Consider the following 57671-nt stretch of genomic DNA (forward strand, 5'->3'; position numbering starts at 1 on the left):
CACGGGCTATTGCCCTGCCACGAAATGCTGGTCCCACCGAATTCACTGCCGCGGACCGAGGCCGGCTCGGCTAAGGCCGAGCCGGCCCAGAGGGATCCGCCGGAATCGCTAGCCACCCAGGCTGGCGGCCGCGGCAGCGATGGCCGAGGCGAAGTAGCTCACCTGGGTGTAGACCCCGGGGTAGTTCGCCCGGGCGCAGCCGTAGCCCCAGCTGACGATGCCGACCTGGATCCAGGCGTTGTTCGCGTCGCGCCGGAACATCGGGCCGCCCGAGTCGCCCTGGCAGGTGTCGACGCCGCCGGACAGGTAGCCGGCGCAGATCTCCTCCGCCTCGATGACCTCGCCGTCGTACGAGTTGGGGCCGTTGCAGACCGAGTCGCTGACGAACGGCACCGTCGCCTTCATCAGGTACCGCTGCTGCGCGCCGCCCTCCCGGGTGGCGCCCCAGCCCGCGATGGTGAAGGTGCCGTTGTCGTACGCCGTCGTGGTCGTGATCGGCAGCGTGCTGAGCCCGGTGACCGGGGTGGCCAACCGGATCAACGCCCAGTCGTCACCGTATCCGTTGTAGCCCGGGGCCCGGTAGACGTAGTTGGACCGCACCTGGATCCGGTTGGGCGACTGCAGGTCCACCGTGCCGAGGGTGGCGGTGATGCTGCTGTTCGCGCCGGTACGACCGACACAGTGCGCGGCGGTGAGCACCAGGCGCGGACTGTAGAGCGAGCCACCGCAACCCATCGAGAGCCGCACCATGAACGGGAACTCGCCCTCGGCGGCGCGGGTACCCCCGACGACGAACGGTGTGACATCCCCCTGCGGGGCAGCGGCGGCCGGTGCGGCCAGGGTGACGCCGCCGAGGGTCACCGCGGCCAGGGCCGTGGCGGCGAGACGGGCGAGGATACGCCAACGAACCATGGGGTCCTCTCCAACCATGGATGGCGCGCCGTGTGGGCGCGCGCCGATCACGATGCCGGCAGCGTAGGGACCCGCATTGGTGAATCACAATATGTAGATGTCATCCCGGATGCGTCATACCATCCGGATGCGGTTCCTCACCGCCCGCAGATGTACCGGGGCTCGGCCTGGTACGTCCAGGTGAACTTCTCCCGCTTCACCACCCGACCGTCCCGGTGGAACAACCGCCACGCGTCCTGGGTGAATCCGTTGATGCCGTTGGTCGAGATGCAGGAGGGACCCGGTTCGAGGTGGATCACCCGGGGCCGGGTGATGTTCCGGCGAGGGCTCCACTCGGTGGTGATCCGGTCCCACACCTTGGTGCTCCAGATCGACACCGTGACCGAGTTCGAGGTGTACGAGGTGTCGATGAGGACGCCGTACGGGGTGTTGTTCTTGAACTTGAAGTCGAGGTCGGGCCAGAAGATCGTCGACTCGATGACCGGCGGGTAGCGGTCGAAGTAGTACGAGTGCGGCTTGTGCTCCACGTCCTCCAGCCCGGCGTAGTACGTCGCGTTGAAGAGGGTGGTGGTGAACTGCGAGGTGCCGCCGCCGACGCCGGGCACGAGCTTGCCGTCCATGATCACCGGAGCGTCCCGGTACCCCTGGCGGTAGCCGCGCTCGCCGGTGTGCCCGTTGAGCGAGAACGTCTCCCCCGGCATGACCAGGGCGCCGTCCACCTCTCCGGCGATTGTCACGATGTTCTGGCTACGCGGCGAGTTGAGCCCACCGGTGAACCGGGTGGTGAAGCTCGACACCCGCTCCTTGATTCCCAGCTTTGACAGGTCCTCGACGGTGAGTTCCGGCTCGACCGTCCGGAGGACGCCCTCCACCTGGCGACCGTCCGGCTTAGGGAGCACCGTCAGCAGGTCCCGGCCCAGCGCGGCGAGGTCGATCTGCCGACCACTGCGGCCGGCGACCGTCCGGGGCTTGCCGTTCTGGATGGAGATGCTCGCGTCCCTCGGCTTGATCTCGACCTTGGCGAGCTCGTCGGCCAGCGCCGAGCGGAGCTTCTTCTCGTCGATGCGCGGGACGATCTTGCCGGCCTTGTCGGCGGTGAGGACGAGGCTCTTCGCGATGGCCGCCGGGTCGACGGTGACGTTGCCGAGCTCGGTGGTCACGGTGACCGGGGCGGCGACCGCCGGCTTGGCAAGTTCCTCGACGAGCCGGTCGACCTCCTCGGCGGTCGTCGCCGGGTGTGTCTCGACCAGCGGCACCACCACCGGTTTGCCGCCGAGCCAGCCGTCGCGAAGCGCCTTGGCGGAGTCCTCGGGGCGCAGGTCCCGGCCCGGCTTCGGGTACACCGGCTTGGGGGTGGTGCCGTCGAACCGGATGGCCGGCATGGTCATCCGCTGACCGGCCTTGTCGGCGATCTTCCGCAGTTCAGCGTCGAGTCGTTCCGGATCCACGGTCACGACCGGAGCGACCTTCCGGGAGCCGAAGAGCAGCGACAGCGGGTCGGCCCGGTGGTCGACCGCAGCCGCCACCGTCGCCTCCACGTCGATCGCGAGCCCGACCGCGGCCGGCAACACCTCTCCGGTGTGGTCGCCGATCCGGACCGGCACCGGCGCCTGGATGTCGTCGCGCCGCTCCAGGTCGGCCCGGAGCAGCCGGACCGCCTCCGCTCGGCTCTTGCCGCCCAGGTCGACGCCGAGCACGCTGGTCCCGCGCGGCACCTCGCCCGCGTACGCGTAACCGGTGGTCACGACGGCGCCCGCGGCCACCAGGACGGCGGCGGCGACGCCACCGACGAGCAGGGTGCGGCGGCGTCGGCGCCCGGTCAGCTCGGCCGCCGGTTCGCCGTCCGGTCCGGACGCGCTCACCGGCTGACCCGCGTCCGGCCCCGGCGGGCTCCCCGCCTCGTCGGCGGGGCCACCGGTCGCGGTCCGCTCGGCGGTGCCCGGGGCACCGGCCGCCGTCGGTCCGGCGGTCGTCGTACCCGGAGGGCCACCCGCCCGCTGCTCCAGCGGCCAGGTGACGGCGGTGATCGGGATCGTCGGGCGGTCCTCGATGGAGGGCCGGACAACGGACAGCTCGGCGGTTGGTCGCTCGTCGGCCGGCAGCGGAGATCCGCCGTACTGACGCACGTTCTGCTCGCCGTTCTGACTCACGGACACCTCGATCAGCGCGATGATGGCGGGCATCGACCGGCCCGCGCGGCAGGATCTGGGGGACTACGGTAGCCAAAGCCCCTCCGCAATGGGCAACGAGGCTGGCGCCCGATCGGCTCTCCGGCGGGCAGCCGGCACCCCTCCCCGACCTCGCCACCCCCACCCGCCCCGTACCAGGTCTTTCCTGCTCTACCCGCCCCGTGCCCGACCTCGCGACGTCGCACCGGCCCCGTCACCCTGCCGGCGTCGCCGCACCGCGGCAGATCCGCCCTGCCGCCGAAACAACGACCGAACATCCATGCTGTTCCGTACACCTGGCAGCTCTTGTTTCGACACCAAACCCGCATATGCTCCGACGGTCTAACCCCCTATCGGAGGCAACTTGATGCGCCGGAACAGACGCGGACGCTCGCTCACGGTGCTAGGCGTACTGGTCACCAGTGGTGCGCTTGGGATGACCAGCGGTGCCGCGTTCGCCGCGGAACCCGCGGTGTCGCCATTCATCAGCGAGATTCACTATGACAATGCCGGTACGGACACCGGCGAGGCCATCGAGGTCGAGGCCCCGGCCGGTTACGACCTGACCGGGTGGCAACTCGTCCTCTACAACGGAAACAACGGCGCCGCGTACGGGACCCGGACGCTGAGCGGGGTCGTACCGGCGGCCGGCGTGGTCGTCGAGACGTACCCGACGGACGGGATCCAGAACGGCTCGCCGGACGCGGTCGCGCTGGTGAGGCCCGACGGCACCGTCGCCGAGTTCCTCAGCTACGAGGGCAGCTTCGTCGGGGCCGGTGGGCCGGCGGACGGGCTCACCGCGACCGACATCGGCGTCGCCGAGTCGAGTGGCACCCCGGTCGGCCACTCCCTCCAGAAGATCGACGGCACCTGGCGGGCCCCGGCGCCGAACACCTTCGGCGCCCGGAACAGCGGCGGCGACCCCGACCCGGACCCCGTCGGGTGCGACGCCACCGTCGACCACACCATCGCCGAGGTCCAGGGGCCCGGTGACGCGACCCCGCTGGCCGGCACCCGGGTGACCGTGGAGGGCGTGGTCACCGCCGACCACCGCGTCGGCGGCTACAACGGCGTCTACCTGCAGAGCGTCGGCAGCGGCCGGCGCGCCCCGTCCGCCGGGACCGCCTCGGACGGGATCTTCGTCTACCTGACCGGCAACAGCGCCAACCACCCGGACGTCACGGTCGGGGACCGGATCCGGGTCAGCGGTACGGCCGGCGAGTTCAACGGACTCACCCAGCTCAGCATTGCCACGCGTGGCGACGTGCAGCTCTGCGAACGGGGCGTCGCGCTGCCGGAGCCGGTCGCACTGGAACTGCCGCTGGACGACGCCGGCCGAGAGTCGGTCGAGTCGATGCTGGTGGCGCCGGTCGGCGCGTACACCGTCTCCGAGGTCTACAACACCAACCGGTACGGCGAGGTGGTGCTGGCGGCCGGCGACCGGGCCGCGCCGATCCCCACCGACCTGGCCCGTCCCGGCAGCGAGCGGGCGCGGCAGATCGCCACTGACAACCGGCTGCGCCGGCTGCTGCTCGACGACGGCCGGACCACCAACCTCGCGACCGCCGGCCTGCTGCCGCCGTACGTCTCGCCGGGCAGCCCGCTGCGGGTCGGCGACTCGGTGGAGTCCTTCGGCCCGAGCGTGCTGTCGTACTCCTTCAACGAGTGGCGGTTGCAGCCGACCACCCCGGTCGACGCCGACACGCCGCCGGCCGGCCGGACCACCTTCACGTCGAGCAACCCGCGGACCCCGGCCCCGGCGAACGTCGGCGGCGACGTGCGGCTGGCCAGCTTCAACGTGCTGAACTACTTCGTCCACTTCGGTGGCGACGCCCGGGGCGCCGACGACGAGGCCGGCCTCGCGAAGCAGGAGGCGAAGATCGTCTCGGCGATCACCGCCCTCGACGCCGACGTGGTGGCGCTGGAGGAGATCGAGAACTCGGTCCGGTTCAACCCGGCCGACCCGCAGCAGGCGCTGAAACGGCTGGTCGCGGCGCTGAACGCCGCCGAGGGGGCGGGCACCTGGGACTACGTCCGCACCCCGGCCGACCTGCCACCCGCCGCCCAGCAGGACGTCATCACCACGGCGATCATCTTCAAGCCGGCGGCCGTGACCCCGCAGGGTCCGTCCCGGTCGCTGAACGACGAGAGCGTCTGGCACAACGCCCGGGAGCCGATCGCCCAGACCTTCACCGCGGGCGCGGCCACCTTCACCGTGGTCGCCAACCATCTCAAGTCGAAGAGCAGCTCGGATTCGGCCACCGGGGACAACGCCGACGCCGGTGACGGGCAGGGTGCGTTCAACGGCGACCGGGTGCGGCAGGCCCGCTCCCTGGTCAACTTCGTCGAGCGGCTGAAGGACGCCAGCGGCAGCGACGACGTGCTGCTGCTCGGGGACTTCAACGCGTACACCCACGAGGACCCGATGCAGGTCCTCTACGACGCGGAGTACGTCGACCTCAACACCACCGGCAAGGCGAGCTACGTCTTCGGGGGTGAGTCCGGGTCGCTGGACCACGCGGTCGCCTCGCCGTCGCTGGCGGCCCGGGTCACCGGTGTCGACGTCTGGCAGATCAACTCGCACGAGTCGTACGCCTTCCAGTACGACGGGCACCCGGCGTTCTACGCCCCGGACCCGTACCGGGCCAGCGACCACAACCCGATCGTGGTCGGAATCGACACCGACGCCGACCCGTCCGGTCCGGTCGAGCTGCAGCTGCTGAGCATCAACGACTTCCACGGTCGGCTGGAGTCCCCGACCACCGTGGGCGGTCAGCCGGTCGGGGGCGCGGCCCAGCTCGCCGGCCTGGTCGAGCAGCTCCGGGCGGAGAACCCGAACACCGTCTTCGTCTCCGGAGGGGACAACATCGGCGCCTCCACCTTCATCTCGGCGATCGACGGGGACAACCCGACGATCGACGCGCTGAACGCGATGGGGCTGGCCGCGTCGGCGGTCGGCAACCACGAGTTCGACAAGGGCATCGCGGACCTGACCGGCCGGGTCGCCGACCGGGCCGACTTCCCGCTGCTCGGCGCGAACGTCTACCGGGGTGACGAGCGGGCGCTGCCGGCGTACGCGGTCACCGAGGTCGGCGGCGTCCGGCTCGGCTTCGTCGGCGTGGTCACCGAGCAGACCGCCTCGCTGGTGAGCCCCGACGGCATCGCCGGAATCACCTTCCGGGACCCGGTGGCCGAGGCCAACGCGGTGGCGGCCCAGCTGAAGGACGGCGACGAGGCCAACGGCGAGGCCGACGTGGTGGTGCTGCTCGCCCACGAGGGGGCGGCGACCGAGAACATCGACTCGGCCGAGGAGCTGGCGAACGACCCCGTGTTCGGGCCGTTCACCCGGGTCGACGCGACCATCGACGTCATCGTCAGCGGGCACACCCACCAGCCGTACGCGTTCGAGCTGCCGGTCCCCGGCACCGACCGGCTGCGGCCGGTCATCCAGGCCGAGGACTACGGCAAGCGGCTGGGCCGGGTCACCCTTACCTACGACCCCGCCGCCCGCGCCGTGACCGCGGCCGACGCGCGGCTGGTCGACGTGGTGGGTGCCCCGGAGGACCCGGCGGTGGCCCAGATCGTCGCCGACGCCAAGGTCCGGGCCGAGGAGCTTGGCAAGCAGCCGCTCGGTTCGATCACCGCGGACATCCGGCGGGCGTACAACGCGGAGGGGAACGAGGACCGGGGCAAGGAGTCGGTGCTCGGCAACTTCATCGCCGACGTCCAGCTCGCCGGCACGCGTGACCCGGGCCGGGGTGGGGCGCAGATCGCGTTCATGAACCCCGGTGGGCTCCGGGCCGACCTGCTGTACGCCCCGGACGGGGTGGTCACCTACGCCGAGGCGTTCGCGGTGCAGCCGTTCGCCAACGACGTGGTGACCAAGAGCTTCACCGGTGCGGAGCTCAAGCAGGTGCTGGAGGAGCAGTGGCAGCCGGAGGGGGCGTCGCGGCCGGTGCTCTGGCTCGGCGTCTCCCGGGGCTTCTTCTACACCTACGACCCGGAGGCCCCGAAGGGCTCCCGGATCACCTCCATGCGGCTGAACGGCACGCCGATCGACCCGGCGGCGACGTACCGGGTGACGGTGAACTCGTTCCTCGCCGCCGGTGGTGACAACTTCACGACCCTCGGCGGAGGCACCAACCCGGTGACGACCGGCGACAACGACCTGACCATGCTGGTCAACTACTTCGCCGCGAACTCGCCGGTGACCGCGGACCCGGAGCCGCGCTCGGCGGTCGGGCGGCCGGGCCCGCAGTGCACGACGACGATCACCGGCCGGTACAGCCGACCGCTGACCGTCTACACCGGTCTCGCCTGCCTGGAGAACGCGACCGTCTCCGGGCCGGTGACCGTCATGCCGGGTGCGTCGCTGATCGCCACCGGGGGCACGATCTCCGGGCCGGTCACCGCGACCCGGGCGGGGCTGCTCACGCTGGACGGCACCGCCGTCTCGGGCCCGGTCTCGGTGGTCGGCGCGACCGGCCCGGTGTCGATCGAGTCCGGTCGGGTCAGCGGCCCGGTCTCGCTCGCCCTGAACACGGGCGGGGTGCGGCTCGACAGGGTCACCGTCTCCGGCCCGGTCTCGCTGACCGGCAACGCCGGCACCGAGCCGGTGCTGGTCGCCGGGAACACCATCAACGGTCCGCTGTCCTGCACGGGCAACAGCCCGGCACCGGGCAACGACGGCCGGGCCAACACGGTCCGGGGTCCGGCGTCGGGCCAGTGTGCCAGGCTGTGAGCGACGGCTGAGGACTCACACCACGCAGCCGCGGGTTCGCCGACCCTTCCGGTCGGCGGGCCCGCGGCTCGCTGTTGGACGTACGTTGCCGGCCGTACCCGGGCGGAGCCGGGAGTTGGCCGCGACAGACCGCAGGAGGAACCAGGGTGGTCCGTTACGAACCGGTGCCGTTGCCGACCGGGGCGGCGGACGCGTCCCCGGCCGAGGTGGCGGCCGGAGTGATCGACTGGGCCTGCTCGGTCCCGCTGCGGGATCTGGTGGCGGCGTTCGGCGGGGAGGTGCCCGGCCGGCTGCCGCCGGTCGAACTCCTGGCCTGGCTCGACGACTTCTCGGCGGTGCACTGGGACTTCCGGCGCCGGCGCGGCGCGGTCGAGCGGGACGAGATCGGCGAGGTGGTGCTGCCGCCGGCGGTGACGGAGCTGGTCAAGGCGGTGGCCCGTGCGCTCGGCCTGGTCGAGCCGGGCCCCGTCCCCGCCCGGCGGTACGACCACCTGCTGATCCTCGGCGGGCTGGCCCGGTCCTGCCTGCACCGAACGGCGTACGCGGCGTACCTGGTCGGCTCCGGCACGGTGGAGGTCGGCGAGGTGGCGGCGCTGGGCAGCTTCCGGCCGGTGCGCCCCGCCGAGACCACCGGCCTGGACCTGCCCGACGCCGCCGGGCTCGGCTACGAGGTGGACGCGATGGACCTCGGGGTGCGGCTCGGCTTCGGGTGTGCCGGACCGGTGGAGGAGCGTGCCTCGACCGGCCCGGTCACCCACCACTCCTGGGCGGTGCGCACCTACCGGCCGGCGTCCGGCCCGCCGGTCCGCGTCCTCGCGGCGCCGTCGACCGAGCCGGCGACCCGGCGGGCGCACACCTCGGACACGTACCACTTCTGGGCCGAGACGGTCCGTCCGGCGCCCGGGAACCGAGTCCTGGTGCTGACCTCGCAGCTCTACGTGCCGTTCCAGCACTGCGACGCGGTCCGCTCGCTGCGGCTCGGCCACGGCTGCCGGGTGGACACCGTCGGGCTGGACCCGGCGCGGCTTCGGCCCGGCACGCCGGGCGCGGCGCCCGGGCGGTACGCCGCGCCCCAGTACCTCCAGGAGATCCGCTCCGCGATCCGTTCGATGCGCCATCTCTTCCTGGCCCTGACCCCGGACGCGTGACGTGACGGCGGGTACGGCCCGCGGGGCCGGCCGACCGCGGATCAGCCGGCGGTGTCGGCGACGGCCTGTCGGAAGACCCGGGAGCGGTGCGCGTAGTTGTCGAACCGGCCGTAGCTGGGGGCGGCCGGGGACAGCAACACCACGCCACCGGCCGGGGTCCGCTCCCGGGCGAGGCGTACCGCCTCGACGAGGTCGTCGGCGAGCACGGTGGTGACGGTGGCGAGGTCCTTGACCGTGTCGAGGATCCGGGCCCCACTGTCGGGGATGCCGATCAGGGTGGCCACGATCTGCTGCTCGGCGAGGAACTCGCGCAGCGGTCCGTAGTCGACGCCGCGGTCCTCGCCTCCGACGATCACGGTGAGCGGCCGGTCGGCGTACGCCTCGATGGCGTGGATCGCCGACTGCGGGATGGTGGAGAGGGAGTCGTCGACGAAGGTGATCCCGGACGGGTCCTCGATCGGGGTGAGCCGGTGCTCCAGGATCGGCAGGGTGTCGAGCGCGGCGGCGAGCCGGTCCCGCTCGGCGAGGCAGTCGACGCCGAGCGCCTGCAGCGCGGCGAGCGCGACGCAGAGGTTCCATCCGTTGTGCCGGCCGACGAGCCGGAGCGCGGAGCGGGGGAAGATCGGCTCGGTGCCGAGGCGTACCCAGTCGGTGCCGTCCGGTCCGGGGGCGACGTGGAAGGCCGGCTGTCCGTCCGGGGCCGGCACCCCGGCGGGCACCAGCGGGAGCCCGGGGCGGGCGGCGAGTTCGGCGCGGAGCCGGTCGTCGCCCGCGTTGAAGACGACCGCGCGGGGGCCGTGCCCGACCAGGTTGAGCTTGTACCGGTAGTACTCCGCCTCTCCGCCGGCCCAGTCCAGGTGTTCGGGCGCCAGCGCGGTGAGCACGGCCACGTCGGGCGAATCGGTGAGGTCGGCGCACTGGTACATGGAGAGTTCGAGGACGTACCGGTCGGCGGGGGGGAGGTCGAGGACCGGGATCCCGATGTTGCCGCCCATCACGTTCGGCCGGTCGACCGCGGCGAGGAGGTGGCTGATCAGGTTCGTGGTGGTGCTCTTGCCCTTGCTGCCGGTGATGCCGACCGTGGCGGCGGCGTGGTCGGCCATCCAGAGCGCGGTGCCGCTGGTGATCACCGTGCCACGTTGGCGTAGCCGGACGACCCAGGGGTGGGTTTCGCCGATCACCGGCGAGCGGACCACCACGTCCGCCCGCAGCAGGGCCTCCAGCGCGGCCGGACCGGTGTGTAGGGGCGCGAGGTCGGCGAGCCGGCCGGTCCACGGGTTCGCCGCGTACGTCTCCCGGTCCATCACGGCGACCAGGTCGGCCGGGCCGATCGGGGCGATGGCGTTGACCGCGGCGACGCCCTCCCGGCCGGTGCCCCAGACCGCTACCCGGCGACCGCGCAAGTCCGTCAACTGCACCCGACAACTCCCTCCGGTAGCGCCCAAACTCTAGACGAGTACGCCCGAACCACGTGCCGGCGCTGCCCGTCCGAGGCAGGCGCGATCTCCCGGGGTACACATGCCCGTTCCGGGACGTGCCTCACCGTCGGTCCGCGGGGTGTCCGGGGCCGGGACGGCGGGTGTGATCCGCTGCACGATGGGCCGTCGGGTTCGGAAATCGCTTGTGAGTGAGTCGCTCACTCACTACTGTTGCCGCCGTGACGTCCCAGACCCCGTCCGGCCGGGCTCGTCCGCTTCCTCCGGAGGAGCGCCGCGCCGCACTCATCGCCGCGACCCTGTCGCTGATCAGCGAACACGGGGTCAACGTCACGACCCGGCAGATCGCCGAGGCCGCCGGGGTGGCCGAGGGAACGATCTTTCGGGTCTTTCCGCACAAGAACGGGCTGGTCCGGGTCGCGGTCGAGACCGCACTGGATCCGGAACCGCTGCTGACCGAACTGGCGGAGATCGACCTGACCCGGCCGCTGCCGGAGCGGCTCGTCACGTTGACCGAGATCCTCCAGCGGCGACTGACCAAGATCTTCAACCTGCTGCACGCGATTGGCATGTCCGGGCCGCCCGAGGATGCCGAGGAGCGGGCGGAGCGGGGGGCGGGTCCGAGGCCCCGGGTCCCGACCGAGGAGATCCACCAGGCCGTCGTCCGGGTGCTGGAGCCGGACCGTGACCGGTTCCGCTATCCGGTGCACGAGGTGGCTCGGCTGCTGCGGCTGCTGACCTTCGCCGGTTCCCATCCCCGGATCTCCGACAACGATCCACTCAGCGCCGAGATGATCGCCGCCGTGCTGCTGGATGGCGTACGGGACCACTCGGCGGACGAGCCCGGCCGCTCTGGGGCGGGCGGACCACCGGACCCCGACCGCACCGCGACGGACGGGTCCGAGCCCGGCCGCCCCGTGGCGGGCGAACACCGCCGGCAGGCGGACAACCATCAACCGGACCGGCCGTGACCGGTCGCCGCGTCCTTGATTCGGGGGGTCGTCGATGCTGACCCGACTACTTCGCACCTACCTGCGGCCGTACGTGTGGCCGCTCGCCGCCGTGGTGCTGCTGCAGCTCGTCGGCACCATAGCGATGCTGTACCTGCCCAGCCTCAACGCCGACATCATCGACCACGGTATCGCCCGGGGCGACACCGGTTACATCGTCCGGACCGGCGGCTGGATGTTGCTGGTCAGCGCCGTCCAGATGGCCTGTTCCATCGCCGCGGTCTACTACGGGGCCCGGACGGCGATGGGCTTCGGTCGGGACGTCCGGGCGGCGATCTTCCACCGGGTCATCCGGTACTCCGGCCGCGAGGTGGGCCAGTTCGGGGCGCCCTCGCTGATCACCCGCAACACCAACGACGTCCAGCAGGTGCAGATGCTCGTCGTGGTCACCTGCACGATGCTCGTCTCGGCGCCGATCATGTGTGTCGGCGGCGTGATCATGGCGCTGCGGGAGGACATCGGGCTCGCCTGGCTGATGGCGGTCTGCGTCCCGGTGCTGGTCCTGTCGATCGGTCTGGTGATCATGCGGATGGTGCCGCAGTTCCGGTTGATGCAGACCCGGATCGACACCGTCAATCGCGTACTCCGGGAACAGATCAGTGGTATCCGGGTGGTCCGGGCGTTCGTCCGGGAGCCGTACGAGATGCGGCGCTTCGACGACGCGAACCGGGACCTGACCGAGACCGCGCTGCGCGCGGGCCGGCTGATGGCGGTGGTCTTCCCGATCGTGATGCTGGTGCTGAACCTCTCCAGCATCGCCGTGCTCTGGTTCGGCGCCGCCCGGGTCGACAGCGGGGAGATCCAGATTGGGGCGCTGACCGCCTTCCTCAGCTACCTGATGCAGATCCTGATGTCGGTGATGATGGCGACCTTCATGGTGATCATGGTGCCCCGGGCGGCGGTCTGCGCCGAGCGCATCGTCGAGGTCCTCGACACCGACACCACGGTCGTCCCGCCGCGGCAGCCGGTCACCGAGCTCTCCCGCCGGGGTGAACTGGAGCTGCGCAACGTCCGGTTCCAGTATCCCGGCGCCGCCGATCCGGTGCTGCGCGACATCTCGTTCACGGCCCGGGCCGGGCAGACCATCGCGATCATCGGCAGCACGGGCTCCGGCAAGACCACCCTGCTCTCGCTGGTGCCGCGCCTCTTCGACGTCACCGGCGGTGCCGTGTACGTCGACGGCGTCGACGTCCGCGATCTCGACCCCGATTTGCTGTGGAGCCGCATCGGCCTGGTACCGCAGCGGCCGTACCTCTTCTCCGGCACGATCGCCAGCAACCTCCGGTACGGCAGGCCGGACGCGACCGACGAGGAACTCTGGACCAGCCTGGAGATCGCCCAGGCGCGGGACTTCGTCGAGGCGCTGCCGGAAGGACTGAACGCCCCGGTCGCCCAGGGCGGCACCAACCTCTCCGGCGGGCAGCGGCAGCGGCTGGCCATCGCCCGCGCCCTGGTCCGCCGACCGGAGATCTACCTCTTCGACGACTCGTTCTCCGCGCTCGACCTCGGCACCGACGCCCGGCTGCGCGCCGCACTGCGGCCGGCCACCGCGGACGCCGTGGTGGTGATCGTGGCCCAGCGGGTCTCCACCATCCTCGACGCCGACCAGATCGTCGTCCTCGAGAACGGGGCGGTGGCGGGTATCGGCCGGCACGACGAACTCCTCGACACCTGTCCGACCTACCGGGAAATCGTGGATTCTCAGCTCACCGTGGAGGCGCTGTCATGACCCGGCCGACAACGGCACCGATCCGACCGGCGCCACGCCGCGGCCCCCTCGGCGGGCACGGCTTCATGGGTGGGATGCCGGTGGAGAAGTCGATGAACTTCGGCCCCTCCGCCCGGCGGCTGCTCGGCCGGCTCCGGCCGCACCGGATCCCACTCATCGGGGTCATCCTGCTCGCCGTGGGCAGCGTCGGGCTCAGCGTCATCGGGCCGAAGGTCCTCGGGCACGCGACCGACATCATCTTCGCCGGCCTGATCGGCAAGCAGTTGCCGCCCGGGACCACCCAGGAACAGGCGGTGGCGGGCGCGCGGGCAGCCGGCAACGACACCTTCGCCGACATGCTGGCCCGGATGGACCTGGTCCCCGGTGTGGGGATCGACTTCCCCCGGCTCGGCTGGGTGCTGGCCCTGGCGGCGGCGCTCTTCCTCGCCGCCAGCCTGCTGTCCTGGCTCCAGGGCCACCTGCTCACCGGCATCGTGCAGCGCAGCGTACGGCAGCTCCGCACCGACGTGGAGGCGAAGCTCAACCGGCTGCCGCTGTCGTACTTCGACGCCCAGCCCCGGGGCGAGCTGCTCAGCCGGGTCACGAACGACATCGACAACATCGCGCAGAGCCTGCAGCAGACCCTGAGTCAGCTGCTCTCCTCGCTGCTCACCGTGGTCGGCGTGCTGGTGATGATGTTCGTGATCTCGCCGCTGCTGGCCGTGGTCGCCCTGGTCACCGTGCCGCTGTCGATCCTGGTCACGCAACGGATCGCGAAGCGGTCGCAGAAGCAGTTCGTCGCGCAGTGGCAGCACACCGGGGCGCTGAACGGCCAGATCGAGGAGGCGTTCACCGGGCACGAGCTGGTCAAGGTCTTCGGCCGGCAGCGCGAGGTCGAGGCGGCCTTCGCCGCCAAGAACGAGGAGCTGTTCAGGGCCAGCTTCGCCGCGCAGTTCGTCTCCGGGATCATCATGCCGGCGATGATGTTCATCGGGAACCTGAGCTACGTGGCGATCGCGGTGATCGGTGGCCTCCGCGTCGCCTCCGGGTCGATGTCGCTCGGTGACGTCCAGGCCTTCATCCAGTACTCGCGGTTCTTCACCCAGCCGCTGACCCAGCTGGCGTCGATGGCGAACCTGCTCCAGTCCGGGGTCGCCTCGGCGGAGCGGGTCTTCGAGGTGCTGGACGCGCCGGAGCAGAGCCCGGACCCGGTCGAGCCGGCCCGGCCGACGCAGCGGCGCGGCCGGGTCGAGTTCGAGGGCGTCTCCTTCCGGTACGCGCCGGACAAGCCGCTGATCGAGGACCTGTCGCTGGTGGCCGAACCGGGGCACACGGTGGCGATCGTCGGGCCGACCGGCGCCGGCAAGACCACCCTGGTCAACCTGATCATGCGCTTCTACGAGCTGGACGCCGGCCGGATCACCCTGGACGGGGTCGACATCGCCACGATGCGGCGGGACGAGCTGCGCGGCCAGATCGGCATGGTGCTCCAGGACACCTGGCTGTTCGGCGGCACCATCCGGGACAACATCGCGTACGGCAACCCGGACGCCACCGAGGAGCAGATCATCGCCGCCGCGAAGGCGACCTTCGTGGACCGGTTCGTCCGCTCCCTGCCCGACGGCTACGACACCGTCATCGACGAGGAGGGCAGCAACGTCAGCGCCGGGGAGAAGCAGCTGATCACCATCGCCCGGGCGTTCCTGTCCAACCCGTCGCTGTTGATCCTCGACGAGGCGACCAGCTCGGTCGACACCCGTACCGAGGTGCTGCTGCAACGGGCGATGGCGGCGCTGCGCGCCGACCGGACCAGCTTCGTGATCGCGCACCGGCTCTCCACGATCCGGGACGCCGACCTGATCCTGGTGATGGAGAACGGCCGGATCGTCGAGCAGGGTACGCACGCGGAACTGCTCGCCGCCGAAGGGGCGTACCACCGGCTCTACCACGCGCAGTTCTCGCAGCCGGTGGTCGAGGAGGAGGCCGCCGTACCGGTTGGGGGTGTGCCGGGCGTCGGCGGGCCGCCGTTCGGCGCCATGCCCCGGCAGCGCTGACCGCCGCGGGAGCTGCCGTGCTCGGGGAGCGTTCGACACAGATCGTCCGTCGGACGCTCCCCGAGCACCGCCAAACCCGCGCCGCACTTCCGCGTCCGTCAACAGGCCTCGGAGCCCACGGAGCCGCTGGATGCCCGTTCGCCCCTGGTCATTGCCATCACGGAGGCGAGAGTCATCCCGCGGTCTTCACCGCGCGAGCCATCGACGAACCACGGCGATGTCCGTCGCCGTGAGACCGACGTACGGGTCGACGCGGTGCAGCAGAGCCCGCTCCGAATAGTGGGCCGCGATCCACGCGCGGTCATTGTCGGTGATTTCGTCGTCCAGCCACACGAACGGAGACCCTGCCGCCCAACGGGCGAGAGACCGTGTCTTCCAGTGCACGCCCGGTGGCGGCTCGTCGTCCGAATCAGGCCACTCGACAACCGGAAGCTGTGGGAGCCCGAGCCGTGGCGAGATGATCTCGTTGGCGTCTGCCATCCAGGCCGTCGCCCAGACCAACTGGCAATCCAGCGCCAACAGCATCCGCCCGTCCTCCCGACGGAGCCTGTCCAGAAGCGGATTCCTCTCATCCGCCGGTAACCGGGAAGAGGAGGGGCGTTCCGGGTCAGCCGGGCGGGCAGCGAACGGGATCAGCGGTCCGTCCACATCGAGGAACACCAGCGGCCGCCGGGCGAGCCCTGCACCCATGGCGCGAATCTACCGTCGCCACGCCACCGTACGGCGTGACGGATGGGTTCGGCAGGGGCGCGAGCTGACGCCGGCCGTTGATGTGGATGGCCTCGAGGGACACCGACCCGACCGTACGGGCATAATCAGGTCAGCCCGGCCATGATCATACATATGCATATAGAGATCAGATGCTACGCTTCGGGTTCGTGTGCTGGGGAGCCGGCCGGTGAGCATGGCCGAGATCGCCGCCGGGCTACGTGCCGTCCTGGATCCGACAGGCTGGACGGGATCTGCCCAAACGACCGGACGATCAAGGTCCGACCCACGGCCAGGCGTTCGACTCTTTGGGGCCCCTTTGTCGGCCGAGCCTTGGAGGAGTGGACGCAACATCGCATCCACCAGCGACCTGCGTCCGATTCCCGGGTTAAAAGGATTTCCGTGGACGCTCACCGATCATGTGGAAGCACGAGTTGCCCAAGAGATGCGTCGGCCCGGTGCCCCGCGGGAGGTAAGTCTGGTGGTCAACAAAGAGCCCTGCACGGACGACCCATATGGCTGTGATCGGGTGCTGCGACATATCATCCCGGCGGGTTCGCGTCTCATGGTTTACGTGCGAGATCCAAACACCCCTGATGGTGTTCGACCGGTCGGCGAGTACGGGGAACCGGGAAGGGAATCGCGCATTGACCTACATCGTCGCATGGGGTCGGGGTAACCGGCGGCCCAGCTCCACAGTCGCGGAATTGGACGCTGCTCTTGATGAGGCCGCCGCGTCCAATGTTCCGCAGGTCGTCGGGATCTACCCGCCGGAGTACCTGGCTGGTGACGCATCTCCGTGGGACGGGCCGCTGCCGCCCGCGCTGCAGATCGGCGTCGGCCATCCAGACCGGTCGTTCGTGCTTTGGCTCGGTCCCGAGGGTGGGGTCGAGGTTGAGGCGGGCGCTCCGCCGTGGCCCAGCGGGGCACCGGACATCGCGTTCGGCTACGGCGGTGACGCCGTCTTTGCCGGCCCGGCCCGAGCCCGGGTCACGCCGGCCACCGCCCGGCAGGCCGCTCGCGAGTTCGTCCGTACCGGCCAACGACCAACCTGCGTGCAGTGGGCAAGTGAGCAGTAGATGAGGTCGGGGTGGCGCTGCGAAGGGGAGCCATCCTGGCTGCGGCCGGGTGATGTGCATCCACCGGCCAGCAGCCGCGACAGGCCCGAGGGGCATCACGCCGACCGCCGTCACCGCTTCCAGGCCGGGCGGGTGGCGAATCAGGCCTGCTTGGTGTGATTGACGAAGGTGCGCCACGCCTGTGGCGCGAAGGTGAGGATGGGTCCGGTTCGGTCCTTGCTGTCCCGGACCAGGATGCGGCCGGGGAGGTTGTCGGCCACCTCGACGCAGTTCCCACCCTGTCCGTTGCTGCGGGAGGACTTCCGCCAACGCGGTGCGTTGCTCGATTCCATGGTTCCGCTCCCTCCGTGCGGTGTGCGGGGTGGATCTAGGTGGACGGTGCCGGGCGAGAGCGACGGGCGGGGAAGCCCCGGCCGCGTCGCCAGCGAACCACTGACCTTCACGGTAAGGCCAGCGCCTAATGACGGGCGCCCAGGACGCCGTCGACCAGTTTGGTGAGTACGGCGTCCAGGCGGTCGGCTGCCGAGCGGTCGAACTCAGGACGCGACAGGTCCACCGGTTTGCCACGACAGAGTGCCGTCAACGGTGTGGTCGGCGGAGCGGCCAGGAGGTCGGCCAGCCGGGCGGCGGTGGCGTCCACCGAGGCGCCGAAGATTTTCGCCGCCGCGCCCACCAGTGCGCGCTGGGGCTGCCGGAAGTGCCGATGCAACCCGCTGTCGACGAACAGCGGATTGTAGAGGATGTACCGGATCCGAGTGTCCGGATCGCGGTTCGCGAAGAGCACCCCGAGCAGGTCGTTGGCTCGGGCCCCCTGCATGGTGGCCCGGAAGAGGGTGTATCCCCGGGTGAGCTGCAGATCGTCCCAGTGGAGCCGGCCGGCCCGGATCCCGCCGGTACCGCTGAGATTGAGTACTACCGGCGTCGCGGCCCGCTCCAGCGACCCGCGCAGCCGCTCCGCGAGCAGGTAGCGGCTCAGCACATATATGGCGAAGGTCTGCTCGAAGCCCTCGGCGGTCTCGACTCGTCGGGAGTTGAAACGGCCGGCGGCCAGCACCAGGACGTCGATCCGGTCCGGCAGGCGGGTGGCGAGTTCGGCGGTCTGCCGGACCGAGGTCAGGTTGGCATCGGCGCTGCCGATCGCGATCACACGGTCTCCCGCCGCACGCAGCCGGGCGGCAAGGGCACCACCAATTCCGCGCGTACCACCCGCGATGACCACTGTACGCATACTGTGATCCTGCGCATTCGCTGAGTCCCGTCGAAAGAAGGCACATTGATGTCACCGGTACTCCCGTTGCCCATCACGCCGGCCGACCGTTCGGCATGCGAGGCGACCGAGGTGCTGCGCCGGGTGGGTGAGAAGTGGAGCGTGCTCGTCCTCGCCGTGTTGCGTGAGGGGCCGTACGGCTTCAACGAGCTGGATCGCGCGATTCAGGGGCTCAGCCGGCGCATCCTCACCCGTACGCTGCGGACGCTCGAAGGTGATGGGCTGGTGAGCCGTCGGGTGACGCCGGAACGCGTCGAGTACGCGCTGACCGATCTGGGACGCTCGCTGCTTCCGCTGATCATCGCGATCGGCGAGTGGGCGATCGAGCATGCGCCCGAGATTCGTCAGGCGCGGGCGCGAATGTCCGCCCAACGGCGGGCCCACCCGGCTGGCCGACCGGCGGGCGCGCCCTGACCCAATGGCCGGCACCGAGCCGTACCTGACCCACCGTCCACGATGGTGCGGACCACCGTGGTGGTGCGGCCCGTTCAGCCCGGGGTAGGCACCCACCGACGCCGGCACCACGACCACGCTGACGTTCGCCGGGCACACGCCTGCACGATCGCGTGCAGTTGGTCGGCCATCACCTTCGCACCACCCACCGGGCGGCGTAGCACCGCCTCGTCGATGACCGCGAAGAGCCGACACTGGTCCTGCTCCCGGCGCAGAATCTCGGCCCGGGCGAGCCGCTCGGCGACGGTCTGCTCCAGATCCGGCACCCGGGTGCCGGCGTCCCGGAGGATGGCTTGGGCGTAGTCCTCGGTCTGCAGCAGGCCGGGAACCACCGTGAGCTGGAAGCTCCGAACCATCGCGGCGTGCTGCTCGTGGTCCAGCCATGGCCGAAACCAGGCGGTGTCCGGGGCGTACGCCCGCGCCTCGGCCGCGGACTCCTGGAACGTATCGCCGGCATCGAAGATGACGTCGAGCTGTCGAGCCGGCCCGGGCGACGACTCCGCGGGCCCGCCGCCTTGGTAGCACGGTCCGCGACCGACCGCGCGGCGCTAGCCGACTCCGCCGCCGGAACACCCACTCCCCTGGGGCGGGGCCGGGATCGGCCGCCCTACTGCCAGGTGGCGGTCTCCGGGTCGATGCCGTGGGCCCGGGCGCTGGCGTCGATGATCTTCCGAAACCACGTGGCGAGGCCGGCGCGGATGCCGTTGTAGTAGGCGGCGAACTCCGGATCGGTCTCGTACCTGCGGCCGATACAGACCTGCATCTGCCGGGTCAGGGGAAAGTACGAGGAAAAGACCGCACGGTGCCGCTCGACGAGTGCGTTCGCCTCCGGGCTCCCGGGTGTGACGCCGGCGTCCATCGCCTCGGCGAGGGCACGCTCAACATCGGTCATCGCGTCGGCGATGGCCTGCCATTCCTGTGGGCCGCGCGAGGCGGCGCGTTCGGCGTACTGCCGCCACTGCGGCGTGTCGCCGTAGCGTTGACGGGCCTGGACGGGCCAGCTCGGGTCCCACTGCGGGCCGAAGATCGCGGCCTGCTGCTCGGCGGTCAGCAGCAGGCCGCGCTCGTGAGCGTCGATCATCCGGTCCAGCCCGGCCATCAGCTGCTGGAGACGATTGATCCGTTCGGCGAGCTGGGCACGCTGCGCGCGCAGTGCGCCCGGCACGTCCGCGGCCGGGTCGTCCAGGATGGCGCGAATCTGGTCGAGACCGAGGCCGATCTCCCGGTAGACGATGATGCGGTGCAGGCGTTTTAGATCCCTGGCGGTGTAGCGCCGGTATCCGGCGGTCGTACGCAGCGACGGTCGCGCCAGACCGATCTCGTCCCAGTGGTGCAACGCACGGACCGTCACGCCCAGACGCGTCGCGACCTGACCGACGGTCAGGCCATCGGCGTCAGCGGCATCAGGCACGCTCCGTATTGTTACCGGAAGCGGAGGCCGGTGGAGCGATCCCGACGGACGCGAGGTTGCGCGCCTCCTCACTGTCTGGGTCAAAAGGCCTCGCCGCGGTGAGAATGACCCGAGCGTTCTCCGGCGTGATCACCTCCACGTCGCGGGTGTTCCAGGGGGTGTCCCGTGGGCCGTCCACCGAGTCCGGGCGCAGCGCGCGGCACGCCTCGACAATGGAGTCGATCTGGTTGAGCACGCACGCGAAACTGACGCTCATCGCCGGCGCCTGCTCCGGAACGCTCGCCGCCGAGACGAGGAGGACGTCCTGGAACGCCCACCGGCGCAGATGCACGAGCCGGCCGGGAATGCTGAACAGATTGATGAAGCCGAGCCCGCGAACCCAGAATTCCTCCGACGCCGCGAAGTCGTTCGTGGGAATCGTCACGAACGCGGGCATCGCGTAAATGCCCCGGAACGGCTCCGGCGCAACCGCATCCGGGCCGTGCGGCACCGGGCTGATCTCGAACGCGTCGTAGTAGTCGCTCATGCGCCCACCCTCGACCCTCACGCAACGTGAGAGTCAAGTCCAGTGCGCGACATCACCCCATCCCGACGCCGTGACCGCCGTCGGCCGCGCGAGAGCCCGCGCCGCGTAACGCGAGCGCCGGAGCCGGGCGGCGCTAGAGCCGGGCCAGCGCCGCCTTGAGCGGGTCGAGGCCGAGCGAGCCGAGGTCCAGCGCCGCCCGGTGGAACTCCTTGAGGTCGAAGTCGGCGCCCTTGCGGGCCTTGGCGTCCTCGCGGGCCTGCATCCAGATCCGCTCCCCGACCTTGTACGACGGAGCCTGCCCCGGCCAGCCCAGGTAACGGTTCAGCTCGAAGCGTAGGTTCTCGTCCGGGATCCGGCAGTGCGCCCGGAGGAACTCCCAGCCCAGCTCGGGAGTCCAGCGCTCGCCCGGGTGGAAGCCGAACGGATTGTCGCGGGGGATCTCCAGCTCCAGGTGCATGCCGATGTCGACGATCACCCGCGCGGCCCGGAACGCCTGCCCGTCGAGCATGCCGAGCTTGTCGCCCGGGTCCTCCAGGTAGCCGAGCTCGTCCATCAGGCGTTCCGCGTACAGGGCCCAGCCCTCGCCGTGCCCGGAGACCCAGCAGAGCAGCCGCTGCCAGCGGTTGAGCAGGTCGGCCCGGACCTGCGTCTGGGCCACCTGGAGGTGATGTCCAGGGACGCCCTCGTGGTAGACCGTCGTCACCTCGCGCCAGGTGGAGAACGAGGTGATCCCCTGCGGCACCGCCCACCACATCCGGCCCGGCCGGGAGAAGTCCTCGCTCGGGCCGGTGTAGTAGATCCCGCCGTCGCTGGTCGGGGCGAGACAGCACTCGATGCGGCGTACCTGCTCGGGAATGTCGAAGTGGGTGCCGTGCAGGTCGGCGAGGGCCTTGTCGGCCAGCGCCTGCATCCAGTCGCGGAACGCCTCCTTGCCCTGGATCTGCCGGGCCGGGTCCGCGTCGAGCTTCGCGACGGCCTCGTCGACGGTGGCGCCCGGGCCGGCGATCAGCGCGGCCACCTCCCGCATCTCGGCCTCCAGACGGGCCAGCTCCGCGAACCCCCAGGCGTACGTCTCCGTCAGGTCGATCTGCGAGCCGAGGAAGTACCGCGAGGCGAGCTGGTAGCGCTCCAGCCCGGCGGCCTGCGTCGCCCGGCCCCGCGGGGCGAGTTCGTCACGGAGGAACCGGCCGAACTCGGCGGTCGCCGCGGTCGCCGCGGCGGCCCCCCGCTGCAGGTCCGCGGTGAGGGCGGCGTCGGCGGTGAGGCCCGCAACGAGGTTGTGGAAGAAGTTGTCCCCCTTGGGGTCGGTCCAGACCTCGCACTGCTTGGCGACCTCGATGATCTGGGCGCGGGAGCTCACGTGCCCGGCGTCGGCCGCGGTGACCAGCGTCGTCGTGTACGCCCGCAGCGCGTCGGCGAACTGGTTCAGCCGGGCGGCGATGTTGTGCACCGCCTCCTCGCCCTCGGTCGGCATGAGATCGAAGGTCTCTCGCAGCTCGTGCAGCCCGCTGACGATGACGTTCAGCTCGCTCGTCGTCTCGCCGGCCTCGTAGCGTTCCAGCTCCAGGCCGAGCCGCTCCTGCATCGCCTCCTTGGCGGTCCGCTCCGCCTCGGTCTCCGGCTCGATGGCGTCGAGCGCGGCGAGGGTCCGCCGGTCCAGTTCGGCGCGGGCGGCGAAGCCGTCTGGGGAGAAGTCTCCGAGCTGGTCGTCGTATCCCTTGATCCCTGCGTATGTCGCGCCGGTCGGGTTCAGTCGGGCCCAGTCGTCGACGTAACGGTCAGCCAGCTCGTTGATGCGTCCCACGGCACCGACCCTACGTGATGACCGCCCGACCCCTCATCCCCGCCCGTCCCGGTGGGGCGGCGACCCCACCCCACGGACGCGCGGCCGTCGACCGCGGCCCGGCCGATGCGCGGCCCCGTGGCCCTCCGGCCTCGTGGCCGGACGGGCCGGTCACCGCGCCGCCGCCTGTCGCTCCGCCGCTCTGCGGAGCAGGCCGACCAGCTCGGTGACGAGAGCCGTCGGACGTCTGCGGTGCACGATGGAGATCTGGCGCGCCGGTGCGGGCCCGTCGAGACTCCGTACCCGGATCGCGGGATCGTCCGCCACGACCATGGCCGGCACCAGGGCGACCCCGAGGCCGACCCGGACCAGCGCGAGGGTGAGCGCGTAGTCGGCGGTCTCGTAACTGACCCGGGGCGTGAAGCCGGCCCGGGCCGTGACCGCTTCCAGGCAGACGCGGTTCGGCACCCCGAGCCCTCCGGAGATCCAGTGTTCGGTGGCCAGGTCGGCCAGCGCGATCCGGCCGGGGGCCCCGGCCAGGGGATGCGCCGCCGGAAGCACGATCTTCAACGGATCGGTGAGCAGCGGCCGGCGAACGAGACCCTGCGTGGGCACCGCGGCCACGCCGGGGTAGCGGTGGGTGATCAGCAGGTCAAGATCACCAGAGGTGACGAGCTCGTACCCGCGGGGCGGCTCCAGGTCGAGCACCGAGAGGTGGACGTCAGGGTGGCGGCCACGCAGCTCCGCCAGCGCCGCCGGCACCAGCGCCGCGCCGGCGGTGGCGAAGGTGCCGATGGCCAGCTGACGCGGCTCGGCCCCGACCGCCGACGCCGCCGCGACCTCGGCCTCCCGCAGCGCGCCCAGCACGCGTTCACCGTGCCGGACGAGGACGGCCCCGACCTGGGTCAGGCGTACCCCGGCGCCGCTGCGCTCGACCAGTCGCGCCCCGAGCTCCGCCTCGAGCTTGCTCAACTGCTGCGACACCGCGGACGGCGTGTACGACATCCGCCGCGCCGCCGCGGCGATGGAACCGGCGCGGGACACCTCGACCAGCACCCGCAGCCGCCCGACGTCCAGAGCCATTAAGCAATGCTAACGGAGCCTCATCAGACCGTACTGGCGCTGATGGCTCCACCGGCCGAGGATGAGGGCCATGACGACATCCACCGACACCGTCGACATCGCCGACGTGGCCCTGGCGGCCGAGGCCATCCGCCCCTACGTACGCCGGACGCCGCTGCTCGACGCCCGGGTCGACGGACGACGGGTGCTGCTCAAGCTCGAACAGTTGCAGCTCAGTGGCTCGTTCAAGCTGCGCGGCGCGCTCAACACCCTGCTCGGTGGGGCGCGTCCCGCGCACGTGGTCACCGCCTCCGGCGGCAACCACGGACTGGGCGTGGCCACGGCAGCCGCCCTGCTCGGCCTGCCCGCCACGGTCTTCGTGCCGACCTCGGTACCGGCCGGCAAGGCGCGGCGCATCGAGGCGACCGGCGCGCGGCTGGTCCGCCACGGCGCGACGTACGCCGAGGCCGCCGCGGCGGCGACGGAGGCCGCCCGGCTGGCGGGCCACCGGTACGTGCCGGCGTACGACGACCCCGCGGTGATCGCCGGCCAGGGCACCGTGGCCGCCGAGATCGTCGCGGACGTACCCGAGGTCGACGCGGTGGCGGTCGCGGTCGGCGGCGGCGGCCTGGCCGCGGGCACGGCGCTCGCCGTCGGCGGACGCACCACGGTCGCGGTCGAGCCGCAGGACTGCCGGTGCCTGGCCGACGCGCTGGCGGCGGGCCGGCCGGTCGACAGCCCGGTCCGCTCGGTCGCCGCCTCGGCCCTCGGCGCCACCCGGGTCGGCGACCTGCCGTTCGCGATCCTCCAGCGCCGCCCGGTCGAGTCGGTGCTGGTCAGCGACGCGGAGTTGCTCGCCGCCCGCGATCTGCTCTGGGAGGAGTTCCGGGTGGCGGCCGAACCCGGCGCCGCCGCCCCGTTCGCGGCGTGGATCGCCGGTCGGGTCCCCGGGCGACTCCCCGCCGTCGTCATCTGCGGCGCGAACACCGACTGGTTCCCCGATCCCGCGTAGCGGGGTCTGGCGGGGTGGATGTGGTGCTGGACACGACGTCGACACGTCGCGCGACATCGTCGTACGGCTGTTGCAAAGTGTCAGGAGTGACCACCGTCGCCACCCCTGACAACGCCCCGCTCCGATCCTGGCTGCCGGGCTTCTTCGTCCTCGCCGCCATCTGGGGTTCGAGCTTCCTCTTCATCAAGCTCGGGGTCACGGAGATGCACCCCCTCTACGTCGCCCTCGGCCGGGTCGCCACCGGCGCGCTGACCCTGCTCGTGGTGCTCGCGGTGCTCCGTGACCGACTGCCCCGGGATTCCCGGCTCTGGCTGCACACCACGGTCTTCGCGGCGCTCGGGGTCGCGCTACCGTTCACCCTCTTCGGCTACGGGGAGCAGCGGGTCTCGTCGGTGCTCGCCGGCATCTGGAACGCGACCACCCCGCTGATCGTGCTGCCGTTGGCCGTGCTGGTGTTCCGGACCGAGCGGATGACCCTGCGCCGCGGCGTCGGCCTCGCGATCGGCTTCGTCGGCGTGCTGGTCGTGCTCGGCGTGTGGCGGGGCCTCGGCGGCGTCGAGCTGACCGGCCAGCTCATGTGCTTCGGCGCGTCGGCCTGCTACGGCGTGGCGATCCCGTACCAGAAGCGGTTCATCGCGGGTGGGACCGAGTCCGGGGTGGCGCTCTCCGCCGCCCAACTGCTGATGGCGACGCTGCAACTCGCGGTCGTCGCGCCGCTGGTCGCGGGGGCGCCACCCGCCCCGACCGGGCTCTCGGCCAAGGCGGTCGCCGGCGTACTGGCGCTGGGCGCGCTCGGCACCGGGCTGGCCTTCGTGATCAACATGCGCAACATCCGGCTCGCCGGCGCGAGCGCGGCCTCCACCGTCACGTACGTCATCCCGGTCTTCGCGGTGCTGATCGGGGTCGTCGCGCTCCGCGAGCACCTGGCCTGGTACCAACCGGTGGGGGCGGCGATCGTGCTGGCCGGGGTGGCGGTGTCCCAGGGCCTGCTCGGCCGTCGCCGGCGGCGGGCCGCCGGGGAACCCGCCCCGCAGGTCGTGCGGGCGGCCTGAACCGCCGCCGGGGACCGGCCCCCGCCACGGTCAGCGGGCCGAGGACCGTGTCGCCGCGATCACATGGTGCGTCGGGTCAGTGCGATCCGGTCCAGTCGAGAAGCCGGTCGACCGGCCAGGTGTTGACGACCCGGTCGACCGGAACGCCGCACCGCGCCGCCCGGTCGCAGCCGTACCGCTGCCAGTCGAGCTGACCCGGCGCGTGCGCGTCGGTGTCGATCGCGAAGAGGCAGCCGGTCTCCACGGCGAGCCGGATCAGCCGCTTCGGCGGGTCCTGGCGCTCCGGCCGGGAGTTGATCTCCACCGCCTTGCCGTGCTCGGCGCAGGCCGCGAAGACCGCCTCGGCGTCGAAGTCGCTCTCCGGCCGGGTCCGGGCCCGGTGACCCCGGTCGCCCGCCCCGGTCACACCGGGCGGCCGGGTCGCGACCATCCGGCCCGTGCAGTGCCCGAGGATGTCCAGGTGCGGATTGGCGATCGCGGTCACCATCCGCCGGGTCATCCGACGCCGCTCGTCGCGCAGGTTGCTGTGGACCGAGCCGACCACCACGTCGAGCCGGGCCAGCAACTCCTCGTCCTGGTCCAGCGAGCCGTCCTCCAGGATGTCCACCTCGATCCCGGTGAGGATCCGGAACCCCTCCGGCAGCGCCTCGTTGAGCGCCGCGACGTGGTCGAGCTGCCGGCGGAGCCGGGCCGCGGTCAGTCCCCGGGCGACCGTCAGTCGGGGCGAGTGGTCGGTCAGCGCGAGGTACTCGTGACCCAGCTCGGCCGCGGCGAGCGCCATCTCCTCGATCGGCGAGCCGCCGTCCGACCAGTTCGAGTGGGTGTGGCAGTCGCCCCGCAGCGCCGCGCGCAGCGCCGCGGCGGCCTCGTCCAGGTCAATTCCCTCGGTCGCCAGCAGCCGGCGCAGGTAGACCGGCTCCTCACCACGGAGCGACTCGGTCACGGTCCGGGCCGTGACGTCGCCGACGCCGGCCAGCTCGGTCAGGGTGCCGGCCTCCGCCCGGGCGGCCACCTCGGCGGCGGGAAGTCCGGCCAGGGTCGCGGCCGCCGCGCGGAACGCCCGGACCCGGTACGTCGCCTCGTTGGCACGTTCCAGCAGGAAGGCGATCCGGCGCAGGTCGGCGACGGGGTCCCGGGCGGTCACAAGGAGACACGGTAGTCACCGCCCTCCGGTCGTGCAGCCGTACGCGGAACCGGTCGGACGGCTGAGCGGGATCTGTCCGTAAGTGGTTTGCCGATCGAAGGTCACCGTCATACCGTCCCTGGGCCGCCCTCCGCATCGGGGCGCGGATCGAGATCCGTGGGAGGACGAACACATGGTCGCGACCGTCCGCGCCCTGGCGTCGGTGGTGATGCTCATCGGGTTCTACGTCGTCGCGCTGGTGCAGTTGGTCGCCGCCCTGCTGCTGGCGGTCTGGCTCAGCTCGGTGATCCCCGGGTTGCTGGCCGCGAAGCTCGCCCTTCCACTCATCGCCGCCTCGGCCGGGGCCGTGCTGGTCGCGCTCTGGAAGGCGATCCGCACGAAGCCGCAGCCGCTGCACGGGCTGCCGCTCGGCCCCGACCAGGCCCCGGAGCTGTGGGGCACGGTGCGGGAGCTGGCGGACGTCGTCGGCACCCGGGTGCCGGACGAGATCCGGCTGGTCCCCGAGATCAACGCGGCGGTGACCGAGGACACCCGGCTGCTCGGCCTGATCGGCGGCCGCCGGATCCTCTACATCGGACTTCCGCTGCTCCAGGCGATGACGGTCGACCAGCTCCGGTCGGTGCTCGCGCACGAGCTGGGCCACTACTCCGGCCGGCACACCCGGCTCGGCGGGGTGGCGTACCGGGGGCGGCTGGCGATCGGCGGCGCCATCGGCCGGATCGGTCCCCGCAACCCGGTCGGCTGGGTCTTCCGCGGCTACGCGCGGCTCTACCTGCTGGTCGACCACGCCGCGTCCCGACGGCAGGAGCTGGAGGCCGACCGGGCATCGGTGCAGGTCGCCGGCCGGACCGCCGCCATCTCCGCACTGCGTGAGCTGCCGGTCCTCGGCGCCGCCTGGGCCTTCTTTCACGACCGCTACGTCCGGCCGGGCTGGGAGGCCGGGTACGTCCCCGTCGACCTCTTCGGGGGCTTCGCCGAGCTGCTCGCCGCCCGGACGGACGAACTCGCCGAGCTGCGGGCGACCGAGCCGGACGACACCGGGTCCCGCTGGGACACCCACCCGCCGATCTCGCAGCGGATCGCGGCGATGGCGGCGATGCCCGACAACCCGGGCGTCGCGGACGGCCGGCCGGCGCGGCTCCTCCTGGCCGACCCGGGCGCCGTCTCCCGGCGCCTTCAGGAGCTGGTGGTCGACGCCGGCGACCGTACGCCGCTGCCGTGGCCCGAGTTCACCGCCGCGATGGTCGCCGCCGTGGTGCAGCGGGAGGCCGACGCCGTCTACCGGGCCCTCGGCCGGTTCACCGGGGTGGCCGAGCCCAACCTTCCGGCCCTGCTCCGGCTGGTCGAGGAGCACCGGCTCCCCGAGTTCGCGATGAGCCTCTTCCCCGACGCGACCCGGCAGGAGGCGGTGGGTAGGTTCGCGTCGCTGATGGAGCGGCTGCTGGAGGGGGCGGCGGTGGCCTCCGGGGCGGCCCGGTGGCGGCACTCGTGGTCCGAGCCGGCCCGGCTGACCGGGCGGGACGGCGAACCGCTGGAGCTCGGGCCGATCGCCCAGCTGGCCGTGACCCCGCAGACCCTGCCCGAGGCGGTCAAACGACTGACCGCGCTCGGCATCGACCCCGCCCAGGGGACGGTGGTGCAGCGGCGGGTCACCGCGAACGGCGCCCGGCTGCTGGGCGGACTGGCGAACGTCAAGGTGGACGGCGTGGAGCACGACGTACTGGTGCTCGACCGTGGACTCATCCTCGTCGGCAACCCGGGCAAGTCGGACAAGGGGGCCAAGCGGCTGGAGGAGCTGGTCACCTCGGCCCCGCTCGCCGAGCTGGCTGACCGGCACCGGTTCCTGCCCTTCGAGGAGTTCGCCGAGACGACGGTGCAGAAGCGGGTGCCGCTGAAGGCGGAGATCGCCCTGCACGACGGCAGCCGGCTCACCCTGCACGAGCAGTGGGCGAGCGAACTGCTGGAGAAGAGGAGCCGGGACGCCCTGCTGGCGGCGCTGGGGTCGGACGATTGACCGACGCCGCCCGGCGGGCGCGGGTCACCCGGGCGGAACCGGCCGCACCGCGGTGACCGTACGCCGGTCGGCGGCGACCCGGGTCACCCAGCCGCCGACCCGGCCCAGGGCCAGCAGCTCATCGGCCCGGGCCGGCAGCGTCACCGGGGTGCCGGCCCGGGGCGGCCAGGCACGGCGGGCCGCCGAGCCCGGCGCCAGCCAGGCCCGCAGCGCCTCGATCGGCTCTGGGGCGTCGAGCGCGGCGCGGGCCTGACCGAGCGCGGCGAGGAGCGCGTCCAGGGCCGGACCGACCGCGGCGGCGTTGCCGCCACACATCGCCGCGATGAGCTCCGGCCGGGTCGCCGCCACTCGGGTGCCGTCCCGGAACGACCCGGCGGCGAGGGTGCCGGCGAGCGGATTGTCGGCGGCGACGGCGGCCACCGCGGTCGCGAGCAGGTGCGGAACGTGGCTGACCGCCGCCACCGCCCGGTCGTGCTCGGTGGCGGTCGTCGGCACCACCCGGGCGTGCAGGCCGGTGACCAGCGCGGCCAGCTCCAGCCAGTCCGACACCGAGGTCACCCCCTCCTCAAGGCAGAGCACCCAGGCGCATCCGGTGAAGAGGTTGGCGTCGGCGGCGCCGAACCCGGAGGTCTCCCGGCCGGCCATCGGATGGCCGCCGACGAAGCGGGCGGGACGGCCGGGGGCGGCGCGTAGCTCCCGTTCGACCAGAGCCCGGACCGGCTCCTTGACCGACGTGACGTCGGTGAGCAGGCCGGTGTAGCCGGCGTCGCGGACCTCGGCCAGCACCCCGGCCACCGCCGGGAGCGGAACCGCCACCACCACCAGGTCGGCCCGGGCCACCGCGTCGCCGACCGTCTGGGCCACGTGCCAGCGCTGACCCGGCGGGGCCTGCGCGGCGGCGGTCCGGGCGGTGGCCCGGGTGGCCGGATCGGCGTCGTAGCCGAGCAGGTGGTGCCCGGTGGCGGCGAGGGCACGCAGCACCGAGCCGCCGATGAGACCGAGTCCGATCACCGCGACGTTCACGTCGGTGACTCTCGCACACCCCTGCCGGTCACGGCTCGCGCGGGCAGCCGTGCTTCCGGTGCCAGGCCCGGACCGTGGCGGCCGGCGAGGTGTGTCGCCCCTTCCGCCACGCGTCAAGGAACGTGGCCGGCCAGACGACCCCGCGCCGGATCCACCAGTCACCCGTACGGTGGCACGGGGGCGAGATGCCGAAGTGCAGGTGGCAGACGTTGTTGGCGTTGCCGGTCTTGCCGACCGTGCCGAGCTGCTGGCCGACCCGGACCCGAACGCCGGGGTCGATGCCGCTGGCGACGGTGTTCAGGTGGGAGCCGTAGTACCGCACCCCGTCGTCGCCGAGCAGCGACACGGATTTGCCGCCGTTGTTCGGTCCCTGCGGGCCGGACTTGCGGTAGGTGTCGACCCGGCTCACCTCGAGGATCCGGCCCGACGTCACCGCGACGACCGGAGAGCCGCAGGCGGCGAAGAGGTCGGTCGCCGGGTAGCCCGAGTGCGTCGGGTGGTAGCCGACGTTGCCGGTCCGGACCGGGAAGGCGTACCGGTGGGTGTCGGGCGTCCGCGAGGGCGAACCGCTCGGGTCGGCCGAGCCGTCCGGCGTCGGGGCCGGCGGGGATGCCGGGCTGCCGGCGGCGGTCGTGGCCACGGCGGGGTCGGGCCCCTCGAACCGCGGACCCTCGGGCTGCCGCCGCGCATCGGCGCACCCGGCGACGAGCGCTGCCACCAGCAGGGCCGCGACCGGTGACGACCCGCGCCGCACCCGGTGCCGCGGGTTTCCTCCCCAGAACATCCCGCCATAGTGGCAGATCGGGCCGTACCCGGTCGGCCCGTCCCGCGCGGCCTGGATTGGCCACGCCCCGTCCGGCCCGGTCCCGGCCGGCGGGTCGACACGGTCCGGGCGGGACGGGGCGGGTGGGGCGTCCGGCCCGGTAGGCTCCTGGCGAAGCGGCCCGTCGGGCGACGGTGGCCAACGGATGGCGTGGGCGGCGCGTCACGGACGCCAGGACGCGCGGGGAGGAGTCGCGGATGTCACCACAGCCGGCGTACCCGACGCCTCACCCCGGCACGCCGCCGCCCGGATTCCCGCCGCCGCGGGCCGCGGGGGCCTGGCGTCGGCCGGGGTCGACGTACGGCCCGTCCGGTCTCTTCCCGTCCGGACCGCCACCGAGGCCCGCACGGCCGACCTACCGGGAGCCCCATCCCGTACGGCTCGGCGCGGTCGCCGCGGGCGCGGGCGGAGCGCTGCTCTGGCTGCTGACCTTCGGCCTCCTCGCCCATGACCTGCGCGGCTACCTGTGGTGGACCCTGCTCGCCGGCACGGTGGCCTGGCTGGTCGCCCTGGTCCTGACCTGGCGCGGCGACCGGGGCGTCGCGGTGGGCGTCGCCACGGTCGTCGCGGTGGGCTGGACCGTCGCGGCGATCCTGCTGGCGTTGCGCTGGCGCTCGTCCGGCGACTGGCCCCTGTGGTAGGAACGCCAACTGTCCGAAATCGGTCAGATCACGTTCGCGCGTGGGCGTTGGGTGAGTGCTCGACCGCACATCGCAACCGGCCTTGACGAACCGCCCGGGACTCGGCACTCTCGGCGTTATGGCCTGGACACAACATCGGCTCGACCCCGAGCGCAGCCGCCGCCGGTTGCAGCTCCTCGCCGAGCTCGCCGGGGCGAAGTCGGTGCGTGAGCGGGAGCATCCGCGGCGGGTCCGCGTGGACCGGCTGCGGGAGTTGATTGCCACCCGCCGCCGGCTGGCGAACTGACCGGGTAGCAGCTACCCGCGGGATTCCCGCCACCTCCTTCGGGGCGTTGCGTGGGCCGAGGTCGAGGCGACCGGATACCGTCACGCGTAACAGAGGGTCGACGGTGCGAAAACGAGTCGGCTGTGATGTGCGGCTGGTGGCCGCGGGGTAATTGGGGGGACCGTGTCGTACTTCGCTGCGGCCGTGGTGCGCCGCGCGTCCGACTGGACCGCGGCAGAGGTCGATCTCAACGGCGCCCGCGACATCGACGAGGTGGCGGACCTGCTCCGGGACGTCGACCCGGACGCGGAGATCTCGCTGCTCTTCGTCGAGTCCGATGACGCGTACCTGGCCATCATGCGTCTGGACGAGGGGGAGGATCTGCGGATCTTCGGCTCCGACTCCGCCTTCGCCGAGGAGTCGCGGCTCGGCGAACTGCTGGTCGGCGACCTGAAGGCGCCGGCCCTGGCGATCGACGAGATGATCGGGACGGGGGACGGTGCCGCCGACGAGGAGGAGCCGGCGATCGACCCCGACACCGATCCGGTGGGGGACGCCGATATCCTGGCCGACCTCGGCATCCCCGCCCGTCGGCTGCTCGCGCTCTGCTCGCGCGAGGGGATGATGCCGGCCGACGTCACCGCCGAGGTGTGCCAGGTGCTGGGCTGCGCCAACGAGGTCGAGGAACTCCGCGAGGCGTGACGGGCCGGCGGCAGCGGCACGAGGCGTGGATGCGGCGGGCCCTGGAGGTTTCCGCCACCGTGCCGGCCGGCCCGCCCGGTACGGCCGGCGAGGCGCACCCGGCGAGGCCGAGGACGACGGCGGCGGAGCCGGGCCGGGTGGTCGGTCCGCCGGACGGGGCCGCGGCCGGCCGTCGCGAGATGGCGGGCGAAGAGGGCGGCCCGCGGCAGACGGCGGCCCGGCTCGAACGTGTAGCGGCCGAGGACGTCCCGGTCGGGGCCGTGGTCTACGGCCCGGACGGGACGGAACTCGCCACCGCCCGCAACGAGCGGGAACTCCGCGGGGACCCGACGGCCCACGCCGAGATCCTGGCGCTGCGCCGGGCCGCCTCGGTGGTGGGCGAGTGGCGGCTGACCGGCTGCACCCTGGTCGTGACCCTGGAGCCGTGCACCATGTGCGCCGGAGCGGTGGTGCTCGCCCGGATCTCGACCCTGGTCTTCGGCGCCTGGGAGCCGAAGACCGGCGCGGTCGGGTCGCTGTGGGACGTGGTACGCGACCCTCGGCTCAACCACCGTCCCGAGGTGTACGGCGGGGTGCTGGAGGACGAGTGCGCCGCCGCCCTCCGGGCCTTCTTCCGCTGACCGCCAACCGGCCCAGACCGTCCCCGTGTCGTGGTTGTCCACATGGGTTGTGGATAACTTTCGTGGCTGTGGACAACTCCACGGCGGTGTCCCAGCCGTCCGACCTAGCCCACCCCGACCGTCGCGCCGGGACTCGACCGCGGAACGGCCGGTCCGGTCTCCGGTCGGCCCGTGACGCCCGGCCCGCTGCCCGGTCGGGCCGCGACGGCCGATGCGCTGTCGGGTCGGGCCGCGACGGCCGGCAGCTCCACCGTCACCGCCAGGCCGCCACCCTCCCGGGGCTCGGCCCGCACCGCGCCGCCGTGGGCGGTGGCGACCGCCCGTACGATCGACAACCCGAGGCCGAAGCCGCGCTCGCCGGCGACCCGGTCCCGCCGGAGCCGGCGGAACGGCTGGAACAGCGTCTCGACCTCGTACCCCGGCACCACCGGCCCCGTGTTGATCACCGTCAGCCGGGCCCAGCCGTCCACGGTGTCGGTGTCGATCCAGACCTCGCCGCCGCTCGGGAGGTTGTGCCGGACCGCGTTCTCCACCAGGTTCTGGGTCAACCGCTCGAGCAGGACCGGGTCACCCGCGGTCGGTGCCGGTGCCAACCGCCGGTGGATCGGCAGGTTCGAGGTGCCGGCGGCCTGGTCGGCCACGTACGCGGCGACCTCGGCGAGGTCGATCCGGGTACGGTCGACGACCCGCTGTTCCGAGTCGGCGAGGGTGAGCAGCCCGTCGATGAGCCGTTCGTGACGTTCGTTGATCGCCAGCAGCGTCTCGCCGAGCTGACGCAACTCGGCCGGGGCGTCCGGGCGGGTGATCGCGAGCTCCAGGAGTGACCGGTTCAGCGCCAGCGGCGTACGCAGCTCGTGCGACGCGTTGGCGACGAACCGCCGCTGCCCGTCGAAGGACCGGTCCAGCCGCTCCAGCATCAGGTCGAAGGTGTCGGCCAGCTCCTTGACCTCGTCCCGGGGACCCTGGAGGGCGATCCGCTCGTGCAGCCCGTACCCGACACCCCCGGCCCCGGCGATCCGCCGCGCGGTGCCGGTGATCTGGTGGAGCGGCTGGAGCGCCCGGCCGGCGATCAGCCAGCTGAAGGCGACGGCGGTCACCGACACCACGGCCAGGGCGATCCCGCCCTGGGTGAGGAGCGATTCCAGGGCGTTCTGTCGGGCCTCGTCCTGGACCTGCCTGGCGTAGACCCGCAGCCGTTCGGCGTCGTCCGCGGTGAGGAACTGGTTGACCTGCACGTCGGGCACCTGCGACCTCAGCTCGCTCACCTTGACGCCGAACGCGGTCGACATCCGCTGCTCGACCAGCACGTACGTCACGCCGAGCAGGACCATCCCGGCGAGCAGCAGGAGCCCGCCGTAGACGAATGTCAGGCGGGCCCGGATCGTCAGCCTCTTCATCGGATCTGATACCCCACTCCCGGCACCGTCTCCACGACCTGCGGGTCGCCGAGCTTGCGGCGCAGCTTCATCACGGTCACCCGGACCACGTTCGTGAACGGGTCGATGTGTTCGTCCCAGGCCCGCTCCAGCAGTTCCTCGGCGGAGACCACCGCTCCGCCGGCCCGCATCAGCTCGGCCAGCACCGCGAACTCCTTGCGGGAGAGCGCGATGTACCGGCCGTCGCGGTAGACCTCGTGCCGGGCCGGGTCGAGCACGATGCCGGCCCGGGTCAGCTTCGGCGGCGTCGCCGGCCGGGCCCGGCGGAGCAGGGCGTGGACCCGGGCGGAGAGCTCCACCAGCGCGAACGGCTTGCTCAGGTAGTCGTCGGCGCCGAGGGCCAGTCCGGCGACCCGGTCCCGGACCGCGGCGGCGGCGGTGAGCATGAGGACCCGGGTCTCGCCTCCGGCGTCGACGATCGCCCGGCACACGTCGTCGCCGTGCACCACCGGCAGGTCCCGGTCGAGCACCACCACGTCGTAGTCGTTGACGCCGAGGCGCTCCAGGGCGGCGTCGCCGTCGTACGCAACATCCACCGCGAACGCCTCCCGTCGCAACCACTCGGCGACCGCGTCCGCCAGCAGTTTCTCGTCCTCGACCACCAGCACCCGCATGTCCCCCATGGTGCATCGCCCGCCGATAACACCTCCGTAAACGGCCAGCACAGCCCGGCTGGCGAGCCAGCGAGGCCGAGGAGGACCGGCGCGGGACCGCGAGCCGGGCTGGCGAGGCCGAGGAGCACGGGCGGGGCCGCGGCCGCCAGGGGCCGGATAACCGCGGCATAAACGTTCGCGGTTACGCCCCGGATACGGCCGCTGGTTTCGACTTGCCCGTATCGGCCGGCGATCGGCGCCGGCCGACGGAAGGAGTGGTGACATGCGCCGACGATTCGGCAGCCTGCTGGCGCTCCCTCTGCTCCTCGGTCCGGTGCTCGCCGGCTGCGCCGGCTCCGAGCAGAGACCCGGGGTCGCCACCGCCGGAGGTGGCGCGGCCGCCTCGCCCACGGTGAGCGCGGCGGCGGTCAGCGACGAGGACCGGCAGCGGGAGTTCGCCCGATGCATGCGGGAGAACGGGGTCGACATGCCCGACCCGGAACCGGGCGGGGTGCGGATCCGGCTCGGTAGGGACATCGACCCGGAGAAGGCGCGGGCGGCCATGGAGAAGTGCCGCCACCTGCTGCCCAACGGCGGCGAGAGGCTGAAGCTGGGCCCGGAGCAGATCGAGCAGTTGCGCGAGATGGCGGCGTGCATGCGGGAGAACGGGGTGCCCGGCTTCCCGGACCCCGGCGCCGACGGCAGCCTGGACCTCAAGGCGGCCGACCTGAAACTGGACGACCCGACGGTGCAGGCCGCGCTGGAGAAGTGCCGCAGGAACGGGCCGGTGGTGTTCAGGGGCGGTGGCAGGTGACGGCCGGAGACACCATGGCAACCGACGGTTCGGCGCCGGCCCGGGCGACCGGAGTGACGACGGACGCTGCCGAGATCCCCGGCCGGTCGGAGGCGGCCGCGCCGGTCGGTACCGACCCGGTCCGCCGTCGCCGCCGGCGGGGCCGTACCCGGATGGTGGCCGTCGCGACCACCGCCGTCCTGGCGGCGGGGGCGGCCGGGGCCGCGGCCGTCATCGGGTTCGGCGGCGACAACGGGGGTACGGCGACCGCGAGTCCCCTACCTCCGGCGACGGCCCAGATCACCCGCCAGACCCTGGTCGACGTCGAGAGCGTCGACGGGGAACTCGGGTTCGGCGAGACCCATACCACCGTGGCGCGGGTGGCCGGGACCGTCACCGCGCTGGCCGACACCGGCAGCCGGGTCAGCCGGGGCAAGCCGTTGTACGCGATCGACGACAACCCGGTCGTGCTCCTGTACGGCAGCCTGCCGGCGTACCGGACGCTGCGGCCGGGCGTCACCGGCAACGACGTCAAGCAGTTCGAGCGCAACCTCGCCAAGCTCGGGTACGACGGCTTCACCGTCGACGACGAGTACACCTCGGCCACGGCCGAGGCGGTCGAGGAGTGGCAGGAGGACCTCGGCCTTGCCGAGACCGGCCGGGTGGAACTGGGCCAGGTCGTCTACGCCCCCGGGGAGATCCGGGTGGAGAGCCACGAGACGGCGGTCGGCGACGTCGTCCAGCCGGGCGGCGCGGTGCTGAGCTACACCGGGACGGAACGGCTGGTGACCGTCTCGCTGGACGTGGACGACCAGCGGTTGGCGAAGAAGGGCGCCGCGGTGACGATCACCCTGCCGGACGGCAGGGACGTCGCCGGAAAGATCGAACGCCTGGAGACGGTGATCGAGACCGGGGCCGGAGGCAACGGCCAGGACGAGCCGGAAACCGTGATCGAGGTGACGATCGCGGCCCGCGACCCGAAGGAGCTGGCCGGCTTCGACCAGGCCTCGGTCGACGTGACCTTCACCGCCGCCGAGCGGAAGGACGTGCTCACCGTCCCGGTCGCCGCGCTGCTCGCCCTCGCCGAGGGCGGGTACGGCGTCGAACTGGTGGAGGGGAACACGACCCGGATCGTGGCGGTGCGGACCGGGCTGTTCGCCTCGGGCCGGGTGGAGATCTCCGGCGACGGGCTGGTCGAGGGGGCGACCGTGGGGATGCCGACATGAGCGGGGAGACGGTCGGCGCGGACCGGGTCGGAGGCGACGAGATCGTCGTCCTCGACGGGGTGACCAAGGTCTACCCGGGCGGGGTGACCGCCCTCGCCGGGGTCTCGCTGACGATCCGGACGGGTGAGCTGGTGGCGATCGTCGGAGCCTCCGGTTCCGGGAAGTCTACGCTGCTGCACCTGATCGGCACCCTCGACCGGCCGTCGAGCGGTCGGGTGCACGTCGCCGGGTACGACGTGGCGAGGCTCACCGACCGTCAGTTGTCCGCGCTCAGGGCCTCGCGGATCGGCTTCGTGTTCCAGCAGTTCCACCTCGCCCCCGGAGTACCGGTGCTGGACAACGTGGCGGACGGGCTGCTCTACACGGGCGTACCGCTGCGGCAGCGGAGGCGGCGGGCGGAGGCCGCGCTGGTCCGGGTTGGCCTGGGGCACCGGCTCGACCACCGGCCGCACGAACTCTCCGGCGGGGAGCGGCAGCGGGTGGCGGTCGCCCGGGCCGTGGTCGGGAATCCGCCGCTGCTGCTGGCCGACGAGCCGACCGGCAACCTCGACTCCACCTCCGGGGCGGGAGTCCTGGCACTGTTGCGCGAGCTGCACGCGGCCGGCACCACGGTCGTGGTGATCACCCACGATCGGGAGATCGCGGCGAGCCTACCCCGTCAGATCCAGGTCCGCGACGGCCTGGTGGTGGCGGACAGCGCGGCCGGGCCTGCGGCGCCGGGCAGCCCGGGGACCGGCGCCACGGTGCCGTCCGGCGGGCTGGCGGCCGTCGGACCGGTCGGGAGGGGACGCTGATGGCCGGGCAGGAGCGGCCCCGACTCGTGCCGGCCCGGCTCCGTCCCCGGGACGTGGTACGGGTCGGCGGGGTCGGGCTTCGGACCCGGCCACTGCGGGCCTTCCTGTCGGCGCTCGGCATCGCCATCGGCATCGCCGCGATGGTCTCGGTGGTCGGCATCTCCTCCTCGTCCCGGGCCGAGCTGGACCGGATGCTCGACGCGCTCGGCACCAACCTGCTGACGGTCGCCCCGGGCAACACGCTGATGGGCGACGCCGCGCAGCTGCCGAAGGAGTCGGTGGCGATGATCGGCCGGATCGGCCCGGTCGAGCAGGTCTCGGCCACCGGGCTCGTCGCGGACGCGAAGGTGTACCGCACCGATCGGATCCCGGCGGCGGAGAGCGGCGGGATCGGGGTCCGGGCCGCCCGGCTCGACCTGCTGGAGACCGTCGGGGCCACCATCGCCCACGGCACCTGGCTGAACGAGGCCACCGCGCGCTACCCGGCGGTGGTGCTCGGCGCCACCGCGGCCAAACGGCTCGGGATCGGTGCGCCCGGGCCGGACGTACAGGTCTACCTCGGCGGACGGTGGTTCACCGTGATCGGCATTCTGGCCCCGGCGCCGCTCGCGCCGGAGCTGGACCTCTCCGCACTGATCGGCTGGGAGGCGGGGCAGACGTACCTCGACTTTGACGGCCACCCGACCACCGTCTACACCCGGTCGGCGGAGTACGCGGTCCAGGCGGTCCAGGCGGTTCTGGGCGCCACCGCCAACCCGGAGGCGCCGAACGAGGTCCAGGTGTCCCGGCCCTCGGATGCCCTCGCCGCACAGCAGGCGACGGACGAGGCGTTCACCGGGCTGCTGCTCGGGCTCGGCGCGGTCGCGCTGCTGGTCGGTGGGGTCGGGGTGGCGAACACCATGGTTATCTCGGTGTTGGAACGCCGGGCCGAGATCGGCCTGCGGCGTTCGCTCGGTGCCACCCGGGGCCAGGTACGCATCCAGTTCCTCGCCGAGTCGCTGCTGCTCTCGGCGCTCGGCGGCGTCGGCGGGGTGCTGATCGGGATCGGGGTGACCGCCGGGTACGCCCTCTCCCGGGACTGGCCGCCCGTGGTGCCGGGCTGGGCGATGGCTGGCGGGGTGGGCGCCACCCTGCTGATCGGTGCCTTCGCCGGCCTCTACCCGGCGATCCGGGCCGCCCGGCTCGCCCCGACCGAGGCACTGACCACGCCCTGACCGCACGCCGGCGCGACCGCTGATCCGCCGCGTCGCCCTGACCGGGCGGGCCCGCGTCGCCCCCCGACCGGTTTGGTCGGGGGGCGACCCGCGGACGGGTCGAGGCCGCCGCCCGGGATCGCACCGGTTCAGGCGGCCGGAACGACCTCGTTCAGGAGGCCGGCACGGCGTCGTTCTGGAGCCGGGAGCGGGTGACGACGTGGCCCGACGTCAGGCGACGATGGTGTCCAGGGCGATCTCGACCATCTGGCTGAAGGTCTGCTCCCGCTCCTGGGCGGTGGTCGCCTCGCCCCGCTTGATGTGGTCGCTGACCGTCAGCACGGTCAACGCCCGTGCCCGGAACCGTGCGGCGATCGTGTAGAGGGCCGCCGACTCCATCTCCACGGCCAGGATGCCGTAGTCGGCGAGGGTGTCGTACAGGTCGGGGCGGTCGGTGTAGAAGGCGTCGGCGGCCAGCACCGGGCCGACCCGCATCGCGATGCCGCGCCGGTCGGCCACCTCGACAGCGGTACGCAACAGCCCGAAGTCGGCGACCGGGGCGTAGTCGACCAGCCCGGCGAACCGGACCCGGTTCATGTTCGAGTCGGTCGAGGCGCCGTTCGCGGCGATCACGTCCCGGAGCTGGAGGTCGTCACTGAGCGCCCCGCACGAGCCGACCCGGATCAGCGACCGTACGCCGTAGTCGTTGATCAGCTCGTGGACGTAGATCGAGGCGGACGGCATCCCCATCCCGGAGCCCTGGACCGAGACCTCGATGCCGTTCCATCGGCCGGTGAAGCCGAGCATCCCGCGGACCGTCGAGTAGCAGGTGGCGTCCTCGAGGTACGTCTCCGCAATCCACTTGGCCCGCAGGGGGTCACCCGGCATCAGGACCCGTTCGGCGATCTCGCCAGGCTTGGCGCCGATGTGCGTACTCATGGGGCGTGATCCTGCCACGCCGCCCCGGCGGATACCGCCGCGACGTACCCCGGCGGCGTCGGGTACCCTTCTCGGCGGTGGTGTGTCCGAGCGGCCTAAGGAGCACGCCTCGAAAGCGTGTGAGGGTTTACGCCCTCCGCGGGTTCAAATCCCGCCGCCACCGCTGCTGAACAGGCAAAACGCCCGGCGGGTCGGAGACGATCCCACCGGGCGTTTTGCGTGTGGTCTCAGTGTTGGTCTCATTCGGTCTCTGGCTTACCGAAGCTGACCACCGGCGCTCTCGTCGGGACAACCCGCCTCCTGCGGCCTCACCCCTGCTGGGCGAGCCGGACTCGCCATCGGCCGGGCGACGATTCCCATGGTGACCGGGGTACGTGGTTCGCCGACACGTACGAAGGCCGAGGTGGAAGGAGCGTCCCGATGACCCGGCCGATCAGCACCGAGCGGCGCGTCGAGAACTACCGGAAGCAGACCCGGCGTCCGTCCCTGACGCCGCGACAGCGTCGCCGGGTGGACAAGAAGGAGGGCGTGATCCGTAACCGGCGACCGGCGCGGTCGTAGTCGGGGCGCCGGGACCGCCGGTCGGGGCAGTGCCCCGCCGGTCAGTGGAGGTCGGGGATCGGGTCGTCGTAGTGGCCGGGTCGGCCGGCGTAGAGCTCGCCGTCGCGCAGCGGCCAAGCGTTCGGGGTGCAGCCGTGCAGCCCGAGTGTCTGCTGCTGCATGACGGGTGCGGCGCTGCCCCGGCCCGGGCATAGTTCGTGGCCGTGGCCGAGCCGGTGTCCGACCTCATGGTTGATCACGTACTGCCGGTAGACGGCCAGCGGGGCACCGTAGTGCGGGACGCCGTGCGCCCAGCGTGCCACGTTGACCACCACATGGGCGCCGTTGCGGCAGGAGGTGTAGCGGTCGTACCCGTCGGCGCAGAGCTCGTCGCGGGTCGCGGGGGTGGCGAGGTAGATGGTGAAGTCGGCCTCCTCCTTCGGGCCGACCCGCTGTAGCCGCCACTCGCCGCTCCCGGTCCAACTCCGCGGGTCGCCGAGCGTCGTGACCACGGCGTCCGCGAAGTCGTCCGGACCGATCCCGGTGATGCCGTTCTCGACCGCGATCCGGAACCGGAGCAACTGCCCCGCCTCACCGAGGACGGGACTGCGTCCGGCGGCGGTACGCCAGGTCTGCGGTCCGGCCTCCGGGTACCGGATCGGGGGCGGCGGCGTGGGCCGGGGCGGTCCGGTCGGCGAAGGGCCGGGCGTGGACGGTGCCGGCGGCGGTGGCGCCGGCAGCTGCCCAGCGGCGAGGCCATGCCGTCCGGGGTGGGGCTCGCCGACCGCCTCGACGACGCCGAACCCCCCGACCACCAACCCGGCCATCGCGAGGACCAGCGCGAGCAGCAGGAGCCGGCGCCCGCGCGGAGGCGGTGGGCTCCCGGCGTGGCGAGCGGGCATGGCGACTCCTCCCAGTACGGCCACGGCCGCACTCTCCCGGGGCCGGGTTTCCGGCTCTGACCATAGCCAGCGGTCCGATCCGTCCTGACCAACGGGTTGTTGGCTGTCGCCGTCATCGATGTGGTGGACTACGCCCGGCTGTCCCCGCAGACGACGCTAGTGCGAATCGTCCTCATCTTGTCGCCGTTGTGACCGGAATAGCCCGTACGGGTTCGTAAGGCCGGGCAGGCAGGCCAAACCGGCTGGCCGGTGACTCGGTCGGGCGGTGGCGGCTACGGGTCCCGCCGCCCGCGGACGCCGCGTCACAGGACGGGAAACGGACGTAACGACATTCGGTCCGGCGCCACCGAAAGAATGCGGGAGAATCCTCTGCTGGATTCGGTGCCGTGTGGTCAGGGGTCAGCAGGTGCCGAAACCCTCGTCAAACAGGCGCCGGACGTAGTCGGCGTATCCGGCGACGGTCTTGCGCACGGTGTGCCCGTCGTGCAGGAAGAGGTACGCCCGATCGCCGCGACGGGCCAGGAGGCCGTCGTACCGGTGGGTGCCCGGGGGAGCGGTCAGCGTGGACGCCTCCGGGTAGGCGGCCCGGACCCGATCGATCGGGGTGCCCGTGGTGATCCCCTCGGGCGTACGGACCGGCGGGCTGGCCCAGAGCAGCACGAGCCGGCGGTCGGCGAAGACCGCGCTGACGGTCGTCGGGTTGGTCAGGCTCGGTCCGCAGCCCAGATCCTGCCGGGGATCGAGCACTCCACGTCGTACCAGTTCCTGCTCGGTGTCGCCGAACTCGACATTGTGGACACCGTGCAGATGGAGGACGTCCGGCCCGTACCCGGTGGTCGTCGCCGGCTCGTCCCACACCGTCCGGTACGCGTGACAGACAGCGACGGCGCCCGCCACGAGCACCGCCACGATCCGTACGACCTTTTGTGCCTCCATGTCACCCTCCGGCGACAAAGAGTAGTTTACGCCCGATTAGGGCCTTTCGTCGGGTCCCCCGATTTCGCCGCCGACCCGCCCACGGCCCGGGTCGTCGTCGCATCACGCCTCGGCCAGCAGCGCCCAGAGCACCGCATCCCCGATCACGGCGCGGGACCGGAGTCGGCCCGGGCCGGGGGCGCGTCCACCCGGAGACGGCACGGTCCGGATCCGTAGCACCAGGTCGACGGTAGGGTCCGTCGTCGACGTCGGGATCCGGGGGACCGCCACCCGCGGTACCCGGAGATTCCGCAGCCGGCGACCCTGAGAAACGTCAGGGTGCCGGGCTGACCATCGGGTGCAGCCGTACTCCGGCCCGGATTCCTAGCGTCGGCCATGCTGACAACCCGCACCGGGCTGAGCACGGCCGACGTCGCCGAGCGGATCGCCGCGGGCCAGGTGAACGACGTTCCGATCCGGTCCGGCGCCGGCACCTGGCGGCCGAGACCTCGGCCGCGACGCTGACCCAACGGAAGGGCCGGCCCCCGACGGGGCCGGCCCTTCTGGTTTTGCCGGTCAGGACGGCATATGGTCGCCCTGCGGTCCGGATTTCACCTCATCATTGGGTCGTCGGTTTCACCCCATGGGGACGCCGCCCTGGGGTCCGGCGATTTCGAAACCGTAATCCAGCGGCCAGACGAAGTCGGTCCGCAGGTCCAGACCGTTAATCGAGAGGGGCTGCGGTACGAGCCCGCCGCCGGAGCCGAAGAGCGGGTAGATGGAACCGGATGAGTGGTCGGAGATGTCGCCGCTGACCGACTCACCGGCGGCGGCGACCACGGCGTCGAGTCCGTCGACGCCGTCGAGATTGAGCAGCGCGACCGCTCCGCCGAACCGGTCTCCAGCCTCCGCCCCGCCCGGGATGTCCGCGTGGTTCTGGTCGAACGACTGCGCACCGTTCCCGCTGATGCCGCCGGTGGCCCCCTTGAGCAGGGTGACAACCCCGGCCCCGGCCGCGGAGCCGATCGCCTCGCCCGGGGTGCCGACCAGCACGTCGGCGACGCCGTCGCCGGTCACGTCACCGGTCGCGAGCGTGGCACCGAACCGGTCCCCGGTCTCCGGCTCTCCCGGTACGCCGGCCGTACGTTGGTTGATCACTCGTACCGCACTGTCCGCGATGCCGCCGCCGCGGCCGGTGAAGACCGCGATCAGGCCGCCGTTGAGGTGCGGTGTCTGTGCACCCGGTGCCCCCGCGACCACCTCGCCCAGCCCGTCGCCGTTGACGTCGCCGATGGCGAGCGCCGAGCCCAGGGTCCAGGCGTAGGTGTCGTTGCTGCCGGTCGACGGCTTGATTCCCCAACCGTTGACCGAGGTGGCGCCGCTGGTGGACACCCCGGCCGCCGAGCCCCGCATCAGGACGACCGTGCCGCTGCCGTCGTCGCCGGTGTTCTCGTTCTCGCGTGGCCCGCCGATGGCGAGGTCGGCGTACCCGTCGCCGTCGACCGGGCCGATCGCCAGGCTGTAGCCGAAGGAGTCGTTGCTCTCGCTCGCCCCGGGGACGTGGGCCTGGTCCTGGTAGACGTCCTGGGCGCCGACGTCGGTGAGGCCACCGGCGCTGCCGAAGAGGACTGTGACCGAGCCGGCCGCCGACTTGCTGCCGATCGACTCGCCGTACGCGCCGATCGCCAGGTCGTCGAGGCCGTCGCCGTTGATATCGCCGGCCGCGAGCGCGGACCCGAACCAGTCGCGATTCTCCGAACCGCCGGGGATGCCGGGCGAACTCTGGTCGAAGTATGTGGCCGAGTCGACCACGAGGCCGACGGAACTGCCGGGGACGACCCAGACCCCGCCGGCCTGGGCCCCGTTGACCGGGTCCACCTCGTCCGGTACGCCGATCGCCAGGTCGTGGTAGCCGTCGCCGTTGAAGTCCCCGGTGGCCAGGGCCGCACCGAATCCGCTCACGGCCTCGCCGGGCGCCACGACACTGTACAGGTAGTCGATCTGCGGTGCGGACGAGTACTGCACGACGACCAGGCCGTTCGGACGGTCCGGGAAGGTGTATTGGAAGGGACTCGCGCTGGCCGCGATGTCGTCGAATCCGTCACCGTCGAAGTCGGAGCGGGTGGGACCGAGCGCCTGCACCGACTTTTTGGCCTTCGTCTGGGCCACCCGCTGGTGTTGCAGGATGTGGCCGTCCCGGTTGATTGTTCGGGGCTCGTCCGCCGCCTTAGCCGGGGCATTAAGCCCCAGACCGGCTACAAATGCCAGAATCGAAGCCCCCGCGATACTCCGGCGCACCAGACCTCCTTGTTGGTTGTGGAGGTCAGCAGTGTATGTGAGTAGATCAATGATGGCGACCGAGTAAACGGCACACGGCAAACCCGGACGAACTCCGGCACCGCCACGAGGTGGAACGCGTACCGGCGCCGTCGTCGCGCCGAGCGTGGTCGCGGGACCCGGTCGACGGGGTGAGCTGGCGAGGGTTCGGCAGTGGCGCCTGCCGGCTCTGGCCGGCCGGGACCGAAACCGGGACCAGACGACGAACGCCCGGCACGTCCCACCTGGGACTTACCGGGCGTTCGTGCTGCTCAAGGTGAGCGGAGGATACGAGATTCGAACTCGTGAGGGTTGTTAACCCAACACGCTTTCCAAGCGTGCGCCCTAGGCCGCTAGGCGAATCCTCCGCCGGACATGGTACAGCGTCGCGCGCTGTGGCTCACGCCACCACCCGCCGAAGATCCACTTCCGGGTCGGCTACACTTGGCCGTACCCCCCGTGCGGCGTCCATCTCGTGAACCTCCCCAGGGCCGGAAGGCAGCAAGGATAAGCGAGCTCTGGCGGGTGCACGGGGGGCCTCGTTTATCCCCCGACGTCCGGTCTGACCAGCCCTGATCCCGGTGTCGCGTCGGGGCGCCCGGAAGTCGTCGACGGCTGCGGCGCGTCGGGGCGCACCCGCCCGGTCGACGGGACCGGCGACCGACGGAGCCGGGCGAGACCGGCCGGTGCCCGGTGGTGGCCCTGCCGGGCGCCCGTGCCACGGTGACGTGGCCGACCCCACATGATCGGTGAAGCCGACCGGCGCATGATCGACGTGAAATCGTCGGGCGCGCGTGCCAGCCTGGCACGCGGCACGTTGTCAGCGGGTGGAGAATGGCTCGGTCGAGAGGAGGCGGGACGAGTGGCACTGGCGCTCTACCGCAAGTACCGGCCCCGCACGTTCGCCGAGGTGATCGGCCAGGAGCACGTCACCGAGCCGCTGTCGCAGGCGTTGCGCACCGGCCGGCTGCACCACGCGTACCTCTTCTCCGGCCCCCGGGGCTGTGGCAAGACCTCCAGCGCCCGGATCCTGGCCCGCTCGCTCAACTGTGAGCAGGGTCCGACGCCGGACCCGTGCGGGGTCTGCGAGTCGTGCCGGGCGCTGGCCGCCGACGGCACCGGCTCCATCGACGTCATCGAGATCGACGCGGCCAGCCACGGCGGCGTGGACGACGCCCGCGAGCTGCGCGAACGCGCCTTCTTCGCCCCGGTGAACAGCCGGTTCAAGATCTATGTGATCGACGAGGCGCACATGGTCTCGACGCAGGGCTTCAACGCCCTGCTCAAGCTCGTCGAGGAGCCGCCGGAGTACGTCAAGTTCATCTTCGCCACCACCGAGCCCGAGAAGGTTCTCGGCACGATCAAGTCGCGGACGCACCACTACCCGTTCCGGCTGATCCCGCCGGGCGTACTGCGGCCGTACCTGGAGCGGCTCGCCGAGGCGGAAGGCGTCACGATCGAGCCGGCGGTCTTTCCGCTACTCGTCCGGGCCGGCGGCGGCAGCGTCCGGGACACCCTCAGCATCCTTGATCAGTTGATCGCCGGGGCCGGCCCGGAGGGGGTCAGCTACGCCCGCGCGGTCGCGCTGCTCGGCGTCACCGACTCCGCGCTGATCGACGAGATGTGCGACGCGCTCGCCGCGGGGGACGGCGCCGCCGCGTACGCGACCATCGACCGGGTCGCCGAGGCCGGGCACGATCCGCGTCGCTTCGCCGCCGACCTGCTCGAACGCCTCCGTGACCTGATCATCCTGCGTCAGGTGCCGGACGCGATCGCCAAGGGACTGGTCGACGGCCCCGCCGACCAGCTCGAACGGATGGCGTCCCAGGCCGAGCGGCTCGGTCCGGCGACCCTCTCCCGCTGTGCCGACATCGTGCACAACGGCCTGGTCGAGATGCGCGGCACCACCGCCCCGCGTCTGCTGCTCGAGCTGATCTGCGCCCGGATGTTCCTCCCCGGCGCCGAGGACTCCACCGGCAGCCTGCTGCAACGGCTCGAACGCGTGGAGCGGCGGCTCGCCGGGGTCGGTGACCTCGCCCCACCGCCACCGGCGGCCGGGTCGGCCCCGCCCGCGTCGGCCACGCCGTCGGCGGCACCGACTGCTCCGGTAGTGTCGCCGCGCGCGGACACCCCAGCCCCGCCGGCCGGCCCTCCGACCGGCCGGCCGGCCCCACCTGCCACCGCTCCGACGGGCCCCGCCGGCTCGCCGGCTCGGCCGACCACCGGCCCGGCCGGCTCGCCGACTCGGCAGCCGTCGCCGGAGGCCCGGCCCGCCGGGTCCGGGTCGGCGTCACCGGCCCAGTCGCCGTCCGGTACGGCCCGCCCCACCGAATCCGTCACCGCCTCCGCGGCCGGTCCAGCACCAACCTCCGTCGGCTCGGCGGACATCGGCATGGTCGAGCAGTCCTGGGCGGCCATCGTGGAGGGCACCAAGCACCGCCGGGTCGTGTGGAGCCTGTTGCAGAACGTCTCGCCGTACGCCCTCGATCGCGACACCCTGGTGCTGCGGGCCCAGACCGCCGGGATCGCCAACCGGTTCTCGGACGACAACGTCGCCGGCGTGGTGCGCGACGCGATCCGGGCCGTACTCGGGGTCCAGTGGCAGATCCGGTGCGAGGTGGCCGGCGCGGGTGGCGCCGGGCCCGCGCGGCCGGGTCCGGCGTCCGCCGTCCGTCCGACGGCGCCGGCGCCGCGTCCGAGCACCGCACCGTCCCGTGCGAACGGCGCGTCGGCGCGGCCGGCCGGTGTCGCGGTGCCGGCCGGCCGGGGGACGCCCGGCACCGGGAACACCGGCGTCGGTGCCGCCGTCGGGGCCGGCGAGGAGGACGACTGGCCCGAACCGGCCCGCCCCGGTGGCAGCGCACCGTCCGAGCCGGCGCCGGCGGACGACGACTGGCCGGAGCCGGTCGTGCCGGGGGGCGCGGCCGGTACGTCGACCGGCGGCGGTGGTTCGGCCGGCACGGCGGCCGGCGGTGGTGGCGTACGGGCCAACGGCGCCGCGGCAGGCCGCGGTTCGGTCCGTGGCGGCGGTGCTCCCGGTGCCGGGGCGCCGGGCGGCGGGATCGCGGCGGCCCGGGCGGCGGCCGCAGGCCGGGCGAACCGTCCAGCGGCGCCGGCGGCGGAGCAGGACTGGGCGGGCGAGCCACCCTACGACCCCGAGTACGACGGCCCGGTACGGCGGACGGGTGGTCCGGCCGCCACCCCGACCGTCAGCTACGAGGGCTTTGACCCCGGTGACGAGCCGCTGGACGAGGTGGTCGACGAGCAGACCGCCCGACAGACCAGCGAGCAGCAGGCGGTGCAACTGCTCCAGCAGGCACTGGGCGCGGAACGGATCGGCGAGATCGACCTGAGGTAGCGCTGCCTGGAGTTGACTCCGGCGATCCCAGGCGTGGCGGCCGGGTCGACCCCGGGGCGGAGCCCGGGCTCGTCGGAGCCGGCCCGCTCGGGCCCGCGAGGCCAGCTGGTCGTCCTCCAGCTCGTCCGGGCCGGTGGTCGGGGCGGGCCGTGCCGAGGTGGCGTTGCCCGGATGAGCCGGTCACCCCCGGGTACTAGGCTGGTGGCGACCTTTACCGCAACCGAGGAGTCGCCGTGCGCCCGGGTGGACAGCCCAACCTGCAGCAGATGATGAAGCAGGCGCAGAAGATGCAGCAGCAGCTCGTCGCCGCACAGGCGGAGCTGGCCCAGGCGGAGTTGACCGGTACGGCCGGCGGTGGCCTGGTCACCGTGACCATCACCGGGGCCGGTGAGGTCAAGGCCGTCAAGATCGACCCCAGGGCGGTCGACCCGGAGGACGTGGAGACGCTCGAGGATCTGGTGCTGGCTGCGGTGCGCAGCGCCCACGACGAGGTGCGGAGGCTGACGGAGGAGAAGATGGGCCCGGTCACCGGCGGCCTCGGTGGCCTGGGCGGCAGCCTCGGCCTGCCTGGCTTCTGAGTAACGCCCGATGTACGAGGGTGCCATCCAGGACCTGATCGACGAGCTGGGCCGGCTGCCGGGTGTGGGCCCGAAGAGCGCCCAGCGGATCGCCTTCCACATCCTCTCCGCCGACCCGGCCGACGTGGCCCGACTGGCGACCGCGCTGCGGCGGGTGAAGGAGATGGTGCGGTTCTGCACCATCTGCTACAACGTCGCCGAGGCCGAGCAGTGCCGCGTCTGCCGCGACCCGCGGCGGACCGACGAGGTGCTCTGCGTGGTGGAGGAGCCGAAGGACATCGTGGCGATCGAGCGGACCGGCGAGTTCCGGGGCCGCTACCACGTGCTCGGCGGCGCGATCAACCCGCTGGAGGGCATCGGCCCGGACAACCTCCGGATCCGTGAGCTGCTGACCCGGCTCGGCACCGGTACGGTCAAGGAGCTGATTCTCGCCACCGACCCCAACACCGAGGGGGAGGCGACCGCCACGTACCTGGCGCTGATGGTCAAGCCGATGGGAATCGCGGTGACCCGGCTGGCCAGCGGTCTCCCGGTCGGCGGCGATCTGGAGTACGCCGACGAGATCACCCTTGGTCGGGCCTTCGAGGGGCGGCGGGCGGTCTGAGCAGTCCGTGGGGACCTGGTCGACCTCCCACCCGCTGCCCCGGGCCGTCGTCTCCGGTCGGCCCTGTTCGTCGGGTCGGTCACCCGTGCGTCGGTCACCCGGTTGCCCGTGCCGTCGCCCGACTCGGCGTCGGACCGATCTGGACACGAGAAGGCGTCGGGTCGGTCTGACATGAGGACACGCCGACACGACGAGGCATGTAACAACTTCGTATCGCATGATCGGGACAAAATAGCTCGATTGTTGACCATGTTGCACGCTCTGTCGTGCCCATCATGACGGTCAGGACACGATCCGGTACCAACCCCTTCCCCGGCCGTTTCCGCCTCGTCCGCATGGCCGCTAATGTCTCGCCATCGGTGGCCCCCGTCACCGCGTTTGTCGTACCCACAGGACGAGGTGAAGCACCATGCGTGCACCAAGACCGAAGGCCGCCATCGCGGCTGTTGCGGTCGCGGCCCTCGCGGTAGCCGGCTGTGCCGAGAGCGACCGCGGAGGTTCGGGCTCGAAGGACACCCTGGTCTTCGGCGTGGCCGGTGACCCGAAGGTGCTCGACCCCAGCCTGGCCAGCGATGGCGAGTCGTTGCGGGTCGCCCGGCAGATCTTCGAGACACTGGTCCGGCCGGAGGAGGGCGGCACCAAGATCACGCCCGGCCTGGCCGAGAGCTGGACTCCCGACTCCACCGGCACCGTCTGGACCTTCAAGCTCCGCTCGGGTGTGAAGTTCCACGACGGTACGGACTTCAACGCCGAGGCGGTCTGCGTCAACTTCAACCGCTGGTACAACGCCACGGGGCTGATGCAGAGCCCGGACGTCACGCCGTACTGGCAGGACGTGATGGGTGGCTTCGCGAAGAACGAGCGCGAGGACCTGCCGCCGAGCCTCTTCAAGTCCTGTACGGCGAAGGACGCCACCACCGTGGAGCTCGCCTTCACCCGGCCCTCCAGCAAGATCCCGGCCGCCCTGATGCTTCCCTCGTTCTCGATACACAGCCCGAAGGCGCTTGAGCAGTACCAGGCGAGCACCATCGGCGGCAGCGCGGACAACATCCAGTACCCGCCGTACGCCATGTCGCACCCGACCGGCACCGGCCCGTACAAGTTCAAGTCCTGGGACGTCGCCAACAAGACGCTGACGCTCGAACGGTACGAGGGGTACAGCGGGCCGGCGGCGAAGATCAAGACGATCGTCTTCAAGACCATCCCCGACGAGAACGCCCGCAAGCAGGCGCTCCGGTCCGGCGACATCCAGGGGTACGACCTGGTGGGCCCGGCCGACGTCAAGCCGCTCCAGGACGAGGGCTTCAACGTCCTGACCCGCCCGGCCTTCAACATCCTCTACCTGGCGATCAACCAGAAGGGGAACCCGAAGCTGGCCGACATCAGGGTCCGGCAGGCGATCGCCCACGCGCTGAACCGGCAGGCGCTGGTCGACTCCAAGCTGCCTCCGGGGGCGAAGGTCGCCATTCAGTTCATGCCGGACACCGTCGAGGGCTGGAACCCGTCCGTCAGGACGTACGAGTACGACGTCAACAAGGCCAAGCAGCTGCTGGCCGAGGCGGGCGCGACGAACCTGACGCTGCGGTTCCACTACCCGACCGAGGTCACCCGGCCGTACATGCCGAACCCGAAGGACATCTTCGAGCTCCTCTCGGCCGACCTCCAGGCGGTGGGGATCAAGGTCGAGCCGATCCCGCTGAAGTGGAGCCCGGACTACCTCAACGCCACCACCGCCGGCAGCGCGCACGACCTGCACCTGCTCGGCTGGACCGGTGACTACGGCGACGCCTACAACTTCATCGGCACGATGTTCGACCGGCAGAAGGACGAGTGGGGCTTCAACAACCCCGAGCTGTTCGCGCTCTTCGAGAAGGCCGACAAGACCGCGGACCAGGCCGCCCGGTACGAGCTGTACAAGGAGCTCAACGCCAAGGTCATGGAGTTCCTGCCGGGTGTGCCGATCTCGCACTCCCCGCCGGCGATCGTCTTCGCCAAGGACGTCACCGGGGTGAAGGCGAGCCCGCTCACCGACGAGCGGTTCTCCACCGCCGAGTTCACCTCCTGACCATCGAGGAACGCCTGAGATAGAGGAATAGGGAAACGCGGGCGGGCGCGCGTCGACCGTCGACCGGAGACCCCGGCCGGAGGTCGGCCCGGCGCCCGCCCGTGCCACCCTCCGCACCCCCGCCAGAGGCCGCCCGTGTTCCGGTTCATCGTCAGACGCCTGTTGCAGCTCATACCCGCGCTGTTCGGGCTCTCCATCCTGTTGTTCATCTGGCTGCACAAGCTGCCCGGCGGGCCGGAGTCCGCGATCCTCGGTGAGCGCGGTACTCCGGAGATGCGGGCCGCGATCCGCGAGAACCTCGGCCTGGACGAGCCGATCCTGGTGCAGTACGGCCGGTTCATGAAGCGGATGATCCAGCTCGACCTCGGCACCTCGATCGCCACCAAGCGCGAGGTGACCACCGAGTTTCTGGAGCGATTCCCCGGCACGGTCGAGCTGGCGCTCACCGCGATGATCATCGCGATCGCGCTCGGGATCCCGCTCGGCTACCTCGCCGCCCGTCGCCGGGGCAGGTTTCTCGACCACGTGTCGGTCGCCGGATCACTGGTCGGGGTCTGTGTCCCGGTCTTCTTCCTGGCGTACGTCCTCAAGGCGATCTTCGCCGAGAACCTGCACCTCTTCCCGTCGAGCGGCCGGCAGGACCCGACCATCGACGCCACCCGGGTCACCAACTTCTTCGTCCTGGATGGCCTGCTGACCCGCGAGTGGGACGCCGCCGCCGACGCGCTGTGGCACCTGGTCCTGCCCGGGCTGGCGCTGGCCAGCATCCCGCTGGCGATCATCGTCCGAATCACCCGGGCGAGCGTGCTGGAGGTGCTCGGTGAGGACTACATCCGGACGGCGGAGGCGAAGGGCCTGACCGAGCGGATGGTCCGGAACCGGCACGTGTTGCGCAACGCGATGCTGCCGGTCTCCACCACGATCGGCCTGCTCACCGGCAGTCTGCTCTCCGGCGCGGTGCTCACCGAGACCGTCTTCGCGTTCAGCGGTATCGGCGCCTTCATCGCCGACTCGATCAACCAGCGCGACTATCCGGTGTTGATGGGCTTCATCATGATCATCGCGGTGATCTTCGTGCTGGTGAACCTGATCGTCGACCTCTCCTACAGCCTGATCGATCCAAGGGTGCGGGTCCGGTGAGTGCGTGGAGCGGGCGAGCGCGGCGGGTGAGCCCCGCGGTCGCGAGCGGAGGTGGGCTCCGGTGAGCGCGGCGACGAGGGGAGGAGGACTCCGATGACCATCACCGAGCGGGCCCGGAGGAAGGCGGAGAAGCTCGACCGGCTCGGCGAACTCTCCGCGGCCCGGGACGACGAGCGCGGGGTCAGCCTCTGGCAGGAGGCGTTCCGCCGGCTGCGGCGCAACCCGGCGGCGATCGTCGGCGCCGTGATTCTCGGGGTCTTCCTGGTGGTCGCGATCGTCGGCCCGTTCTTCGTGCCGTACAGCCCGACCGACACGATGGGCATCCGGGAGGGCCTGGTCAAGTCGGGGCAGGGCATCATCCCCGGCTCCTCCGGCGACCACTGGCTCGGCTTCGATCACCAGGGCCGTGACGAGTTCAGCAGGTTGGTCGTCGGTGCCCGGCAGACCCTGCTGGTCGGGGTCGTCTCGACGCTGATCGGGCTCGCGGTGGGCGCGCTGATCGGCGGGGTCGCCGGCGCCGCGGCCGGGCTCGGCGGACGGTGGGGACGCTGGGTCGACGGCGTTCTGATGCGGGTCGTCGACATGATGCTGGCGCTGCCCAGCCTGCTCCTCGCGGTCAGCATCGCCGCGCTGCTCGGCGCCGGGCTGGACACCGTGATGATCGCCGTCGGGATGGTCTCGGTGCCGGTCTTCGCGCGGCTGCTCCGCGGCTCGATGATCGCCCAGTCCGGCAGCGACTACGTCCTCGCCGCGGCCTCCCTCGGGGTACGACGATCGAAGATCGCGCTCAGCCACGTGCTGCCGAACTCGCTCGCCCCGGTCATCGTGCAGGCGACGCTGACCCTGGCGACCGCGATCATCGAGGCGGCCGCGCTCTCCTTCCTGGGCCTGGGCAACCCGGACACGGCCGTTCCGGAGTGGGGCGTGATGCTCGCCGACGCGCAGCCGTACCTGGGGATCCGACCGGCGCTGGCGATCTACCCGGCGGTGGCGATCATCATCACCGCGTTGGGCTTCACCCTGCTCGGTGAGGCGATGCGTGAGGCCCTTGACCCGAAGCTGCGGAAGTGAGCTGGCATGGCACTGCTTGAGGTGGAGGAACTCTCCGTCACGTTCCGCCAGCGCGGCAAGCGGACGGTCCGGGCCGTCGACGGGGTCTCGTTCTCGGTGGACGCGGGCGAGGTCGTCGGCCTGGTCGGCGAGTCCGGCTGCGGCAAGAGCGTGACCTCGTTGGCCATCATGGGGCTGCTGCCCCGCGGGGCCGGGGTCACCGTCGAGGGCCGGGCCGACCTCGACGGCACCAACCTGCTCAGGGTGGACCGGCGGACGATGCGGGACATCCGCGGCCGGGACGTCGCGATGATCTTCCAGGACCCGCTCTCCTCGCTGAACCCGGTCGTTCCGATCGGGCGGCAGGTGACCGAGGTGCTGGCCCGGCACCGCGGGCTCACCGGGGACGCCGCCCGCAGGGAGGCGGCTGAACTGCTTGACCGGGTCGGCATCCCCGACCCGACCCGGCGGCTCAGGGAGTACCCGCACCAGCTCTCCGGCGGGATGCGGCAGCGGGCGCTGATCGCCATCGCGGTCGCCTGCCGTCCCCGGCTGCTCATCGCCGACGAGCCCACCACGGCGCTCGACGTCACCATCCAGGCGCAGATTCTGGAGCTGCTGAAGGACCTGGTACGTGACTCCGGCACCGCCCTCATCATGATCACGCACGATCTTGGGGTTGTCGCCGGGATGTGCGACACCGTCAACGTGCTCTACGCGGGCCGGGTCGTGGAGACAGCCCGCCGCCGGCCGCTCTTCGCCGAGCCCCGGCACCCGTACACGGTCGGGTTGCTCGGCTCGATCCCCCGCCTGGACAGCAGCCGGGGCGAACGGCTCTCGCCGATTCCCGGCTCGGTCCGGGACGTGCTGCCCTGGGCGGACGGCTGTGCCTTCGCGCCCCGGTGTTCCCGCCGGACGGCGGCGTGTGTCGGGGAGCCACCGGCGCTGGTGCTGACCCACACCGAGCGCACCTACCGGTGCGTCAACCCGGTCGCACCGGGCGAGGCCCGCCCCGGCGCCGCGGCCCAGGGCCCGGCGCCGGCGACAACGACGGCCGGGGCCGCGACGGACGGGAGCCCGGCGGGTGAGGCCGCGACGACCGTGCCACCCGCCCCGCGCGAGGAGGAGTCGGCATGACCCGAGAAGCCACCGTCACCGACGACACCACGGCGCCCGCCGCGGAGCGGGGCGACAACCTGGTCGAGGTCCGGGACCTGAAGGTGCATTTCCCGATCACCCGGGGCATCCTCTTCGACCGGGTGGTCGGTCACGTGAAGGCGGTCGACGGGGTCGACCTGACGATTCCGCGCGGCCGGACGTACGGGCTGGTGGGCGAGTCGGGGTGCGGCAAGTCCACGCTCGGCCGGGCGATCCTCCAGCTGATCCGGCCGACCTCGGGCACGGTCAACTTCGACGGGGTCGAACTGACCAGTCTGCCGGCGAACCGGATGCGGGCGATGCGGCGCCGGATGCAAATGATCTTCCAGGACCCCATGTCCAGCCTGGACCCGCGGCAGAACGTCGAGTCGATCCTGGTGGAGGGGTTGCAGGCGCACGGCATCGGCGCCGACCGGGCTGCTCGCCGCGAGCTCATCACCCGGACCCTGGACGCGGTCGGCCTGCCGAAGTGGGCGCTTTCCCGGTACCCGCACGAGTTCTCCGGGGGACAGCGGCAGCGGATCGGAATCGCTCGGGCGTTGGTGCTCGGGCCGGAGCTGATCGTCGCCGACGAGCCGGTCTCCGCGCTCGACGTGTCGATCCAGGCCCAGGTGATCAACCTACTCGACGAACTCCAGGACGAACTGGGGCTGACGTACCTGGTGATCGCCCACGACCTGGCGGTGGTCCGGCACATCTCGGACGTGGTCGGGGTGATGTACCTGGGCGCGCTGGTGGAGGAGGCGCCGAGCGACCGGCTCTACGCCGAGCCGTTGCACCCGTACACCCGGGCGCTGATGTCGGCGGTGCCGGTGCCGGACCCGGAGGTCGAGGACCGGCGGGAACGGATCCTGCTCTCCGGCGATCTGCCCTCCCCGGCGAACCCGCCGGCCGGCTGTCGGTTCCACACCCGCTGCCCCTGGGCCCAGCCGACCCGGTGTGCGGAGGAGCGGCCGGTACTACGCCCGGTCGGCACCAGCCGGGTCGCGTGCCACTGGGCCGAGCAGATCGCCAGCGGCGAGCTGCGGCCGCACAGCGTGAGTACCCAGGTCGTCCGGCCAAAGGACGAGGGGGACGCACCGCACGCCGTCTCCGCCCCGAGCGAGCCCGGCTCGTTCGTCTAGCGGGACTCATCCTCCCCGGATCCGGGGGGGCGGCACGGCCGCGACCGCGCCACGCCCCTCGACGGACGGCCGCCGGGCGGAGGGAGCCCCGGCGGCCGTGGGTGGGTGGGGAGGAGCCGGGTTCCCCGAGGTCAGCCCTCGGGACGGTTGAGCAGACCGACCGCGATCGCGTGCACCGCGTCGAGATCCGCCGGGTCGGCGAGCGTGGCCCGTCCGCCGGTGACGACGTACCACTCGGCGGCGTCCTTGTACTGCACCCGGAGCACGACCTGGCCCGAGCGCAGCTCGGTACGGAGCGTCAGCTCACCGGTCACCACCCCGACCTCGTCGGTCATCACCCCGCCCGGTCCGGCGGTGATGTCGGTGGTCCGGCTCGCCGTCACGTCCCCGTCGGCGGGCGGGGTCCCGGTATCGGTCATCAACAACTCCCCAGCATGTCGCGGAGCGCCGCCTTCTCGGCATCGGTCACGGAGAGACGCCAGTAGTGCTTGACCGCGATCCAGTCCTTGGCGTACCGGCACCAGTCGTTCCGGTTCGGCGGCTTCCACTGGGACGGATCCTGGTCGCCCTTCGCCCGGTTCGACGTCTTCGACACCGCGAAGAGCTGGGGCCGGTCAAGATCGTTGGCGAAGTCCCCCCGCTTCGCGTCGTTCCACTTGTTCGCACCCGACCGCCACGCGTTCGCCAACGGCACCATGTGGTCGATGTCCACGTCGGCGGGGTCGGTGAGGGTGCGGTCGTCGTACCGGCTGACCCAACGGCCCCCGACCACGTTGCAGCCCGAGAGCCTGATGTCGGCGCCGTCCCGTTGCAGGACGGTGTCACGGACGTCGCAGTTCTTGCCAACGTCGCGCCAGTGCGGGAACCGGTCGCGGCTGTATCCCCGCATCGAACCGGCCGATGCCACGGTGAGTTCTGCGAGCTGCTCCTGCGGCCCGGCGGAACCGGCCGGTCGTGGCGGCAACGTGTCCCCGGAGCCGCAGCCGGCGGCGGCGAGGACGAGGGTCACCGCGGTCAGGGCGGCACATCCTTGCCACGCGCGTGATCTGGTACTGAAGAACGGCACGATTCCAGCTTGCGGGGTGTCGATCGGACAGGGCACCCGGACGAGGTTCCGGCGTTTCGCGGCATCTTACGCCCCGGCCGGGAAGAGTGACACTGTGAGTGATTCTCCAGCGCCGCTGCGGCTGACCAGTACCGCCGGTCGGGGCACCCTGCTCGCCGCGGTGGTCGCCTCCGGGATGGTCTTCCTCGACGCGACCGTCGTCAACGTCGCACTGCCGCACCTCGGCGCCGAACTGCGTGCCAGCACCGCCGGTCTGCAATGGACGCTGAACGGCTACCTGCTGACGCTGGCCGCCTTCGTCCTGCTCGGTGGGGCCGTCGGGGACCGGCTCGGCCGGCGGCGGGTCTTCCTCGTCGGCGTACTGGCCTTCACCGCGGCGTCGGTGCTCTGCGGCGCGGCGCAGCACATCGGGTGGCTGATCGCGGCCCGGTTCCTGCAGGGGCTCGGCGGCGCCCTGCTGACCCCCGGCTCCCTCGCCCTGCTGCAGTCGAGCTTCCACCCCGACGACCGAGGCCGGGTGATCGGCGCCTGGTCCGGGCTGGCCGGAGTCTCCACCGCCCTCGGCCCCTTCCTCGGTGGGTGGCTCATCGACACCCTCTCCTGGCGGTGGATCTTCTTTCTGAACCTGCCGCTCGCCGCGGTCGTACTGGTCGCCACGCTGCGCTGGACCCCGGAGAGTCGTGCCGACGCGCCACCCGCCCGGTTCGACGTGGCCGGCGCCCTGCTCGGCGCGCTGGGCCTGGCCGGCATCACGTACGCGCTCGTGGAGGCCGACCAGCTCGGGGGCGGTGCCGTGCCGGTAATGGTGGCGGCGCTCCTCGGCGTGGCCGCCTCGGTGCTGTTCGTGCTCGTCGAACACCGGCGCGGGGAACGGGCGACGCTGCCGCCAGCGCTCTTCACCGACCGGCTCTTCGGGGTGCTGAACGTCTACACCGTGCTGGTCTACGCCGCGCTCGGCGGGCTCACCTTCTTCTTCTCGATCTACCTACAGAACGTCGTGGGTTTCTCGGCCCTGGCGACCGGGCTGGCGACCCTGCCGATGACCCTCCTGCTGCTGGTCGGCTCGGCCCGCTCCGGGGCGCTGGCCGCCCGGATCGGCCCCCGGCCCCAGCTCACCGC

General features: G+C 72.0%; 50 protein-coding genes, 2 tRNA genes, 1 other RNA gene and 1 pseudogene (1 of these 54 running past the window's edge). 31 read left to right on the plus strand and 23 right to left on the minus strand.

Going from position 1 to position 57671, the window contains the following annotated elements:
• Positions 1-108: 108 nt before the first annotated feature.
• The gene (locus tag EF879_RS22115; RefSeq protein WP_123561714.1) at positions 109-912 is read right to left on the minus strand and encodes a serine protease; all 804 of its coding nucleotides are present in this window, start codon (positions 910-912) and stop codon (positions 109-111) included.
• A 137-nt stretch (positions 913-1049) separates the two neighbouring features.
• The gene (locus EF879_RS22120) at positions 1050-3038 is read right to left on the minus strand and encodes a VanW family protein (RefSeq protein WP_370375543.1); all 1989 of its coding nucleotides are present in this window, start codon (positions 3036-3038) and stop codon (positions 1050-1052) included.
• Between the two features lie 478 nt (positions 3039-3516).
• Here EF879_RS22120 and EF879_RS22125 point away from each other — a divergent pair, with 478 nt between their 5' ends.
• Both EF879_RS22125 and EF879_RS22130 read left to right on the plus strand, forming a co-directional pair.
• Positions 3517-7821 (plus strand): ExeM/NucH family extracellular endonuclease, encoded by a 4305-nt coding sequence (locus EF879_RS22125; RefSeq protein ID WP_123561717.1) that lies wholly within the window; start codon positions 3517-3519, stop codon positions 7819-7821.
• Positions 7822-7967: 146 nt separating this feature from the next.
• Positions 7968-8969, plus strand: coding sequence for a hypothetical protein (locus tag EF879_RS22130; RefSeq protein WP_199736567.1), 1002 nt, complete (start codon positions 7968-7970; stop codon positions 8967-8969).
• 41 nt (positions 8970-9010) lie between these two features.
• Here the strand turns inward: EF879_RS22130 and murD are convergent, their stop codons facing one another.
• Positions 9011-10387 carry a UDP-N-acetylmuramoyl-L-alanine--D-glutamate ligase gene (gene murD / locus EF879_RS22135; RefSeq protein WP_123561719.1) on the minus strand — a complete coding sequence of 459 codons (1377 nt, stop codon included), beginning with the start codon at positions 10385-10387 and terminating at the stop codon, positions 9011-9013.
• A gap of 239 nt (positions 10388-10626) precedes the next feature.
• Here murD and EF879_RS28320 point away from each other — a divergent pair, with 239 nt between their 5' ends.
• From EF879_RS28320 to EF879_RS22150, 3 genes are all read left to right on the plus strand, one after another.
• A complete protein-coding gene (locus EF879_RS28320) occupies positions 10627-11376 on the plus strand; it encodes a TetR/AcrR family transcriptional regulator (RefSeq protein ID WP_233604663.1) in 750 nt (249 codons plus the stop codon).
• Between the two features lie 34 nt (positions 11377-11410).
• Complete coding sequence (locus EF879_RS22145; protein ID WP_123561721.1) at positions 11411-13144, plus strand: ABC transporter ATP-binding protein; 1734 nt, start codon at positions 11411-11413, stop codon at positions 13142-13144.
• Between the two features lie 74 nt (positions 13145-13218).
• Entirely contained in the window at positions 13219-15177 is a 1959-nt protein-coding gene (locus EF879_RS22150; protein ID WP_199736576.1) for an ABC transporter ATP-binding protein, read from the plus strand.
• 186 nt (positions 15178-15363) lie between these two features.
• Here the strand turns inward: EF879_RS22150 and EF879_RS22155 are convergent, their stop codons facing one another.
• The gene (locus EF879_RS22155; protein WP_123561725.1) at positions 15364-15867 is read right to left on the minus strand and encodes an HAD domain-containing protein; all 504 of its coding nucleotides are present in this window, start codon (positions 15865-15867) and stop codon (positions 15364-15366) included.
• Between the two features lie 239 nt (positions 15868-16106).
• On the opposite strand from EF879_RS22155, the pseudogene EF879_RS22160 reads away from it, so the two are divergent.
• A pseudogene (locus EF879_RS22160) lies at positions 16107-16536 on the plus strand (DddA-like double-stranded DNA deaminase toxin); the annotation flags it as partial.
• The gene (locus EF879_RS22165; protein ID WP_123561727.1) at positions 16533-16964 is read left to right on the plus strand and encodes an Imm1 family immunity protein; all 432 of its coding nucleotides are present in this window, start codon (positions 16533-16535) and stop codon (positions 16962-16964) included. The pseudogene EF879_RS22160 and the gene EF879_RS22165, both read left to right, overlap by 4 nt.
• A 140-nt stretch (positions 16965-17104) precedes the next feature.
• On the opposite strand, the gene EF879_RS22170 is transcribed toward EF879_RS22165, so the two are convergent.
• Together EF879_RS22170 and EF879_RS22175 are read right to left on the minus strand one after the other, a co-directional pair.
• The gene (locus tag EF879_RS22170) at positions 17105-17296 is read right to left on the minus strand and encodes a DUF397 domain-containing protein (RefSeq protein WP_123561729.1); all 192 of its coding nucleotides are present in this window, start codon (positions 17294-17296) and stop codon (positions 17105-17107) included.
• A 125-nt stretch (positions 17297-17421) separates the two neighbouring features.
• Positions 17422-18192: a short-chain dehydrogenase gene (locus EF879_RS22175; protein ID WP_148086520.1), complete on the minus strand. Its 771-nt coding sequence runs from the start codon at positions 18190-18192 to the stop codon at positions 17422-17424.
• A gap of 48 nt (positions 18193-18240) precedes the next feature.
• Here EF879_RS22175 and EF879_RS22180 point away from each other — a divergent pair, with 48 nt between their 5' ends.
• Complete coding sequence (locus tag EF879_RS22180) at positions 18241-18645, plus strand: helix-turn-helix domain-containing protein (RefSeq protein ID WP_123561733.1); 405 nt, start codon at positions 18241-18243, stop codon at positions 18643-18645.
• Between the two features lie 74 nt (positions 18646-18719).
• On the opposite strand, the gene EF879_RS22185 is transcribed toward EF879_RS22180, so the two are convergent.
• The 5 genes from EF879_RS22185 to EF879_RS22205 all read right to left on the minus strand — a co-directional run bounded on the left by EF879_RS22185 (position 18720) and on the right by EF879_RS22205 (position 23487).
• Positions 18720-19148: a DUF5753 domain-containing protein gene (locus tag EF879_RS22185; RefSeq protein WP_370375544.1), complete on the minus strand. Its 429-nt coding sequence runs from the start codon at positions 19146-19148 to the stop codon at positions 18720-18722.
• Between the two features lie 143 nt (positions 19149-19291).
• The gene (locus tag EF879_RS22190) at positions 19292-20095 is read right to left on the minus strand and encodes a MerR family transcriptional regulator (protein ID WP_123561737.1); all 804 of its coding nucleotides are present in this window, start codon (positions 20093-20095) and stop codon (positions 19292-19294) included.
• Positions 20088-20621 carry a VOC family protein gene (locus EF879_RS22195; protein WP_123562014.1) on the minus strand — a complete coding sequence of 178 codons (534 nt, stop codon included), beginning with the start codon at positions 20619-20621 and terminating at the stop codon, positions 20088-20090. Before EF879_RS22195 ends, EF879_RS22190 begins: the two co-directional genes overlap by 8 nt.
• A 133-nt stretch (positions 20622-20754) precedes the next feature.
• Positions 20755-22425: a DUF885 domain-containing protein gene (locus tag EF879_RS22200; RefSeq protein ID WP_123561739.1), complete on the minus strand. Its 1671-nt coding sequence runs from the start codon at positions 22423-22425 to the stop codon at positions 20755-20757.
• A 150-nt stretch (positions 22426-22575) separates the two neighbouring features.
• Positions 22576-23487 carry a LysR family transcriptional regulator gene (locus EF879_RS22205; protein WP_123561741.1) on the minus strand — a complete coding sequence of 304 codons (912 nt, stop codon included), beginning with the start codon at positions 23485-23487 and terminating at the stop codon, positions 22576-22578.
• A 70-nt stretch (positions 23488-23557) separates the two neighbouring features.
• Between EF879_RS22205 and EF879_RS22210 the strand changes: the two genes are divergently transcribed.
• Together EF879_RS22210 and EF879_RS22215 are read left to right on the plus strand one after the other, a co-directional pair.
• Positions 23558-24478 carry a serine/threonine dehydratase gene (locus EF879_RS22210; protein WP_233604664.1) on the plus strand — a complete coding sequence of 307 codons (921 nt, stop codon included), beginning with the start codon at positions 23558-23560 and terminating at the stop codon, positions 24476-24478.
• A gap of 86 nt (positions 24479-24564) precedes the next feature.
• The gene (locus tag EF879_RS22215; RefSeq protein WP_123561745.1) at positions 24565-25530 is read left to right on the plus strand and encodes a DMT family transporter; all 966 of its coding nucleotides are present in this window, start codon (positions 24565-24567) and stop codon (positions 25528-25530) included.
• A gap of 76 nt (positions 25531-25606) precedes the next feature.
• Here EF879_RS22215 and EF879_RS22220 read toward each other — a convergent pair whose 3' ends face one another.
• A complete protein-coding gene (locus EF879_RS22220) occupies positions 25607-26674 on the minus strand; it encodes a PHP domain-containing protein (RefSeq protein WP_123561747.1) in 1068 nt (355 codons plus the stop codon).
• Positions 26675-26846: 172 nt separating this feature from the next.
• Here EF879_RS22220 and EF879_RS28665 point away from each other — a divergent pair, with 172 nt between their 5' ends.
• Positions 26847-28688 carry a M48 family metallopeptidase gene (locus tag EF879_RS28665; protein WP_123561749.1) on the plus strand — a complete coding sequence of 614 codons (1842 nt, stop codon included), beginning with the start codon at positions 26847-26849 and terminating at the stop codon, positions 28686-28688.
• Between the two features lie 24 nt (positions 28689-28712).
• On the opposite strand, the gene EF879_RS22230 is transcribed toward EF879_RS28665, so the two are convergent.
• Positions 28713-29711, minus strand: a complete 999-nt coding sequence (locus EF879_RS22230) for a prephenate dehydrogenase/arogenate dehydrogenase family protein (RefSeq protein ID WP_123561750.1) — start codon at positions 29709-29711, stop codon at positions 28713-28715.
• Positions 29712-29739: 28 nt separating this feature from the next.
• A complete protein-coding gene (locus tag EF879_RS22235; protein WP_123561752.1) occupies positions 29740-30495 on the minus strand; it encodes a M23 family metallopeptidase in 756 nt (251 codons plus the stop codon).
• Between the two features lie 236 nt (positions 30496-30731).
• Here EF879_RS22235 and EF879_RS22240 point away from each other — a divergent pair, with 236 nt between their 5' ends.
• The 4 genes from EF879_RS22240 to EF879_RS27780 all read left to right on the plus strand — a co-directional run bounded on the left by EF879_RS22240 (position 30732) and on the right by EF879_RS27780 (position 32762).
• Positions 30732-31175, plus strand: a complete 444-nt coding sequence (locus tag EF879_RS22240) for a hypothetical protein (RefSeq protein ID WP_233604665.1) — start codon at positions 30732-30734, stop codon at positions 31173-31175.
• A gap of 118 nt (positions 31176-31293) precedes the next feature.
• Positions 31294-31461: a hypothetical protein gene (locus EF879_RS27775; protein WP_199736568.1), complete on the plus strand. Its 168-nt coding sequence runs from the start codon at positions 31294-31296 to the stop codon at positions 31459-31461.
• Between the two features lie 162 nt (positions 31462-31623).
• Positions 31624-32142 carry a tRNA adenosine deaminase-associated protein gene (locus EF879_RS22245; RefSeq protein ID WP_123561754.1) on the plus strand — a complete coding sequence of 173 codons (519 nt, stop codon included), beginning with the start codon at positions 31624-31626 and terminating at the stop codon, positions 32140-32142.
• Positions 32143-32171: 29 nt separating this feature from the next.
• Positions 32172-32762, plus strand: coding sequence for a nucleoside deaminase (locus EF879_RS27780; protein WP_370375545.1), 591 nt, complete (start codon positions 32172-32174; stop codon positions 32760-32762).
• Positions 32763-32866: 104 nt separating this feature from the next.
• Here EF879_RS27780 and EF879_RS22255 read toward each other — a convergent pair whose 3' ends face one another.
• Positions 32867-34159, minus strand: coding sequence for a cell wall metabolism sensor histidine kinase WalK (locus EF879_RS22255; protein WP_123561758.1), 1293 nt, complete (start codon positions 34157-34159; stop codon positions 32867-32869).
• Positions 34156-34812 (minus strand): response regulator transcription factor, encoded by a 657-nt coding sequence (locus EF879_RS22260; protein WP_199736569.1) that lies wholly within the window; start codon positions 34810-34812, stop codon positions 34156-34158. The genes EF879_RS22255 and EF879_RS22260 overlap by 4 nt, the downstream gene beginning before the upstream one ends.
• 262 nt (positions 34813-35074) lie before the next feature.
• Between EF879_RS22260 and EF879_RS22265 the strand changes: the two genes are divergently transcribed.
• The 4 genes from EF879_RS22265 to EF879_RS22280 all read left to right on the plus strand — a co-directional run bounded on the left by EF879_RS22265 (position 35075) and on the right by EF879_RS22280 (position 38818).
• Positions 35075-35605, plus strand: coding sequence for a hypothetical protein (locus EF879_RS22265; RefSeq protein ID WP_123561760.1), 531 nt, complete (start codon positions 35075-35077; stop codon positions 35603-35605).
• Positions 35606-35757: 152 nt separating this feature from the next.
• The gene (locus EF879_RS22270; protein WP_199736578.1) at positions 35758-36810 is read left to right on the plus strand and encodes an efflux RND transporter periplasmic adaptor subunit; all 1053 of its coding nucleotides are present in this window, start codon (positions 35758-35760) and stop codon (positions 36808-36810) included.
• Positions 36807-37604 carry an ABC transporter ATP-binding protein gene (locus EF879_RS22275; protein ID WP_123561762.1) on the plus strand — a complete coding sequence of 266 codons (798 nt, stop codon included), beginning with the start codon at positions 36807-36809 and terminating at the stop codon, positions 37602-37604. The genes EF879_RS22270 and EF879_RS22275 overlap by 4 nt, the downstream gene beginning before the upstream one ends.
• Positions 37604-38818 carry an ABC transporter permease gene (locus EF879_RS22280; protein WP_123561764.1) on the plus strand — a complete coding sequence of 405 codons (1215 nt, stop codon included), beginning with the start codon at positions 37604-37606 and terminating at the stop codon, positions 38816-38818. Before EF879_RS22275 ends, EF879_RS22280 begins: the two co-directional genes overlap by 1 nt.
• A 210-nt stretch (positions 38819-39028) precedes the next feature.
• On the opposite strand, the gene deoD is transcribed toward EF879_RS22280, so the two are convergent.
• On the minus strand, positions 39029-39736 hold the full coding sequence (gene deoD / locus EF879_RS22285; protein WP_123561766.1) for a purine-nucleoside phosphorylase: 708 nt from the start codon (positions 39734-39736) through the stop codon (positions 39029-39031).
• A gap of 76 nt (positions 39737-39812) precedes the next feature.
• Here deoD and EF879_RS22290 point away from each other — a divergent pair.
• Positions 39813-39899, plus strand: a tRNA-Ser gene (locus EF879_RS22290).
• Between the two features lie 257 nt (positions 39900-40156).
• Entirely contained in the window at positions 40157-40297 is a 141-nt protein-coding gene (locus EF879_RS27340) for a hypothetical protein (RefSeq protein ID WP_158624252.1), read from the plus strand.
• A 41-nt stretch (positions 40298-40338) separates the two neighbouring features.
• Here the strand turns inward: EF879_RS27340 and EF879_RS22295 are convergent, their stop codons facing one another.
• The 4 genes from EF879_RS22295 to EF879_RS22310 form a co-directional block, all read right to left on the minus strand.
• The gene (locus tag EF879_RS22295; RefSeq protein WP_233604666.1) at positions 40339-41178 is read right to left on the minus strand and encodes a DUF3152 domain-containing protein; all 840 of its coding nucleotides are present in this window, start codon (positions 41176-41178) and stop codon (positions 40339-40341) included.
• Positions 41179-41577: 399 nt separating this feature from the next.
• On the minus strand, positions 41578-42114 hold the full coding sequence (locus tag EF879_RS22300; protein ID WP_123561768.1) for a hypothetical protein: 537 nt from the start codon (positions 42112-42114) through the stop codon (positions 41578-41580).
• Positions 42115-42729: 615 nt separating this feature from the next.
• On the minus strand, positions 42730-44262 hold the full coding sequence (locus EF879_RS22305) for an FG-GAP-like repeat-containing protein (protein ID WP_233604667.1): 1533 nt from the start codon (positions 44260-44262) through the stop codon (positions 42730-42732).
• 429 nt (positions 44263-44691) lie between these two features.
• A tRNA-Ser gene (locus EF879_RS22310) sits at positions 44692-44777 on the minus strand.
• 83 nt (positions 44778-44860) lie between these two features.
• Here EF879_RS22310 and ffs point away from each other — a divergent pair.
• From ffs to EF879_RS22355, 9 genes are all read left to right on the plus strand, one after another.
• Positions 44861-44951, plus strand: an RNA gene (ffs, locus tag EF879_RS22315) — signal recognition particle sRNA small type.
• A 320-nt stretch (positions 44952-45271) separates the two neighbouring features.
• A complete protein-coding gene (locus EF879_RS22320; protein WP_123561772.1) occupies positions 45272-47767 on the plus strand; it encodes a DNA polymerase III subunit gamma and tau in 2496 nt (831 codons plus the stop codon).
• Between the two features lie 257 nt (positions 47768-48024).
• A complete protein-coding gene (locus tag EF879_RS22325; RefSeq protein WP_233604682.1) occupies positions 48025-48345 on the plus strand; it encodes a YbaB/EbfC family nucleoid-associated protein in 321 nt (106 codons plus the stop codon).
• A gap of 10 nt (positions 48346-48355) precedes the next feature.
• Positions 48356-48949, plus strand: coding sequence for a recombination mediator RecR (recR, locus tag EF879_RS22330; RefSeq protein WP_123561775.1), 594 nt, complete (start codon positions 48356-48358; stop codon positions 48947-48949).
• 409 nt (positions 48950-49358) lie between these two features.
• The gene (locus EF879_RS22335; protein WP_123561777.1) at positions 49359-51014 is read left to right on the plus strand and encodes an ABC transporter substrate-binding protein; all 1656 of its coding nucleotides are present in this window, start codon (positions 49359-49361) and stop codon (positions 51012-51014) included.
• 135 nt (positions 51015-51149) lie between these two features.
• Positions 51150-52154 (plus strand): ABC transporter permease, encoded by a 1005-nt coding sequence (locus EF879_RS22340; protein WP_123561779.1) that lies wholly within the window; start codon positions 51150-51152, stop codon positions 52152-52154.
• Positions 52155-52247: 93 nt separating this feature from the next.
• Positions 52248-53225 (plus strand): ABC transporter permease, encoded by a 978-nt coding sequence (locus tag EF879_RS22345; RefSeq protein WP_123561781.1) that lies wholly within the window; start codon positions 52248-52250, stop codon positions 53223-53225.
• 6 nt (positions 53226-53231) lie between these two features.
• The gene (locus EF879_RS22350) at positions 53232-54341 is read left to right on the plus strand and encodes an ABC transporter ATP-binding protein (protein WP_123561783.1); all 1110 of its coding nucleotides are present in this window, start codon (positions 53232-53234) and stop codon (positions 54339-54341) included.
• Positions 54338-55486, plus strand: a complete 1149-nt coding sequence (locus EF879_RS22355; RefSeq protein ID WP_123561785.1) for an ABC transporter ATP-binding protein — start codon at positions 54338-54340, stop codon at positions 55484-55486. The genes EF879_RS22350 and EF879_RS22355 overlap by 4 nt, the downstream gene beginning before the upstream one ends.
• Before the next feature lie 131 nt (positions 55487-55617).
• Here EF879_RS22355 and EF879_RS22360 read toward each other — a convergent pair whose 3' ends face one another.
• Both EF879_RS22360 and EF879_RS22365 read right to left on the minus strand, forming a co-directional pair.
• Complete coding sequence (locus EF879_RS22360) at positions 55618-55989, minus strand: hypothetical protein (RefSeq protein ID WP_370375546.1); 372 nt, start codon at positions 55987-55989, stop codon at positions 55618-55620.
• Entirely contained in the window at positions 55905-56552 is a 648-nt protein-coding gene (locus tag EF879_RS22365) for an HNH endonuclease family protein (protein WP_199736570.1), read from the minus strand. Before EF879_RS22365 ends, EF879_RS22360 begins: the two co-directional genes overlap by 85 nt.
• A gap of 94 nt (positions 56553-56646) precedes the next feature.
• Here EF879_RS22365 and EF879_RS22370 point away from each other — a divergent pair, with 94 nt between their 5' ends.
• Positions 56647-57671: the 5' portion of an MFS transporter gene (locus tag EF879_RS22370; RefSeq protein ID WP_233604668.1), read on the plus strand. 466 nt of this gene lie beyond the right edge of the window; the window shows 1025 of its 1491 coding nt (coding positions 1-1025); the start codon lies at positions 56647-56649; the stop codon falls past the right edge of the window.

It is taken from the genome of Micromonospora sp. HM5-17 (genome assembly GCF_003762835.1).
Taxonomy (GTDB): Bacteria; Actinomycetota; Actinomycetes; order Mycobacteriales; family Micromonosporaceae; genus Plantactinospora.

Bases quoted from the DNA above. Each gene is read 5' to 3' on its own strand.
- EF879_RS22255 (WP_123561758.1), bottom strand. From the start codon at position 34,159: ATGAAGAGGCTGACGATCCGGGCCCGCCTGACATTCGTCTACGGCGGG.
- EF879_RS22145 (WP_123561721.1), top strand. From the start codon at position 11,411: ATGCTGACCCGACTACTTCGCACCTACCTGCGGCCGTACGTGTGGCCG.
- EF879_RS22270 (WP_199736578.1), top strand. From the start codon at position 35,758: ATGGTGGCCGTCGCGACCACCGCCGTCCTGGCGGCGGGGGCGGCCGGG.
- EF879_RS22195 (WP_123562014.1), bottom strand. From the start codon at position 20,621: ATGAGCGACTACTACGACGCGTTCGAGATCAGCCCGGTGCCGCACGGC.
- EF879_RS27780 (WP_370375545.1), top strand. From the start codon at position 32,172: ATGCGGCGGGCCCTGGAGGTTTCCGCCACCGTGCCGGCCGGCCCGCCC.
- EF879_RS27775 (WP_199736568.1), top strand. From the start codon at position 31,294: ATGGCCTGGACACAACATCGGCTCGACCCCGAGCGCAGCCGCCGCCGG.
- recR (WP_123561775.1), top strand. From the start codon at position 48,356: ATGTACGAGGGTGCCATCCAGGACCTGATCGACGAGCTGGGCCGGCTG.
- EF879_RS22345 (WP_123561781.1), top strand. From the start codon at position 52,248: ATGACCATCACCGAGCGGGCCCGGAGGAAGGCGGAGAAGCTCGACCGG.
- EF879_RS22180 (WP_123561733.1), top strand. From the start codon at position 18,241: ATGTCACCGGTACTCCCGTTGCCCATCACGCCGGCCGACCGTTCGGCA.
- EF879_RS22350 (WP_123561783.1), top strand. From the start codon at position 53,232: ATGGCACTGCTTGAGGTGGAGGAACTCTCCGTCACGTTCCGCCAGCGC.
- EF879_RS22205 (WP_123561741.1), bottom strand. From the start codon at position 23,487: ATGGCTCTGGACGTCGGGCGGCTGCGGGTGCTGGTCGAGGTGTCCCGC.
- EF879_RS22155 (WP_123561725.1), bottom strand. From the start codon at position 15,867: ATGGGTGCAGGGCTCGCCCGGCGGCCGCTGGTGTTCCTCGATGTGGAC.
- EF879_RS22240 (WP_233604665.1), top strand. From the start codon at position 30,732: ATGTCACCACAGCCGGCGTACCCGACGCCTCACCCCGGCACGCCGCCG.
- EF879_RS22280 (WP_123561764.1), top strand. From the start codon at position 37,604: ATGGCCGGGCAGGAGCGGCCCCGACTCGTGCCGGCCCGGCTCCGTCCC.
- EF879_RS22175 (WP_148086520.1), bottom strand. From the start codon at position 18,192: ATGCGTACAGTGGTCATCGCGGGTGGTACGCGCGGAATTGGTGGTGCC.
- EF879_RS22295 (WP_233604666.1), bottom strand. From the start codon at position 41,178: ATGCCCGCTCGCCACGCCGGGAGCCCACCGCCTCCGCGCGGGCGCCGG.
- EF879_RS27340 (WP_158624252.1), top strand. From the start codon at position 40,157: ATGACCCGGCCGATCAGCACCGAGCGGCGCGTCGAGAACTACCGGAAG.
- EF879_RS22115 (WP_123561714.1), bottom strand. From the start codon at position 912: ATGGTTCGTTGGCGTATCCTCGCCCGTCTCGCCGCCACGGCCCTGGCC.
- EF879_RS22210 (WP_233604664.1), top strand. From the start codon at position 23,558: ATGACGACATCCACCGACACCGTCGACATCGCCGACGTGGCCCTGGCG.
- EF879_RS22125 (WP_123561717.1), top strand. From the start codon at position 3,517: ATGACCAGCGGTGCCGCGTTCGCCGCGGAACCCGCGGTGTCGCCATTC.
- EF879_RS28665 (WP_123561749.1), top strand. From the start codon at position 26,847: ATGGTCGCGACCGTCCGCGCCCTGGCGTCGGTGGTGATGCTCATCGGG.
- EF879_RS22170 (WP_123561729.1), bottom strand. From the start codon at position 17,296: ATGGAATCGAGCAACGCACCGCGTTGGCGGAAGTCCTCCCGCAGCAAC.
- EF879_RS22235 (WP_123561752.1), bottom strand. From the start codon at position 30,495: ATGTTCTGGGGAGGAAACCCGCGGCACCGGGTGCGGCGCGGGTCGTCA.
- deoD (WP_123561766.1), bottom strand. From the start codon at position 39,736: ATGAGTACGCACATCGGCGCCAAGCCTGGCGAGATCGCCGAACGGGTC.
- EF879_RS22275 (WP_123561762.1), top strand. From the start codon at position 36,807: ATGAGCGGGGAGACGGTCGGCGCGGACCGGGTCGGAGGCGACGAGATC.
- EF879_RS22150 (WP_199736576.1), top strand. From the start codon at position 13,219: ATGCCGGTGGAGAAGTCGATGAACTTCGGCCCCTCCGCCCGGCGGCTG.
- EF879_RS22355 (WP_123561785.1), top strand. From the start codon at position 54,338: ATGACCCGAGAAGCCACCGTCACCGACGACACCACGGCGCCCGCCGCG.
- EF879_RS22300 (WP_123561768.1), bottom strand. From the start codon at position 42,114: ATGGAGGCACAAAAGGTCGTACGGATCGTGGCGGTGCTCGTGGCGGGC.
- EF879_RS22335 (WP_123561777.1), top strand. From the start codon at position 49,359: ATGCGTGCACCAAGACCGAAGGCCGCCATCGCGGCTGTTGCGGTCGCG.
- EF879_RS22265 (WP_123561760.1), top strand. From the start codon at position 35,075: ATGCGCCGACGATTCGGCAGCCTGCTGGCGCTCCCTCTGCTCCTCGGT.
- EF879_RS22260 (WP_199736569.1), bottom strand. From the start codon at position 34,812: ATGCGGGTGCTGGTGGTCGAGGACGAGAAACTGCTGGCGGACGCGGTC.